Origin of the sequence: Polaribacter sp., from assembly GCF_036480315.1 — a bacterium.
Classification (GTDB): domain Bacteria; phylum Bacteroidota; class Bacteroidia; order Flavobacteriales; family Flavobacteriaceae; genus Polaribacter.
The window spans coordinates 57,672-98,709 of the sequence record NZ_JAZGGG010000040.1 but is presented as its reverse complement, the minus strand read 5'-3'; the positions used below and the strand labels follow the sequence as shown (position 1 = coordinate 98,709).

33 protein-coding genes and 1 riboswitch are annotated in these 41,038 nt (G+C 29.8%); of the genes, 18 read left to right on the top strand and 15 right to left on the bottom strand.

Annotated elements, in window-relative coordinates; translation table 11 throughout:
• From groL to miaB, 7 genes are all read right to left on the bottom strand, one after another.
• On the bottom strand, positions 1-1,133 hold a 1,133-nt coding region (gene groL, locus V3V28_RS08510; protein WP_331364600.1), incomplete at its 3' end, for a chaperonin GroEL.
• A gap of 19 nt (positions 1,134-1,152) precedes the next feature.
• Positions 1,153-1,428: a co-chaperone GroES gene (locus tag V3V28_RS08505; RefSeq protein ID WP_088355328.1), complete on the bottom strand. Its 276-nt coding sequence runs from the start codon at positions 1,426-1,428 to the stop codon at positions 1,153-1,155.
• A gap of 172 nt (positions 1,429-1,600) precedes the next feature.
• On the bottom strand, positions 1,601-1,930 hold the full coding sequence (secG, locus tag V3V28_RS08500; protein ID WP_331364599.1) for a preprotein translocase subunit SecG: 330 nt from the start codon (positions 1,928-1,930) through the stop codon (positions 1,601-1,603).
• The gene (locus V3V28_RS08495; protein WP_331364598.1) at positions 1,927-2,697 is read right to left on the bottom strand and encodes a tetratricopeptide repeat protein; all 771 of its coding nucleotides are present in this window, start codon (positions 2,695-2,697) and stop codon (positions 1,927-1,929) included. Before V3V28_RS08495 ends, secG begins: the two co-directional genes overlap by 4 nt.
• Positions 2,698-2,765: 68 nt before the next feature.
• Positions 2,766-3,272, bottom strand: coding sequence for an LptE family protein (locus V3V28_RS08490; RefSeq protein WP_331364597.1), 507 nt, complete (start codon positions 3,270-3,272; stop codon positions 2,766-2,768).
• A 4-nt stretch (positions 3,273-3,276) separates the two neighbouring features.
• Complete coding sequence (locus V3V28_RS08485) at positions 3,277-4,497, bottom strand: sigma-54 dependent transcriptional regulator (protein ID WP_331364596.1); 1,221 nt, start codon at positions 4,495-4,497, stop codon at positions 3,277-3,279.
• Positions 4,498-4,609: 112 nt separating this feature from the next.
• Positions 4,610-6,064 (bottom strand): tRNA (N6-isopentenyl adenosine(37)-C2)-methylthiotransferase MiaB, encoded by a 1,455-nt coding sequence (gene miaB / locus V3V28_RS08480; RefSeq protein ID WP_331364595.1) that lies wholly within the window; start codon positions 6,062-6,064, stop codon positions 4,610-4,612.
• Positions 6,065-6,241: 177 nt separating this feature from the next.
• Here miaB and glpK point away from each other — a divergent pair, with 177 nt between their 5' ends.
• From glpK to V3V28_RS08440, 8 genes are all read left to right on the top strand, one after another.
• Positions 6,242-7,732 (top strand): glycerol kinase GlpK, encoded by a 1,491-nt coding sequence (gene glpK, locus V3V28_RS08475; protein ID WP_331364594.1) that lies wholly within the window; start codon positions 6,242-6,244, stop codon positions 7,730-7,732.
• A 177-nt stretch (positions 7,733-7,909) separates the two neighbouring features.
• Positions 7,910-10,408, top strand: coding sequence for a type I DNA topoisomerase (topA, locus tag V3V28_RS08470; protein ID WP_331364593.1), 2,499 nt, complete (start codon positions 7,910-7,912; stop codon positions 10,406-10,408).
• A gap of 36 nt (positions 10,409-10,444) precedes the next feature.
• A complete protein-coding gene (locus tag V3V28_RS08465; RefSeq protein WP_331364592.1) occupies positions 10,445-11,605 on the top strand; it encodes a formimidoylglutamase in 1,161 nt (386 codons plus the stop codon).
• Positions 11,606-11,708: 103 nt separating this feature from the next.
• Positions 11,709-13,082, top strand: a complete 1,374-nt coding sequence (porK, locus tag V3V28_RS08460) for a type IX secretion system lipoprotein PorK/GldK (RefSeq protein ID WP_331364591.1) — start codon at positions 11,709-11,711, stop codon at positions 13,080-13,082.
• Between the two features lie 34 nt (positions 13,083-13,116).
• Complete coding sequence (gene porL / locus V3V28_RS08455; RefSeq protein ID WP_331364590.1) at positions 13,117-13,749, top strand: type IX secretion system motor protein PorL/GldL; 633 nt, start codon at positions 13,117-13,119, stop codon at positions 13,747-13,749.
• Positions 13,750-13,795: 46 nt separating this feature from the next.
• Positions 13,796-15,322 carry a type IX secretion system motor protein PorM/GldM gene (gene porM, locus V3V28_RS08450; RefSeq protein ID WP_331364589.1) on the top strand — a complete coding sequence of 509 codons (1,527 nt, stop codon included), beginning with the start codon at positions 13,796-13,798 and terminating at the stop codon, positions 15,320-15,322.
• A gap of 17 nt (positions 15,323-15,339) precedes the next feature.
• Positions 15,340-16,194, top strand: coding sequence for a type IX secretion system ring protein PorN/GldN (porN, locus tag V3V28_RS08445; RefSeq protein ID WP_331364588.1), 855 nt, complete (start codon positions 15,340-15,342; stop codon positions 16,192-16,194).
• Positions 16,195-16,490: 296 nt separating this feature from the next.
• Positions 16,491-17,555 carry an NAD(P)/FAD-dependent oxidoreductase gene (locus V3V28_RS08440; RefSeq protein WP_331364587.1) on the top strand — a complete coding sequence of 355 codons (1,065 nt, stop codon included), beginning with the start codon at positions 16,491-16,493 and terminating at the stop codon, positions 17,553-17,555.
• 152 nt (positions 17,556-17,707) lie between these two features.
• Here the strand turns inward: V3V28_RS08440 and V3V28_RS08435 are convergent, their stop codons facing one another.
• Positions 17,708-18,091 carry a DUF983 domain-containing protein gene (locus V3V28_RS08435; protein ID WP_331364586.1) on the bottom strand — a complete coding sequence of 128 codons (384 nt, stop codon included), beginning with the start codon at positions 18,089-18,091 and terminating at the stop codon, positions 17,708-17,710.
• A 53-nt stretch (positions 18,092-18,144) separates the two neighbouring features.
• Between V3V28_RS08435 and abc-f the strand changes: the two genes are divergently transcribed.
• From abc-f to V3V28_RS08420, 3 genes are all read left to right on the top strand, one after another.
• Complete coding sequence (gene abc-f / locus V3V28_RS08430) at positions 18,145-20,064, top strand: ribosomal protection-like ABC-F family protein (RefSeq protein WP_331364585.1); 1,920 nt, start codon at positions 18,145-18,147, stop codon at positions 20,062-20,064.
• 161 nt (positions 20,065-20,225) lie between these two features.
• The gene (locus V3V28_RS08425; protein WP_331364584.1) at positions 20,226-21,185 is read left to right on the top strand and encodes a 1-aminocyclopropane-1-carboxylate deaminase/D-cysteine desulfhydrase; all 960 of its coding nucleotides are present in this window, start codon (positions 20,226-20,228) and stop codon (positions 21,183-21,185) included.
• Positions 21,182-22,012, top strand: a complete 831-nt coding sequence (locus tag V3V28_RS08420) for a glucosaminidase domain-containing protein (protein WP_331364583.1) — start codon at positions 21,182-21,184, stop codon at positions 22,010-22,012. Before V3V28_RS08425 ends, V3V28_RS08420 begins: the two co-directional genes overlap by 4 nt.
• 52 nt (positions 22,013-22,064) lie before the next feature.
• Here the strand turns inward: V3V28_RS08420 and V3V28_RS08415 are convergent, their stop codons facing one another.
• Both V3V28_RS08415 and V3V28_RS08410 read right to left on the bottom strand, forming a co-directional pair.
• Positions 22,065-23,195 (bottom strand): vWA domain-containing protein, encoded by a 1,131-nt coding sequence (locus V3V28_RS08415; RefSeq protein WP_331364582.1) that lies wholly within the window; start codon positions 23,193-23,195, stop codon positions 22,065-22,067.
• 55 nt (positions 23,196-23,250) lie between these two features.
• The gene (locus V3V28_RS08410) at positions 23,251-23,952 is read right to left on the bottom strand and encodes an SIMPL domain-containing protein (RefSeq protein ID WP_331364581.1); all 702 of its coding nucleotides are present in this window, start codon (positions 23,950-23,952) and stop codon (positions 23,251-23,253) included.
• A gap of 208 nt (positions 23,953-24,160) precedes the next feature.
• Between V3V28_RS08410 and V3V28_RS08405 the strand changes: the two genes are divergently transcribed.
• The 3 genes from V3V28_RS08405 to V3V28_RS08395 are packed head-to-tail and all read left to right on the top strand — an operon-like array spanning position 24,161 to position 27,619.
• Entirely contained in the window at positions 24,161-26,365 is a 2,205-nt protein-coding gene (locus V3V28_RS08405; protein ID WP_331364580.1) for a tetratricopeptide repeat-containing sensor histidine kinase, read from the top strand.
• A gap of 1 nt (position 26,366) precedes the next feature.
• On the top strand, positions 26,367-27,098 hold the full coding sequence (locus tag V3V28_RS08400) for a LytR/AlgR family response regulator transcription factor (RefSeq protein ID WP_331364579.1): 732 nt from the start codon (positions 26,367-26,369) through the stop codon (positions 27,096-27,098).
• A 5-nt stretch (positions 27,099-27,103) separates the two neighbouring features.
• Entirely contained in the window at positions 27,104-27,619 is a 516-nt protein-coding gene (locus V3V28_RS08395; protein ID WP_331364578.1) for a gamma carbonic anhydrase family protein, read from the top strand.
• Positions 27,620-27,826: 207 nt separating this feature from the next.
• Here the strand turns inward: V3V28_RS08395 and V3V28_RS08390 are convergent, their stop codons facing one another.
• Positions 27,827-28,291, bottom strand: a complete 465-nt coding sequence (locus tag V3V28_RS08390; RefSeq protein ID WP_331364577.1) for a hypothetical protein — start codon at positions 28,289-28,291, stop codon at positions 27,827-27,829.
• A gap of 105 nt (positions 28,292-28,396) precedes the next feature.
• On the opposite strand from V3V28_RS08390, the gene V3V28_RS08385 reads away from it, so the two are divergent.
• Entirely contained in the window at positions 28,397-30,028 is a 1,632-nt protein-coding gene (locus V3V28_RS08385) for a mechanosensitive ion channel family protein (RefSeq protein ID WP_331364576.1), read from the top strand.
• Positions 30,025-31,002: an endonuclease/exonuclease/phosphatase family protein gene (locus V3V28_RS08380; protein WP_331364575.1), complete on the top strand. Its 978-nt coding sequence runs from the start codon at positions 30,025-30,027 to the stop codon at positions 31,000-31,002. Before V3V28_RS08385 ends, V3V28_RS08380 begins: the two co-directional genes overlap by 4 nt.
• 206 nt (positions 31,003-31,208) lie before the next feature.
• On the opposite strand, the gene V3V28_RS08375 is transcribed toward V3V28_RS08380, so the two are convergent.
• Both V3V28_RS08375 and V3V28_RS08370 read right to left on the bottom strand, forming a co-directional pair.
• On the bottom strand, positions 31,209-32,162 hold the full coding sequence (locus V3V28_RS08375; RefSeq protein ID WP_331364574.1) for a tRNA dihydrouridine synthase: 954 nt from the start codon (positions 32,160-32,162) through the stop codon (positions 31,209-31,211).
• Between the two features lie 132 nt (positions 32,163-32,294).
• Positions 32,295-33,491 carry an OmpA family protein gene (locus V3V28_RS08370; protein ID WP_331364573.1) on the bottom strand — a complete coding sequence of 399 codons (1,197 nt, stop codon included), beginning with the start codon at positions 33,489-33,491 and terminating at the stop codon, positions 32,295-32,297.
• Positions 33,492-33,693: 202 nt separating this feature from the next.
• Here V3V28_RS08370 and V3V28_RS08365 point away from each other — a divergent pair, with 202 nt between their 5' ends.
• Together V3V28_RS08365 and V3V28_RS08360 are read left to right on the top strand one after the other, a co-directional pair.
• Entirely contained in the window at positions 33,694-35,034 is a 1,341-nt protein-coding gene (locus tag V3V28_RS08365) for a M48 family metallopeptidase (protein WP_331364572.1), read from the top strand.
• Positions 35,035-35,036: 2 nt separating this feature from the next.
• Complete coding sequence (locus tag V3V28_RS08360; RefSeq protein ID WP_331364571.1) at positions 35,037-36,587, top strand: DUF6770 family protein; 1,551 nt, start codon at positions 35,037-35,039, stop codon at positions 36,585-36,587.
• A 56-nt stretch (positions 36,588-36,643) separates the two neighbouring features.
• Here V3V28_RS08360 and V3V28_RS08355 read toward each other — a convergent pair whose 3' ends face one another.
• Both V3V28_RS08355 and metK read right to left on the bottom strand, forming a co-directional pair.
• A complete protein-coding gene (locus tag V3V28_RS08355; RefSeq protein WP_331364570.1) occupies positions 36,644-39,130 on the bottom strand; it encodes a zinc-dependent metalloprotease in 2,487 nt (828 codons plus the stop codon).
• A gap of 157 nt (positions 39,131-39,287) precedes the next feature.
• Positions 39,288-40,544, bottom strand: coding sequence for a methionine adenosyltransferase (gene metK / locus V3V28_RS08350; protein ID WP_331364569.1), 1,257 nt, complete (start codon positions 40,542-40,544; stop codon positions 39,288-39,290).
• Between the two features lie 309 nt (positions 40,545-40,853).
• Positions 40,854-40,964: riboswitch (SAM riboswitch) on the top strand.
• The last annotated feature ends 74 nt before the right edge of the window (positions 40,965-41,038 follow it).

Genomic DNA, 41,038 nt, shown 5'->3' with positions numbered 1-41,038 from the left:
ACAGCAACACCACCAGCTAATTTAGCTAAACGTTCTTGTAGTTTTTCTTTATCGTAATCAGATGTTGTAGTTTCTATCTGTGCTTTAATCTGATTTACTCTTGATTTAATAGCATCTGCATTTCCAGAACCATTTACAATTGTAGTATTGTCTTTGTCAATTGTAATTGTTTCTGCAGTTCCTAATAAATCTAAAGTTGCATTTTCTAAAGAAAATCCTCTTTCTTCAGAAATTACAGTTCCACCAGTTAAGATAGCAATATCTTCTAACATTGCTTTTCTTCTGTCTCCAAAACCTGGAGCTTTTACTGCAGCGATTTTTAAACCACCTCTTAATTTATTTACAACTAAAGTAGCTAATGCTTGTCCATCTACGTCTTCAGCAATAATTAATAAAGGTCTTCCTGCTTGAGAAACTGGTTCTAAAATTGGAAGAATTTCTTGTAGGTTAGAAATCTTTTTATCGAATAATAAAATATACGGATTTTCTAAATCTGCAATCATTTTATCTGCATCTGTAACAAAATAAGGAGATAAATAACCTCTGTCAAACTGCATTCCTTCTACAACATCTACATAAGTTTCCATTCCTTTAGCTTCCTCAACAGTAATAACACCTTCTTTACCAACTTTGGTAAAAGCTTTGGCAATTAACTCACCAATTGTGTTATCATTATTTGCAGAAATTGCAGCAACTTGATTTATTTTTTCTGAAGAATTACCAACTTTTTTAGTTTGTTTTTCTAAATCTGCAACAATTGCAATAACAGCTTTATCAATACCACGTTTCAAATCCATAGGATTTGCACCAGCAGCAACATTTTTTAAACCTTCTTTTACAATTGCTTGTGCAAGAACTGTAGCAGTTGTAGTTCCGTCACCAGCTAAATCGTTGGTTTTAGAAGCAACTTCTTTTACCATTTGAGCTCCCATGTTTTCAAGCTCATTTTCTAACTCAACTTCTTTTGCCACAGAAACACCATCTTTTGTAACTGTTGGAGCTCCAAAAGATTTAGAAATAATTACATTTCTTCCTTTAGGTCCTAAAGTTACTTTTACTGCATTTGCTAAAGCGTCAACTCCACGTTTTAAGCCATCTCTAGCTTCTATATCAAATTTTATATCTTTTGCCATTTTCTTAATTTTTATTGAATTATATAATTGCTAAAATGTCGCTTTCACGCATCATTAAATAATCTTTTCCTTCTAATTTTAAATCAGTTCCGCCGTATTTACTATATAAAACAGTATCGCCAACCTTAACCGTTAAAGGCTCATCAACTTTACCATTACCAATTGCTACAACAGTACCTTGTTGTGGCTTTTCTTTTGCGTTGTCTGGTATAATTAATCCAGATGCTGTTTTTGTTTCTGCCGGAGCAGGTTCAACAAGAACTCTGTCTGCTAAAGGTTTAATGTTCAATCCCATTGTTATATTTTTAGATAATTAATTTATATGTTACTTTTAGTAATTAGTCAGAAATTATGCCACTGTATTAAAACTGACATTTTTTCAAAGATTAAATTATGAAGTTCAATCTTACAAAAAAAATGCCAACGTGTCATTTACGTTGGCATTTTAATTTATTTCTAACAGATAATTATTTTAAACTATCGTTAGTATTTGTTGTTGGTTCTGCAGGAGTTGTAGTTTCAATACCATCTAAAGTATTGTCTAACTGAAAGTTATTGTCTCCATCTCTAGGAATTGCAAAATTTGCTAATAAAATTAAAGCAAACATAGCAATTGCTAACGTCCAAGTTGTTCTGTCTAAAAAGTTGTTTGTGTTTTGTACACCACCTAAAGATTGTGCTCCACCACCTCCAAAAGAAGAAGATAATCCTCCACCTTTAGGATTTTGTACCATCACTATTAAGATTAATGCAATGGCTACAATCAAAATTAGAATTAAAAACGCTGTGTAACTCATGATTTATTTTTTTGTAAAATTTGTATTCTTTTAATTTGGTCTGCAAAGAAACCACTTTTTTCTGGATATTTCAAAATTAAAATTCGATAAGCTTGTATCGCATTTTCATACTTCTTTTGCTCTAGATAAACTTTAGCTAAAGTGGCTGTCATTAAAGCAGTATCTTGCTTATTTTGGCGAACAGGAACAGTAACTATTTTCCCTTTAACTAGTGGCTTTATTTTAGGGTTATTTTGAATGAACCTATCAATTAAATTGCTTTTTTCTTCAGTTTTTTCAACTGTTTTATTTTTGGTTCTAACAATTGTTTTTTTTGTTGATAATTGCAACCATTGCTGAAAAGAATGGTTATCATTTGATGAAAAAGATAAAGGTTTACCTATTTCTAACTTTTTTTCAACTTTAACAACACTTTCAACTTCATTTTTAATTTCTAAACTTGGAGTAGTAAGCATTAATTTTTCTTCTGGTTTTTCTAGAGAAATTTTTTCTGATATCTGTTGATGAATATTTTCTTTGTTTTTAACATCATTATTAAATGAAGTGATAAAATCGAATAAAACGGTTCTGTCAGTTGTGTAAGCTGCAGTTATTTTTAATTCATTATTGTATTTAAAACTATCTAGATTTTTAAGGCCTTTTAAATACAATGCTCTTGCATTTTGAAAATAAGGAAATTCTTCAACAACAGCTTTTAATTCAGTAGTTTCTAATTGCTGGATCTCATTTCTATTATCTAATAAATTTATAAAAGTATCTGTTTTCAAAATGTTATTTTTGCTTACTGCTTACTGCTTACTGCTTACTGCTTACTGCTTACAACTTACTGAAAAAATTACCATTTAGCAACAGAGGCATTAAATATATCTTGTGTTATCCTTTCTAATATTTCATCAAATGCTGCTTCTTGAACGCCACCTATAAGTTGCGCCGTTGCTGCAAAATCTGAATAGAAAGAGAATTGTTTTTCAAAATTATCTTTTTCTATTAATTTATTTTCGAAACGTACATTTACGGTAACTGTTAATCTGTTTTGTGCAGCAGTTTGATTTGCAGAAGCACTCATTGGTGTAATTCTGTAACCCGTAATTTCTCCACTAAAGTATAAATCTCCGCTCGATTTTGTTAACGTTAAATTTGTTTGTCGTGTAAATAAATCTTGTAAATCTAGTGTAAAACGTTGACTTAAACTTGGCTCTACTAAAGGTGCTTGATTTGGAAAAAAATCTATTTGCAATGTTTTTGCATCACCTGTGCTTCCTCCTGTAAAAGAGTATGCGCCACAAGCCACAAATAATAATGTGCAAATTGAAAAAAATGTGATGTAAAGTAGTTTTTTCATGTTTCTACAAATCGTATTGTTTAATTTTTCTGTATAAAGTTCTTTCAGAAATTCCTAGCTCTTTAGCTGCTAACTTACGTTTATTGCTGTTTTTCTCTAAAGATTTTTTAATCATTTCTACTTCTTTGTCTTGTAAAGATAAAGATTCGTCTTCTTCAATAGTCTCAATAAAATCATAATCTTTTTCTGTGGATGAATTTTGAGGTATGTTTAAAACTTCAATATCATGCTCTCTTTCTTTATCGTTATAAATTTTCTCTAATAATTGATGATTCTCTTCTTGAACTTCTTCAATATTTCCGTTCTTCATTAAGTCTAAAGTCAACTTTTTTAAATCGTTGATATCATTTCTCATGTCAAAAAGAATTTTATACATAATATCTCTTTCTGTAGAGAAATCATTCTCTTTTTTACCACCAATAACTGCTGGTAAATTTCCTTTGTTATTAGGTAAGTATTGAAGTAATTTAGAGGCTGAGATTGTTCTGCTTTCTTCAATTACAGAAATCTGTTCCGCTAAATTTTTTAATTGACGTATGTTACCTGGAAAACGATAGTCTAATAATACTGATACCGCATTTTCATCTAATCGTATAGATGGCATTCTGTATTTTTGTGCAAAATCTGCAGCAAATTTTCTGAATAATAAATGAATATCTTCATTTCTATCTCTTAAAGGTGGTAAATGAATTTCAACAGTACTTAATCTGTAATATAGATCTTCTCTAAAACGTTCTTTTTCAATAGCCGATTGCATATTTACATTGGTTGCAGCTACAATTCTAACATTAGTTTTTTGTGTTTTTGATGAACCAACTTTTATGAATTCACCATTTTCTAAAACACGTAGTAAACGTACTTGAGTTGTTAATGGTAATTCACCAACTTCGTCTAAAAAAATAGTTCCACCATCGGCAACTTCAAAATATCCTTTTCTATCTTGTGTTGCGCCTGTAAAAGAACCTTTTTCGTGCCCGAATAATTCACTATCAATAGTTCCTTCTGGAATTGCACCACAGTTTACTGCAATATATTTTGCGTGTTTTCGATGTGATAACGAGTGTACGATTTTTGGAATATTTTCTTTACCAACACCACTTTCACCAGTAACCAAAACAGAAATATCTGTAGGTGCAACTCTAACAGCTTTTTCTAAAGCTCTGTTAAGATGCATATCGTTACCGATAATTCCAAAACGTTGTTTTATTACTTGTAAGTTTTCCATATAGCCCCTTTTAATTTCCCCGAAGGGGAAAACACTCTTGGTTTATATTTTGAATGTTTTCGATACTTTTTTTTTGAATTTAGTTTCAGAATATCTAGAATCTTTTCTGATATTAATTATTATCAGAATATCCAACAGCGGTTCCTTTTAAAGTTGCTGATGTACAATCTTCTACTTTTACCATTACAAAATCGCCTAATTTATAGTCACCTTTTGCGAAAACGGCAACTGTATTTTGCGTATTTCTTCCTTTCCATTCATTCAGGTTCTTTTTAGAAGTACCTTCAATTAAAAATTCTTCTGTTTTACCTAAATGTTGTTGTGTTCTTAATAATGCGTGTTCTTGTTGTAAATCGATAATTTCTTGTAATCTTCGTTTTTTTGTCTCAAAAGGAACATCATCTTCCATTTTATTTCCAGCTAAAGTGCCTGGTCTTTCCGAATAGGTAAACATAAAACCAAAGTCGTATTTTACATATTTCATTAAGTCTAAAGTATCTTTATGATCCTCTTCAGTTTCTCCACAAAACCCAACGATCATATCTTGAGATAAAGACATTTCTGGTACAATTTTAAAGATATTATCTACCAAAGACATGTATTCTTCACGTGTATGTTGCCTGTTCATAGCTTTTAACATAGCGTTACTTCCGCTTTGTACAGGTAAGTGTAAATATTTACAAATATTTCTGTGTTTAGCCATTACATGAATAACATCTAAGTGCATGTCTTGCGGGTTAGATGTTGAAAAACGAAAACGTGTTTTTGGAAATTTGGTAGCACACATGTCTAATAATTCAGCAAAACCTACTGCAGTTGCTTGTGCCATTTCAGTCGCTTTTTTGAAATCTTTTTTCAAACCACCACCAAACCAAAGAAAACTATCTACATTTTGACCAAGTAGCGTAATTTCTTTAAAGTTTTGGTCAACCATAGATTGAATTTCTCCTAAAATACTCTTCGGGTCTCTACTTCTTTCACGTCCACGTGTAAATGGAACTACACAAAAAGTACACATATTATCGCAACCTCTAGTAATGGAAACAAATGCAGTAACACCGTTTGTATTTAAACGAACAGGAGAAATATCTCCGTATGTTTCGTCTTTAGATAAAATAACATTTACAGCATTTCTACCTTCATTAACTTCTTCTAATAAATTAGGTAAGTCTTTATAAGCATCTGGTCCTACAACTAGGTCTACAATTTTTTCTTCATCTAAAAATTTCTCTTTTAGACGTTCTGCCATACAACCTAAAACCCCAACTTTCATTTTTGGGTTTATGCGTTTTACCTTGTTGTATTTTTGTAAACGTTTACGAACTGTAGTTTCAGCTTTCTCTCTAATAGAGCAAGTATTTACTAATACTAAATCTGCTTCTTCTAGAATTTGAGTTGTATTATAACCTTCTTTATCTAAAATTGAAGCAACAATTTCACTATCATTCATATTCATTTGACAACCGTAGCTTTCTATGAATAGTTTTTTAGTGTTTTCTGCTTTATTTTCGGTTACAAGTGCTTTTCCTTGTATTTTTTCGTTTATAACTTTTTCGATTGGTTCCATATTCAAAAAATGAAATGCAAATATACAACCAAAATTGAAGATTAGTGACAAATTGGCAGAAAATCAAATATGATTCTTCTGTAAGCATTAGAGTCAAGTTTATAATATTTAAAAAGAGATTTTCTTTTTTCATTAATTTATATATAGATTTGATGAATTGAAAAAAGCTTCACCTTTATGGAAAAATATATTTTAGCATTAGATCAAGGAACTACTAGTTCAAGAGCGATTGTTTTTGATAAAAAAGGAACTGTTATTTCTGTTACTCAAAAAGAGTTTACTCAAATTTTTCCTAAACCAGGTTGGGTAGAGCATGATGCTTTAGAGATTTTGTCTACACAAACTGATGTTGCAGCAGAATGTATTGCAATGAAAAGTTTAGATGTAAAAAATATTGCAGCAATAGGAATTACAAATCAGCGTGAAACTGTTGTTGTCTGGGATAAAAATACAGGCGAACCAGTTTATAATGCAATTGTTTGGCAAGATAAAAGAACTGCTAATTATTGTGATGAATTAAAAAAGGATGGAAAATCTAAAATGATTCAAGAGAAAACGGGTCTAGTTATAGATTCTTATTTTTCTGGAACTAAAGTAAAATGGATTTTAGATAATGTTGAAGGCGTAAGAGAAAGAGCAGAAAAAGGAGATTTATTATTAGGTACCATTGATTCTTGGTTGGTTTGGAATTTTTCAAAAAAACAAAAACACATTACTGATGTATCAAATGCATCTAGAACTTTATTGTTCAATATAAATACCATGTCTTGGGATGATGAATTGTTAGCGTTATTTACAATTCCGAAGTCTATGTTGCCAGAAGTAAAACAGTCTAGTGAAATTTATGGACATACAGAATCAACTTTTTTAGAGAGTAATATTCCAATTTCGGGAATTGCTGGAGATCAGCAAGCGGCACTTTTCGGACAAATGTGTACTAAAAAAGGAATGGTAAAAAACACCTATGGTACAGGTTGTTTTATGTTAATGAATATTGGCGACAAACCTATTAAATCAAAAAATAACTTATTAACTACGGTTGCTTGGAGAATTAATAATAAAACTACATACGCTTTTGAAGGAAGTGTTTTTATTGCTGGCGCTGCCGTACAATGGTTAAGAGATGGGTTAAAAATAATTAGAAATTCTTCTGAAGTAGAAGCTTTGGCAAATTCCGTAAAAGATTCAGGTGGTGTTTATTTTGTGCCTGCTTTTGCTGGTTTGGGAGCTCCGTATTGGAATCAAAATGCACAAGGAACTATTTTTGGGTTAACAAGAGGTTCTACAGATGCGCATATAGCAAGAGCAACTTTAGATGCTATCGCTTATCAATCTATGGATATTTTAAAAGCAATGGAAGCAGATGCAGAAACATCAATAAAAGAATTAAGAGTAGATGGTGGTGCAACTATAAATAATACGTTGATGCAATTTCAGGCAGATGTTTTAAATACGAAAACAATCCGCCCAAAAATAGTTGAAACCACAGCAATGGGAGCAGCTTTTTTAGCAGGTTTAGCGGTAGGTTTTTGGGAAAGCGAAAAAGAAATTCAAGAAATTTGGCAAGTAGATAAAGAGTTTAAGCCTTTAGAGGTAAGAGATAAAATTGATAAAAACATAAAAGGTTGGTACAAAGCAATTAAAGCTTTAGAATTTTGGACGAAATAGTTTTATTTTAATTAAAAATAATAGCAAATTTTGGTTGAAAATAGTTTTTAGAAAAGTTTTTTTGAGATAAAATTGCAGTAAAAAAGCGTTTTAAAAAAAATTATAAAAAAAAACTACATACTTTTGCAAACCAAAATAGGCGTAGTTTTAATGCGCAATTGGAGTAAAAAAAGATACATGGCAAAGAATTTAGTAATTGTAGAGTCACCAGCAAAAGCAAAAACCATAGAAAAATTTCTTGGAAAAGATTTTCAAGTAGAATCTAGTTATGGGCATATTGCAGATTTACCATCCAAAGAATTGGGGATTGATGTTGACGGGGATTTTAGCCCTAAATATATTATTTCAGACGATAAAAAACCTGTAGTTAAAAAGTTAAAAGCTTTAGCAAAAAAAGCAGATACTGTTTGGTTAGCAAGTGATGAGGATAGAGAGGGAGAAGCAATTGCTTGGCATTTAAAAGAGCAATTAGGTTTAAAAGATGAAAATACAAGGCGTATTGTTTTTCATGAAATAACAAAAAATGCCATTTTAAAAGCAGTCGAAAACCCAAGAGATATCGACTATAACATGGTAAATGCACAACAAGCACGTAGAGTTTTAGACAGACTTGTTGGGTATGAATTGTCGCCAGTTTTATGGCGTAAAGTAAAAGGAGGTTTATCTGCAGGTAGAGTGCAGTCTGTTGCAGTGCGTTTAATTGTAGAGAAAGAACGTAGTATTATCAACTTTAAAGCAGAGACGCATTATAAAGTAGTAGCAGAGTTTTCTAATAATGAAGGAAAAACTTTTAAAGCAACGATTCCAAAGAATTTCGATTCTAAAAAAACAGCTGAAGATTTTTTAACTTCTTGTGCAGATGCAGGTTTTTCTATTGCTGATTTAACTAAAAAGCCAGCAAAAAAATCTCCAGCAGCACCATTTACAACATCAACATTACAGCAAGAAGCATCTCGTAAATTAGGTTTTCCGGTAGGTAAAACGATGCAAGTTGCACAGCGTCTATATGAAGCAGGTTTAATAACCTATATGAGAACAGATAGTGTAAACTTATCTGTAGACGCAAGAAATGCTGCCGAAGAAGAAATTAGTAATTATTACGGTAAAGAATATAGCAAACAACGTGTTTTTAAAACGAAAGCAAAAGGTGCTCAAGAAGCGCATGAGGCAATTCGTCCTACAAACATGAAAATGCACTCCATTGATACTGAATACGATCAAACTAGATTGTATGATTTAATTTGGAAAAGAACATTGGCATCTCAAATGAGTGACGCACTTTTAGAGAGAACCAATATGAAAATTGAGAATTCTAAAAATTCAAAAATCTTCACTGCAAATGGTGAAATGATAAAGTTTGATGGATTCTTAAAAGTATATTTAGAAGGAAAAGATGATGATGAAGAAGAACAAGCAGGAATGCTACCAACATTAAAAATTGGCGAAACTTTAGATTATACATTTATAAACGCAACACAACGTTTTACAAGTCCACCATATCGTTTTACAGAAGCTTCTTTGGTAAAACAATTAGAAGAATTAGGTATAGGTAGACCGTCTACTTATGCGCCAACAATTTCTACAGTACAAAGAAGAGGTTATGTAGAAAAAGGAGATGATGAAGGTTTAGAAAGAAATTATGAGCAGATGATTTTAACTGCAGGAGCAGTAAGAAGTCAATCTTTAACAGAGAAAACAGGTTCTAATAAAAATAAATTAATTCCTACGGATATTGGTAACATTGTAAATGATTTTTTAGTTGCAAACTTCTCTAATATTTTAGATTTTGGTTTTACAGCTAAAGTAGAATCTTCTTTTGATGATATTTCTGAAGGAAATGAAGATTGGATAGAAATGATAAAAGGTTTTTATACCAAGTTTCATGTTATTGTTGAAGATGTTAAGGAAAACGCTGAAAGAGAAAGCGGAGAACGTATTTTAGGTAAGCATCCAGAAACTGGGAAAACTGTTTTAGTTCGTTTAGGTAAATTCGGGCCAATTGCACAAATAGGTGCGCCAGAAGATGAAGAAAAAGTATTTGCAAGTTTAAATAAAGATCAGAATTTAGGAACCATAACAATGGAAGAGGCGTTAGAATTGTTCTTGCTTCCAAAAACGTTAGGTTCTTATGAAGGTGAAGAGGTAATTGTTTCTAATGGACGTTTTGGACCTTATATAAGATTCGGTACTATGTTTGTTTCTTTAGATAAAGGAGAAAACCCAATGGAGGTTGATTTGCCAAGAGCTCAAGAATTAATTGTTGCAAAGCAAAAAGCAGATGCACCAATTTACCATTATGAAGATTTACCTGTACAAAAAGGAGTTGGACGTTTTGGACCTTTCTTAAAATGGAATTCGATTTTTATCAACGTAAATAAAAAATACGATTTTGATAACCTTACTGATGATGATATTATTGAGTTAATTGAAGTTAAAAAACAGAAAGAAATAGATAAGGTTATTCATAATTGGGAAGACGTTGGTATTCGTGTAGAAAAAGCACGTTGGGGACGTTTTAATGTTTTAAAAGGAAAAATTAAAATAGAATTACCAAAGACTACAGAAATAGAAAAACTTTCTAAAGCAGAGGCAGTTAAAATGATTGAAGCAAAAACGCCAAAGAAAAAAGCAACTAAAAAGAAAACTGTAGCTAAAAAAACAACCAAAAAGAAGTAGGGATTTTTTATATTGCCTATCTATTAAAGAAAATTAATGAACCTAGACTTTTTAACCCCTGTAAAAGAATCGGTTGCGGCACATTTAGTGTTGCAGTCAGATTTATGTTTGGGTAAAAAAATTAGAATTCATACAACCGAAGAAGGCTTTCCTGAGTTAGGAAATGTTCAAATAGCTATTTTTGGGGTTCAAGAAGATAGAAATTCTCAAGACAATTTTGGTTGTGGAGAAGGTTTAGAATTTATCAGAAAAAAATTATATCAATTATTTCCTGGAGATTGGCATACAAATATTGCCGATTTAGGAAACGTTCAAAAGGGGAATTCAGTTTCAGATACCTATTTTGCAGTTAGAGAAATAATAACTCATTTATTGAGAGAGAATATCATTCCGGTTATTATTGGTGGAGGTCAAGATATTACTTATGTAAATTATAGAGCTTATGATACTTTAGAGCAATCTGTAAATATTGCAGCAGTAGATAGTAGATTCGATTTAGGTAATTTAGATAATGAATTAACATCGCAATCTTATTTGAGTAAAATAATTATGCAAGAACCAAACAACTTGTTTAACTATTGCAATGTTGGGTATCAAACTTATTTTAATTCACAAGAAGAAATTAGATTGTTAGATAGTTTGTTTTTTGATGCACATAGATTAGGTAAAGCAAAAGAGTTAGAAAATATAGAACCAGCATTTAGAAATGCAGATATTGTTTCTATAGATATTGGTGCAATAAGACAAAATGAAGCTCCGGCAAACAATAATGCTTCGCCAAATGGGTTTTATGGTGAAGAAATTTGTGCTATTTCTAGATATGCAGGTATTAGTGATAAAGTATCTTCGTTTGGGATTTACGAATATAATTCTAGGCATGATAACAATCATCAGACAGCACATTTAATTGCGCAAATGATTTGGTATTTTATTGAAGGAGTGAATTTTAGAGTAAAGGATTATCCGTTTTCTGGAAAAGAAAACTATCAGAAATTTACAGTTTTATTAGAAGATGATGACCCAATTACTTTCTATAAAAGTAACAAATCTGGAAGATGGTGGATAGAAATAAATATTTTATCAAATAATAAATACAAAAGACATGCGTTAATACCATGTACATATAAAGATTACACAGATGCAACTAAACAAATTATTCCAGAAAAATGGTATAAGGCAATGAGAAAGCTAGTGTAATAAAGGAAAAATTAAAAACAGAAAGTTAAAAAGCAATTTGTCATTGTTTTTTAGCAAAAAAAATAATAGGTTTACGAACTTTTTAGTAAAGATATTTTAGCATATGAAGAAAGCAGCAATTTTTGCACTTTTAATAACGGTTTTTTACAGTTGTGGCTCTAATGATAGGGGTGAATTAGTAGGTGTAAAAGCCAAGAAAAAGTGGTTTTCAGAGAAACCGTTTGGTATGTCTTTAATTCCTGGCGGTTCTTTTACCATGGGAAAACAAGACCAAGACATTATTGGTACAATGAACGCACCAACAAAAACAGTTACGGTAAGACCATATTATATGGATGAAACTGAAGTAACAAATAATGAATATAAAGAATTCGTTTTTTGGGTTAGAGATTCTGTTGTAAGAACAAGATTAGGATACCAACAAGAATTTGTTGCCATGGGCGCAACACCAGGCCCTACAGGTGCAGGTTTATCTGGCGGAATTCACGAATACGCTTTTGCGGTTGCAGATACTACAGATGCAAATGCCTACCAGAGGTATATGTACGAAAACTATTGGAGTTTAGGAGATGGAATCGATTCTATAAAACCTTTAAATTGGGAAGCTGATATTCTTTGGAAAAAAGAAGATTTTCCTGATATGGATTATGTAGAAGTAATGGATTCTTTATTTATTCCAAGAGAAGATGCTGTTGACGGTATTAGATCTTTTAATACGAAGTTTTTAAAATACAGATATTCCTGGTTCGATAGAGATAATGCGGCAAGAAAAGGTGGAGATAGAAAAGACTTTGTAGAAACAGAAGTTTTAAACATCTATCCAGATACTACTGTTTGGGTTAAAGATTTTAATTATTCTTATAATGACCCAATGCACCAAGATTATTTTTATCATCAATCTTATGGAGATTATCCTGTAGTTGGTGTTACTTGGGCACAAGCAAATGCTTTTTGTAATTGGAGAACAAAAAAGAAAAACGATTATTTAAGAGGAAGAAAAAATGCAACTTCAGTGCCAGACTTTAGACTGCCAACAGAAGCAGAATGGGAATATGCAGCAAGAGGAGGTTTAGAATTTGCAACGTATCCTTGGGGTACAGGAGGTACAACTAGCGATAGAGGTTGTTTTCTAGCAAACTTTAAACCAGTAAGAGGTAATTATGCAGTAGATGGTGCTTTATATACTATGGAAGCAAAATCGTTTAATGCAAACGATTACGGATTATATAATATGGCTGGTAACGTTTCTGAATGGACAAATACAGCTTACAACTTATCATCTTACTATATGGCATCTACTATGAATCCTAATGTAGAAGATAGAAAAAACAAAAGAAAAATTATACGTGGAGGTTCATGGAAAGATGTAGCTTACTTTTTAGAAGTAGGTTCTAGAGACTATGAATATGCAGATACAGCAAGAAGTTATATTGGCTTTAGAACTGTACAAAACTATATTGGTACTACAAACAAATAATTAATAATAAAAAAACTAATCAATAAAAAATATTATGGCACAGTCAAGATCTTACAAAAAAACAATGAACTTCGTATATGGAATGGGAGCGGCCGTTGTAATTATTGGAGCTTTATTTAAAATTCAGCATTTTTCTATAGGACCATTAACAGGTGGTATAATGTTAACAATTGGTTTAGTTACTGAAGCATTGGTATTTGCTATTTCTGCATTCGATACTCCAGAAGATGATTTAGATTGGTCTAAAGTATATCCAGAATTAGGAGCAGATGGTATTGAGTCTGAAAAAGAAGTTGGTGCTCAAGGGTTATTATCTCAAAAATTAGATAATTTATTACAAGAAGCTAATATAGATTCTTCACTAATGACAAGTTTAGGTACAAGTATGAAAAACTTTCAGGGAGCTGCGGAAGGATTATCTGCTGCATCAGAATCTATTTCATCAACAAATAAATATAATGAACAAGTATCTATGGCTGCTGTTCAAATGGAAACATTAAATAGTTTGTATAAAGTTCAAGTAGAAAACTCAACAAGACAATCAGAATTAAATGGTGCAGTTGTAGAAAATACTGAAAAATTAAAAGAACAAATGGAATCTTTAGCAAAAAACTTATCTTCTTTAAACGGTGTTTATGGAGGTATGCTTTCTGCAATGTCTAAATAATAATTAGTTCAATTAATATGAATACTAACTTAAAAAACTAATTAGAATGGCTGGAGGAAAAATGTCCGCAAGACAGAAGATGATAAACTTAATGTATCTTGTATTTATTGCTATGTTAGCAATGAACATGAGTAAAGAAGTATTATCAGCTTTTGGCTTCATGAACGAAAAGTTAACAGAAAATAATACATCAACAACTGCAAAGAATAATGAGGCGTATGCAAATTTAGCGACTAAAGCTTCTGAACAAGCTGCTAAATTTGGACCTTTAAAAATACAAGCAGATAAAATAAAAGGTTTTTCTTCTGATTTTTATAATTCTTTAGAAGAATTAAAAGGAAAAATGACTGCTGATATCGATGATAAAAACGACTATGAGGCAATGGATAAAACTGCTTTTTTAGACGAATACTTCTTTAAAGGTGATAAGTTTACTCCAGAAGGTCAAGCGTTTTTAGATCAAATTAATGGTTATAGAACTAATGTTACAAATGTTTTAGGAAGTGATAGCAAGTTTGTACCAATTTTAGCAAAAAGATTTTCTACAAACGATGATACAAATAGAGATGGTAAAACTATTAAATGGTTAGATTATCGTTATAAAGGTTTCCCATTAGTAGCTTCATTAACAAACATTACTCAAATGCAAGCTGATATCAAAAACACAGAAAGTGATATTGTATCAGATTTATTAGGTGGTAAATTAGAAGAAGCTCTATCATTAAACAATTATAAAGGTATTGTTGCGTTAGATAAGAACGCTTATTTTGCTGGCGAGAAAGTTACAGGTAAAATAGTTTTAGGTCGTTATGATGCTACAATGGTGCCAGATAATGTAACTTTAAATGGTAAAGATTATAAAAATATTCAATCTGGTCAAGTAATTATAGATATGCCTGCTGGTAGAGTTGGTAATCATGATATTAAAGGAAAAATTGCTTTTACTCAAAATGGAGAAGTAGTTGAGGTGCCGTTTGAAAGTTCTTATTCTGTAATACCAGAGCCAAGTAGTGCAGTTGTTTCTGCAGACAAAATGAATGTGGTTTATAGAGGTTTAGACAACCCTATTTCTGTTTCATTACCAGGAGTTAGCTCTAATAACTTAAAAGTTTCTGCTTCAGGTGGTAAATTAACAAGAAAAGGAAAAGGTTTTAGTATTAGACCCGCAGGCGGAAAAGTAGCAGTAATAAACGTAAGCGCAAAATTAAGTAGTGGTAAAACCGTTAATTCTAAAGCAACCTTTAGAATTAAAGATATACCTGCAGCTATGGGTTCTGTACGTGAACAATACGGTACAGTAAGAATGCCAAAAAGTGGTTTAGCAAATGCACCAATTGCAGCAGGTTTACCAGATTTTGAATTCGATTTAAATATTAAAGTTAAAAGCTTTAAAATTAAAGTACCAGGACAATTAACTATTATAGTTAATGGAAATAAATTAACTGCTGCTGCTAAACAAAAATTATCAAAAGCTAAAAGAGGAGATATCATTAATATTTATGGTATTAAGGCTACAGCTAATGGTTACAATCTTAAAAAAGTATTACCAGTTAATATAGAATTAACAAACTAGAAGTAAAAAAAAAGAATATGTTTAAAAATTGTTTCATACTATTTTTCGCTTTGACTATAAGTGGTTCAATAAATGCGCAAGCAAACTTACTAAATTCAAAAACTGTAGATCAAATAGGGCAGAAAAACGAACAGCAATTAGCTGCAGATAATGATGGCCCTATTCCTTACGGTTACGTAGATGATAGAGATGTACTTTGGTCTAAAGTTGTTTGGGAATTTGTAGATTTAAATCAGAAAATAAACTTACCATATTATTTTCCTATAGATACTACAAATATATCTACAGACAGAAGATCTTTGTTTGATACGCTGATAAAAGGAATTAAACAAGGTAAAATTAAAGAAGCATATTCAGATTCTTTTTTTACTTCAAAAATCACTCAAAATGAGATTGATTCTAGACTAATAAGTGTTAGAGAAGAAGGTGGTTATACAGATACAATTACGCTTCAGACAGAAGATGTAGAAGGTTACATGATTAAAGGAATGTGGTATTTCGATAAACGTCAAGGTGAACTTAAATACAGATTGTTAGCATTAGCACCTATGGGTAAAGATGTACAGACTTTAGGAGTTCAAGATATTGAAGACGAGCAATTGTATGAGTTGTTTTGGGTATTCTTTCCATCAGCAAGAGATGTTTTGCACGACGCAAAAGTATTCAATCCAAAAAATGCTTCTCAACCAATTTCGTTTGATCATTTGTTAAATGCAAGAAGGTTTAGTTCAGTTATTGTACGAGAAGAAAATATCTATGGTAACAGAGCTATAGCAGATTATGTACGTGGTAATTCTTTATTTCAACTGTTAGAAGCAAATAAGATTAAAGAAAATATTAGAGACAGAGAAATGGATATGTGGAATTATTAATTGAAAAACGTTACTCGAATTTTTTATTTCGAGATTCAATTAAAACAGTCATTCCTGTGAAAACAGGAATCCAACATAGAACTAATAAAAAAACGTTTGCGAAAGCAAGCGTTTTTTGTTTGTAGCTATTTCCTGCTTTTCGCACTCGCTTTTTTTTCGTCCCTCAAAAAGAGCTCAAACAAATGCTACAAATGCTAGCATTCAACGACTCAATTAAAATATTAAAGCGAAGTTAATCAGGGCTAAACTTGTTTGTTTTTTTTTGAAAAACTAAATATTAAAGTTATTTTAAAATTATGAAAGTAGATTATATTATTGTTGGTTTAGGATTAGCAGGTTTGGCATTTGCAGAAGAATTAGCAGCAAAAAATAATACTTTCATGGTTTTTGAAGACGATTCTCAAACTTCTTCTTTAGTTGCAGGCGGAGTTTATAATCCAGTAATTCTAAAAAGATTTACTCCAGTTTGGAACGCTAAAGAACAATTAGAAGTTGCGCTTCCGTTTTATAAAAAAATAGAAGAAAAACTAAACATAAAAATAGACCAAAAGTTTGTCATCAAAAAAGCGTTTAAATCTATAGAAGACCAAAACAATTGGTTCGAAGCTTTAGACAAACCCAAATTGGTAGATTATTTAGATGGTAATTTAGATACTAAAGAATACAACGGCGTTATTGCCGATTTTAGTTTTGGAAATGTAAAAGAAACCGGAAGAATAGATACAAAAAAATTAGTAGAAAGTTACAGGGACTATTTAAAAAACGAAGAAAAAATTAGATTCGAAAAATTTGAACATCAACAAATAGCATTTAAAGAAGGTGCGGTTCAATACAAAAATATAGAAGCAAGTAAAATTGTTTTTTGTGAAGGATTCGGAATTAAGGAAAATCCGTATTTTAGTTATTTACCATTAAATGAAGCTAAAGGAGAATTATTAACGATTCATGCACAGGAATTAAATATCGATTTTTTATTAAAATCTACACTCTTTGTACTTCCTTTAGGGGAAAACCTGTATAAAGTTGGCGCAACTTTTAATTGGACAGACAAAACATCTAATCCATCTGAAGAAGGAAAAGAAGAGCTGGTTGAGAAATTAAAAAAAGTAATTAACGTGCCATATACTATTGTTTCTCAATCTGCAGGAATAAGACCTACCGTTTCTGGTAGAAGACCTTTGGTTGGTATTCACCCAGAATACTCTCAATTAATAGTATTAAACGGTTTAGGAACACGTGGAGTTATGATTGCACCAACAGTTGCTAAAAACTTGTTTAATCATTTAGAAAAAGGAGAAGAGATAGAAGAAGGAGTGGATATCAATCGTTTTAAACATCTTATAGATAAGAATACTAAATAACTTTATTGTAATAAAAGCATAAAATTAAAGAACTGTCTTTTTTAGATTTGCAAAAAGCGTTAAGGATTGAACGGCTTGTTTGAGCTCTTTTTGTTTTTACAAAAAAGCGAGCAGTGAAAGCCTGTTAAAACGCCAAAAAAATAATATTATATTTATTTATTAGAGTTCGTTTTATCAAATTTAACAAACATATTTATCCAAAGAATTCTAGATAAACGCAAATTTATGGGTGCTAAAACTATTAAGGCGAGGAAAATTGTAGCAAAAGCCTGCAATAATGAAGCATTAAAAATAAGTTTAGTTATCAAAAAAGTAACAATAGAAATACCAACTGTAATTCCGTAATTTACATACATAGCACCGTAAAAGAAAGAAGGTTCTATCATATATTTTAAATTACAACTAGGGCAATTTTCATGAATAGCAGTGATTTTTGATGGCTTAAAAGTAAAACCATTTGAAAAGAAATCTCCTTCATGACATCTTGGGCATTTTCCGTTTAAAACACTAAACAACTTTGTTCCTTTTTTAACCATCGTTAACTGCATTTTTTTAGTTAGTTTTGCAAATTCAAAATTACACAATATTTATGTTAAATGTACACAACTTAACAGTTTCCTTTATGGGTACTGATTTGTTTTCTGGAATTACTTTCAAACTTAATAAAGGAGATAGAATAGGATTGATCGGGAAGAATGGAGCAGGGAAATCTACACTTTTAAAAGTGCTTTCTAAAGATATAGAAACGAGTGGTGGTACTATGGCTTTTGACAAAGACATTCGCATGGGTTTTTTACGACAAGATATAGATTTTGTAGAAGGAAGAACTATTTTAGAAGAAGCGTACCAAGCTTTTGAAGAGATTAAAGAAATTGAAGTTCAATTAGATGAAATTAATGAGCAGTTAGCTACAAGAACAGATTACGAAAGTGAAGCTTACAGCCAATTAATTATAGATTTAACTGAAAAAACAGAACGTTATGAACTGCTTGGAGGTTATAATTACCAAGGAGATACAGAAAAAATACTACAAGGTTTAGGTTTTCAAAGAGAAGATTTCGACAAGCTTACAGACACTTTTTCTGGAGGTTGGAGAATGCGTATAGAATTGGCAAAATTACTTTTACAGAACAATGATATTTTATTATTAGATGAGCCAACAAACCATTTAGATATTGAATCTATTATTTGGTTAGAGAATTTCTTAAAAGGATATTCTGGTGCAATTGTGTTGGTTTCTCATGATAAAATGTTTTTAGATAATGTAACTAACAGAACTATTGAAATTTCTTTAGGTCAGATTTACGATTATAAAAAACCGTATTCAGAATTCTTATTATTAAGAGGAGAAATCAAAGAAAAGCAATTACAAGCACAAAAAAATCAAGAGAAAGAAATAAAGCAAAAACAGCATTTAATAAACAAGTTTAAAGCAAAAGCGAGCAAAGCTTCTATGGCGCAATCTTTAATGAAACAACTAGATAAAGTTGAATTAATTGAAGTAGACCAGGATGATAACCAAGCCATGAATGTGCGTTTTAACGTATCTAAAGATCCAGGTAAAATTATTGTAGAAGCAGAAGGTCTTTCTAAAAGCTATGGTAATAAACACGTTTTAGAGGGTGTAGATTTATTGATTGAAAGAAATAGTAAGATTGCCTTTGTTGGTCAAAACGGGCAAGGGAAATCTACTTTGGCAAAAATGATGGTTGGCGAGATTCCTTTTGAAGGATATTTAAAACTAGGTCATAATGTGCAAGTTGGGTATTTTGCTCAAAATCAATCAGAGCATTTACCACCAGAAAAAACAGTATTAGAAATCATGGAAGATGCTGCTACTGATGGAAACAGAGCACGTGTTAGAGATATGTTAGGTTCTTTCTTATTTGGTGGAGATGCTGCAGATAAAAAAGCAAAAGTACTTTCTGGTGGAGAAAGAAATAGATTGGCATTGTGTAAATTATTATTATCACCTTTTAATGTGTTAATAATGGATGAGCCAACAAATCACTTGGATATTGCCTCAAAAACGGTTTTAAAAGAAGCTTTAAATAACTTTAACGGAACTCTAATTGTTGTTTCTCACGATAGAGATTTCTTACAAGGATTAACAACAACCGTTTATGGATTTAAAGACAAAGAAATAAAAGAATATTTAGGTGATATTGATTATTTCTTGGAGCAACACAAAATTGAAAATTTACGTGAAGCAGAAAAAAGAACGGTTGTAAAAGTGGAAAAAGATACTTCTAAACAAGCAGCGCATCAATTATCTAGAGACCAAGAAAAAGCGTTGAAAAAACTAAACAATAAACTGTCTAAAATTGAAACTGAAATTGCAGATTTAGAAAAAGAAATTTCAAAAATTGATTTAGAATTAGCAAATAATTACGATGAAGTTTCTGCAAGACCAAACTTCTTTGAAAAATACAAAGCGAAGAAAGCGACAGTAGATTCTTTGATGGAAAATTGGGAGAAAGTAGAAGCAGAAATTGCTACTTTTTCTTAAAATTATCTGATTATTTCAACTAAAACAGAAACCAATAATAAATAGTAGAATTGTAAATGACTATATTTATAGCGTCAATTTATTATTTATAAGGTGAAACACATATATAATAGACTAAATTAAAATTCCTTAATCACGGGAATAACAATAAAATAATAAGATTGAGCAATACAGATAATTCTTTTTTCGGCGGTAATTTCATCTCCAATAACCAACAAGTTTTTCTTCCAATTTTGGAAGAAAAGAAAATTGAACTTTTTATAAAAAGAGAAGACTTAATTCATCCTTTTGTTTCGGGTAATAAATTTAGAAAATTAAAATATAATCTTACAGAAGCAAAAAAACTAAAGAAGAAAGCAATACTTACTTTTGGTGGTGCATATTCTAATCATATTTTGGCAACAGCCGTTGCAGGAAAATTAGAAGGTTTAAAAACTTTTGGTATTATTAGAGGAGAGGAATTAGGTAAAAACCTTACCAAAACTTTAGAAGAAAATCCTACGTTAAGAGCAGCTCATGAGCAAGGAATGAAGTTTCATTTTGTAACTAGAGAAATATACAGACAAAAAGCTTCTTTTGGTTTTGTTGAAAAAATGAAGAATAAATGGGGCGATTTTTATTTAATTCCAGAAGGTGGAACAAATTTTTTAGCAGTAGATGGTTGTCAAGAAATTTTAACAAAAGAAGATAAGCAATTCAATTACGTTTGTGCTTCTGTTGGAACTGGTGGTACTATTGCAGGACTTATAAAATCTTTGAAGAGAAAACAACAAGCAATTGGTTTTCCTGCTTTAAAAGGGAGTTTTTTATCAGAAGAAATTAAAAAGTATACAATTAATAATAAAATTTGGAGTTTACAAAAGGACTATCATTTTGGCGGATATGCAAAATATGATGATCAACTAATTGATTTTATAAATTGGTTTTCTAAAGAAACTAAAATTCAATTAGATCCAATTTATACGGGTAAAATGTTATTCGGAATTTTAGATTTAATTAAAAAAGATACTTTTGAAGAAGGAACTAAAATTTTAGCAATTCATACAGGTGGAATTCAAGGAATTGAAGGTTTTAATCAAAATTTAGAAAAAAATAATCAACAACTAATTGAAGTTTTATGAAGTTAAGGGTTGTGTTTTATGGTCTTTGCTTACTAATATTAGCAAGCTGTGGTTCTAGTAAAAAAACAAATCAGAAAAATAAAAATTCTGGTGTAGTTTTAAATGAACCTAAACCCGTAAAATTACCTTCTGTTAATGAAAAAGAAATCACAAAAAAGTTAGTAAAGAAGAATCCAAGATTAAACAAACAAACTTTATCTTACATAAGAAAGTACGCGCCAATTGCGGTTTTGGAAATGCATGAACATAAGATTCCTGCAAGTATAACGTTAGCGCAAGGAATTTTAGAATCTGGAAGAGGTAGAAGCAAACTTGCGTTAAAATCTAATAATCATTTTGGAATAAAATGCCACACAGGTTGGCAAGGAGAACGTGTTTATCATGACGATGATGAAGCACAAGAATGTTTTAGAAAATATCAATATGTAGAAACTTCTTACAGTGATCATTCAGCGTTTTTAAGCAAAAGGAAACGTTATGCATTCTTGTTTAACTACAGGAAAAAAGATTATAAAAAGTGGGCAAAAGGATTGAAAAAAGCAGGTTATGCAACGGATAGAAAATACCCAAATAAGTTAATAAAAATTATTGAAGACTATAAATTATACGAATTCGATAAGGTGAATAAAAAGGATTTCAAAATAAAAAAATCTAACAAAAAAGAAAATAAACCTGCATATACTATTGGGAATTATTACGAAGTAAAAAAAGATGATACTTTATATTCTATAGCCAAAAAGTTTAAAACTACAGTAGCTATAATTAAAGAATTAAATGGTTTAAAAAGCAATACAATTGCTATCGGTCAGCACTTATTAACAAAATAAAAGCCCATAAAATTTAATTTATAGGCTTTTTAAAAAAATCAACTAACTAATCTTACCAAGAGTAATTTTTTAATTTGGCTTGTCTTTTAATGGCTTTAATCATAACATTATTAAGCTCATTATCTTTACTGCCTTTTTGTTGTTGTTTTGCAATATAGCTTCTCCTTTTTGTATCTAATTCTTTAATTTTTTTTTGAATTTCTGCACGTTTTTTCGCTTGCTTTTTTACATAAATTTTTATTTCTGATGCAGATTTATTTCGCAATTCTTTAGGAAGTTTTTCTTTTTCAATTATAGCATAATTTATTTTTTCCTTTTTGTCAGCATCTACTAAATCCCAAGTAGAATTGTTATATAATCTAGAACTTTTACTAACAGCTCTTTTTACTTCAACTTCTTTATTTAAAGACATTGCATTTGAATCTTGTCTACTTTGATTTGAATATTTTGTATATCCTTCAACTCCGTAATAAATATAGGTTCTGTTTAATTTTTTATTTAAAATAATGATGTCATTATCATATGGAGTAACAATGTGTATAATTTTTTTATTGTGATTTATAGTCATATAATCTCCACCACCAGAAACGGCACCATCTTGCCACATACCAGAAATTCCGTTGTTGTAGTTTCCGCAAAAAATAGTATTTATTACTACATCTTTCTCTTTTGCATTTGTAATTGCATCTTTATAATTAATTTTTCCTTGTGTAAAAGGTTCGTTACCTGCAATAAAAATTAGTCGTAAATCATTCTTGTTTTTACCCCAAGAAAGCTCATTTAATGACGTTTGAATTACTTGTCCGCAAAACTCACTTCCACCACTTGTAGTCAATGAAAATAGTTTTTCAGAAATTTCATCTAAATCATTACTAAATTGTAAAACTTGTTTAATGTAGCCTTCTTTTGAAGACAACCTAGAGTTACCATACTCATACAAAGCAATTTCTAAATTAGGCTTTTTAATTCCGTATTTAGCGTACGAAAGTTCGTTTACAATTTCCCAAAGTTGCGCTTTTGCTTGGTTTATTAAACCATCCATACTACTACTTGTATCTAATAAAAGCGCCACTTTTATGGTTTGGTCTTTACGATCTTCCGATGTTGATTTGTCTTTAGCAAAACTATTGGTTGTAATAATTAACAAAAGAATTGCCAGAACTTTTAATGCTGTATTTTTCATGATAAACTGTTTTTAGATTTTATTGATTATTAAAAGTTTGGGTTGATGTTATTCTTTATTTGATTTTAAATTTCACGTAAATAGAAGAAGAAATTTTTATTTTTTCGAATTGAACTATTTCATTTGAATACCCTCTTGATTTACTTACCCCAAAAGAGGAAGACGATGAACTAATGTAATTGGCATTCGCATAGATTTGCTGGTTATTTGTATTAACTTCGTTTATAATTATTGGCTTTCCGGTTTTTTGGCCAATAGCTGATAATAAATAATCTGCTTTATCTTTAGCTACTTTTATTGCCTTAATTCTATTTTTCTTTCTTAGTTCTATAATTTTAGAATGTGTTACCTTTGAGATGTTAATATCAGAAATTTTAAGTTTTTTTAATTTTTCAAATAGTTTCTTCAACTTATCTGCTCCTTTTATTTTAAGTGTATAGTTTGCAATCGATAATAGTTCTTCTTTCCACCAACCTGTTTTAGATAGCACTGCGTTAACATCAGAAATTGAAAGATTTTTTTCTGGAATACCAATTTCTCTTAATTTTGATTTTAATTCATTTTCCAAAAAAGTTATTTTTAGCTTTTTTCCATTTTCCATTCTCTCTTTTATTGAGATATTTAAATAAATTTCATCTGGTACAATTTCTGTTTCTGCTTTTCCAGTTACTTCAATAAATGGAATATTATTAGTATCGGTTTGACTTAATAAATTTGTTGTGAATAAAAGTATAGCAAGTAGTTTTAAAGTTTTCATTTTATAGATTTATGTATTTTTAATACTTCAATATTAATACCAACTTTTATTTTAAAAAAATCAGAATGAGTAAACACACCTTTTTAATGAGTGAAAGAGAACAACAATTGAGTAAACGCAGTTTTTAAGTTGTTTAAATCTGTATAATGATAAATCATCATTTTTTTGGATGCTTTTTTGTGTGTATGTTTACATCAAGAAAGAAATAATGAATATTAAAAAATACATAACAGTCCTTTTTTTACTTTTAAGTATTGGTGCTTTTTCGCAACAGTATACTACAGAATATGCTGTAAAAGAGTTTTTTGTGAAGGTTGTTGTAGAAGACAATGCAACAGGAAAACATATAAAAAATGCAGAAGTTTATATAAATGAAAAGCAATTTAGATATTCTGAAATTACCAGTAATTATAAAATAGAGGCAAAAATAAACGATGAATTAAGAATTACGCATCCAGATTTTGATACTGTTTATTATATTATAAAATCTGATGAAGATGTAAAGATTTTGGTAGAAGAGTATCCAACAAGAAGCAGTTCTAGAGTTCGTAAATATTCTATTTCTAAAGAAGTTTTTGATGATGCAAGTTTATATCATCAAAATTTAGATTCAGCAAAATTTTATAAAAAAGAAGATATCGATAAAAGTTTAAACTTTATTGAAAAAGCTTTAAAAAGTAAACAATCTAGAGAACGAAATTCAGCTTCATACAAAACATTAGCAGACATTTATTTGTATTGGAAACAGTATGATTTAGCCCTAAATAACTATAAACTTTCTATTCAAATTAAAGAAAACGTAATTGCAGAATTAGGTTTAGCAAAAGCGCAATTTTTATTGAAAAAATATGAAGCTAGTAAGAAGTCTTATGAAGAAATCAACCAAGAAAAATTAAGTAATTACCAACGAATTCTTGTTGCAGAAGGATTGGGTGATATTGGTTTTGTTCAAAAAAAATACAATAAAGCAAAAATAAATTATGACATAGGTTTACAGATTGCAAAAGACAATTTTGTGACTCCAAAAATTACAGATTTAAATTCAAAATTAGCAGACGTTTTTGCGGCTGAAGGAAATCTATCTCAAGCAAATATTCAATTTAATAATTCTTTAAATCTTGCCGAAAAAGAAAATGTAAATAGAGCTTTAAAAGAAGAAGAAAAAGTTGCCGATTTTTATAATAAATCAAATCGTTTTGATGATGAAATTAAACTTCGAAAAGAAAGTTTAAAGAAAACAGAAATTGAAAACACATCAAAAAGAAAAAAAAGCATACAATCAGATTCTATTACTTCACAAAAAATAAATTATAAAATAGGAAACGCTTACATACAAAAAGAAGATTATAAAGGCGCAATTCCGTTTCTTATAAAGAGTATAAAAGATGCTGATAAAAATGAAGATATTGTTATAGAAAAAGATGCTACTAGAAAATTATCGGAGGTATATGCAAATGTTGGTGAATATAATAAAGCACTAAAAAGTTATCAGGAATATGTAGAATTGGTAGATGAATCTTATATTAGAAAAGAACAAGAAATTCAACAAGTACAACGTTTTTCAAAGAAAATATCAGACAATCAAAATAGAATTTCTAGCTTAGAGAAAGACAAGGAATTGGCAGAAAGTAAAATCAGTTTGGCATATATAGATAGTAAATTGTCTGAAGAAAGTAATAGCCGACAAAGACAGATTATTTACTCTTTAATTGGCGGATTTCTATTGCTGTTATTGTTGGTTTATTTTATGTACAGAAATAACAAACAGCAAAAATTAGCAAATAATTTATTGGCGTTAAAATCTATGCGTTCACAAATGAATCCACATTTTATTTTTAATGCATTAAATTCTGTAAATAGTTTTATTGCTGTAAATGATGAGCGAAATGCAAATCGTTATTTGTCTGAATTTTCTGTTTTAATGCGTTCTGTTTTAGAAAATTCTGATGAAGATTTTATTTCCTTAACCAAAGAAATTGAGTTGTTAGAATTGTATGTAAAACTAGAGCATAATCGTTTTAAAGATAAATTCGAATATCAAATACAAGTTGATGAAAACATTAATTTAGAACAGTTTTCTATACCACCAATGTTGTTGCAGCCGTATATAGAAAACGCAATTTGGCATGGTTTACGATACCGAAAAGAGAAAGGTAATTTAGAAATTTCTATCAAACAAAAGAATGCAGAAACAGTATCAATTTTAATTATAGATAATGGAATTGGTAGAAAACAATCTCAAGCTTTAAAAACACAACATCAATTAAAACAGAAATCTAAAGGAATGAGTACTATAAAAAATAGAATTGCTATTTTAAATGATATGTACAAAGATCGAATTTCTGTACAAGTTTCTAATGTTTTAGAGAACGGAGAAGGAACAAAAGTTGAATTGTTATTGAAAAGAAAATAGGATGAAACTAAAAGCAATAATAGTAGAAGACGAACAAGTAAGCAGAGATATTCTCCGTAATTATATTGGTAAGTATTGCCCAAATGTTGATTTAGTTGGTGAAGCAGAAAATATTGAAAACGCTTATAATTTAATTCAAAAAAACGAATTAGATCTAGTTTTTTTAGATGTAGAAATGCCTTATGGTAATGCATTCGATTTGTTAGAAAAAGTAGTAGACAGAACTTTTGAAATCGTTTTTGTAACTGCTTATGATCATTATGCAATAGAAGCTTTAAACAACCATGCAAGTTATTATTTACTAAAACCAATTTCTATAGATGAGTTGATAAAAGCAGTAAATATTGTTTCAGAAATCAAAGAAAAAGAGAACCAATTACAAAATCAAATATTAGTACCAAAAGCAAATTCGGCAACAGGAAAAATAACAATTCCACAACAAGACGGTTTCGAAGTTTTAGATATTAATGATATTGTTTTCTGCAAAGCAGATGATAATTATACAGAAATTCATCTAGCAAATTCAAAAAAATTAGTGAGTAAAACTTTAAAGTATTTTGAAGACGCTTTAAAAGAACACACGTTTGCTAGAATTCATAAATCGTATTTGGTAAATGTAAATGCAATTACCAAATATAAAAAAGGAAAAGGAGGAAGTGTAATTGTTTCAAACGGAAAAGAAATTTTGGTTTCTGCGTCTCAAAAGAGTAATTTGCTATCTTATTTTAAATAAAAAAAATGCCAATTATAAAAACAGTAAACGGAAAACACCCACAAATACCAGAAGATTGTTTTGTAGCAGAAAATGCTACTATTTTAGGAGAAGTTTCTTTAGGTAAAGAATGTTCAATTTGGTACAATGCAGTAATTCGTGGAGATGTACATTATATAAAAATTGGCAACAAAGTCAACATTCAAGATGGCGCGGTAATCCATGCAACGTATCAAAAATCTCCAACAACCATTGGTAATAATGTTTCAATTGGGCACAATGCAATTGTACACGGTTGCACAATTCACGACAATGTTTTAATTGGTATGGGCTCTATAATTATGGACGATTGTATAATAGAATCTAACTCCATAATTGCAGCAGGCGCAGTAGTTACCAAGAATACTAAAGTAGAAAGTGGAAGCATTTATGCAGGCGTGCCAGCCAAAAAAGTGAAAGATATTTCACAAGAATTAATTTCAGGAGAAATAGATAGAATTGCCAATAATTATGTAAAATATTCTAGTTGGTTTAAAGAATAAACTGCTTCGAGTGATTTTGATTTTTTTTCAAAATTGTATCTAGAAGTGGGCGTTTTAACAGGCTTTCACTACTCGCTTTTTTTATGAAAAATAAAAAAGAGCTCAAAAAAGCCGTTCAATCCTTAACGCAAAATTCTGCACAAAAGAAAAACCCGAATTCAATTAAGAATTCGGGTTTTATCAGTCAACCAAACTAATCAACCAAAACTAGTTATCCATATTTTCTTTTTTTTCTTTTCTGCTTTTTCTTTCCTTTTTACCTTTCATCATTTTTTTACCTTTCTTTTTCATCTTCATTTTTCTTCCTTTAGACCTTTTTTCAAATTTCTCAAACTGCTCTTTGTTTAAGATATCTTTCATCCTATTTTTCATTGCAATTTGTTTGTCTAACCTTTTACTTTGAATAGCGAACATTTCATCAGAAGTAGGCCCTTTTTTATTCTTTCTAGCCTCTTTCCTGTTTTCCATAAAAGCTTTTCTCTCTGCCATTTTTGCTGCAATAAGAGGTTTTATCTGGTTTTGTTGTCTTTCAGATAAATCTAACTTTAAAGTCATTTTTTTTACGGCTAATTCTACTTGTTGATCAACAGTAAATTGATCTCTTTTCTTTTGTGCTTGTGTAGTAAAAGTAAATGCGAATACTAAAACTAAAATACATGTTAATTTTTTCATATTTATAAGTGTTTATATTTTTATTATATACTTCTTTGACCATACAAATTATAAAAGGTTTAAATTTGCTTCTCTATTTAACAATGATTTAACAAAATTAAATTGATGAAAAAGTTTCTTTTCCTTGTTTTTTTACTGCCAATTTTGGCAAATGCTCAAGATAGTATTCGTGTAGATATTAGCAATCCGCATGCTACAATTTATACACATTTATATTTTTTACAAACAGATTCTTACGAGCCAGAAAAAGCAGCAAAAACTATTTTAGGCCTTACAGAAGAAAAAGCAATTCAAAAAGCGATTAAAATTAAACAAGTTTTAGACGGTAAAGGTTTGTATGTAGATGTAAACAGAATACCTATTAACCCAAATTATAAAGACACCATTGGGTATTCTTCTTACTCTAGATATGTTTTGTTTCCGCAAAGAATGCCGCAAATTTATGTAGAAAAAATTGATGGAAATTGGTATTATTCATCAGAAACTGTAACTAAAATAGAGAGTTTATACAAAGAAGTTTTTCCTTGGTATGTACAGAAGTTACAAAAAATGATTCCTGTTTCGGGTCATAAAAAAATTGTAGGATTAGAATTATGGCAGTTTATTGCCTTACTTTTTATGTTGGTTTTTGGCTACATTATTTTCTTAATTGTAAAAAGAATTGCCTTTTTTATATTGCATAAAATTCAACAGAGAATTACCCGTAATACAAATTATGAAGTAAAAAAAGTACTAAAAAAACTAGCACATCCTATAAGTTTATTAGTTACTGTAGGTTTTATAGATAAGATTTTTCCGTCATTGCAATTTGGTTTAACTACCAATACTTGGGTGTTTTTAACTTTAAATATTGCAAAAACTGTTTTTTGGATTTATGTTTTCTTAAAATTGGTACAAGTTATAATGCGAATTTATTCAGAATTTACAGAAAGAACGCATAGTAGATTAGATGATCAATTAGTGCCAATTTTACACAATTTTTTAACTGGAATTGTAATTATTTTAGGCGCTTTTAGATTGCTAACTTTGTTTGGTGTAGATACTACAACGTTAATTGCTGGAGCAACAATTGGTGGTTTGGCTTTTGCATTAGCATCTCAAGACACCGTAAAAAACCTGATAGGTACAATCATGATTTTTCTTGATAAACCTTTTCATATAGAAGATTGGATTGAAGCTGGAGAAGTTGTTGGTACAGTAGAAAAAGTAGGATTTCGTTCTACAAGTGTTCGTGCAGCAGATACTTCTGTGTATCAAATTCCGAATAGTAGGTTGTCGGAAATTGTAATTAATAATAAAGGTTTACGTTTATATAGAAGATATAATACTACTTTAGGTTTGCGTTATGATACGCCACCAGAGTTAATTGAAGCATTTGTAAAAGGAGTTAGAGAGTTAATTATTGCGCATCCAGAAACACGTTCAGATTCTTACAATGTAGAGTTTACAGGTTTTGGAGACTCTGCATTATTAATTATGGTAAATGTGTATTTTAAAAGTTTAGCTTGGGGAATAGAACAATCCTCTAAACACAGATTGCACATTGCTATTGTTAAATTAGCAAAAGAATTAGGAGTCGATTTTGCATTTCCTTCAACAACGGTTACGATTGAAAATTTTCCAGACAAAAAAGGTTTAAACCCTAAATATGATATTTCTCAAGAAAGAATAAATGCAGTTATTAGTAAAACTGTTACCAATTTTACGAATGAATATCCAATAGAAGAAACACCATGAAAAAATTTGTAAAGTATTTCCTTCGTTTTTTAGTATTATTAATTGTAGCCGCAGTTGTATTTTTCTTTTGGGCTTCATCTCCAACATTAGACGAAAATAAATATGAAGTTTTAATCTCAAATGAAGATATTAAAGTTCAAGAAAACGATTCTATTTTTAGTATTGTAACCTATAATATTGGGTATTTAAGTGGCATGACTAACAATCGTGCTGTGCCAAAACCAAAAGAGTTATTTAAAACTAATTTGCAGAAAGTTTTAGTAGAAACAAAGAAGGTAAATGCAGATATTATTGCGTTTCAAGAAATTGATTACGATGCTTCTAGAAGTTATAACATAAATCAACAAAACGAAATTGCAAAACTAGGATTTAACTATATTGCTGGTGCTGTAAATTGGGATGAAACCTATGTTCCTTTTCCTTATTGGCCACCAAGTATGCATTTTGGAAAAGTAGTTTCTGGACAATCTATTATTAGTAAATATCCTTTAAAAGAGCATAAAAGAATTGTTTTAGAAAGAGTTGCAGGTGCTCCTTTTTATAGAGATGCATTGTATTTAGAACGTTTAGCACAAGTTGTAAAAGTTACTTTAAACGGGCAAGATGTTATTTTGATAAACGTTCATTTAGAAGCTTTTGACAAACAAACAAGAGTCAATCAATTTAATGAAGTTCTAGCACTTTTTAATACATATAAAACTGAATATCCAACAATATTATTGGGTGATTTTAATTCTAGAGCAAGAAATGAAGAAGCAATTATTCAAAAAATGTTTGCTATGTCAGCTATTGGTAATGCGGCTTTCAATATTGAAAACCCTGCCAATACTTTTGATACAAAAAAACCTTTTGAACGTATAGATTACATTTTTTATACTAAAAATTCTATTGAATATATTTCTGGCAAAGTCTTAACTGAATTCGGACAAGCATCTGATCATTTACCCGTAGAAATGAGTTTTAAGTTGAAATAATTGATTTGTCATTTCTTAAATTGATGAACCTTTTTGGAGTTTAAAACTTCTTGTCCAAAAAAGTTCCGACATATTATAATTTTAGTAAGAATTCAATAAAATTAGAACAAGTCTAGATTTTTGTTTCTTTTCATCAATGGAAAAGAAAAAGGAATAAAATACTATAATTGTGCAGAACTTGTTTAATAATAAAGCAATCTAAAAACCTACCCATTTTTAGCTTCATTAAAAATATCTTTTACAGCAATTGCATAATTTTTAGCATTACTTGCTTTTTTAATTTTCTTATAGGTTTTCTGCGAATTTGAAAAACTTTGAGAAAAGTATTCCCAAAAACCAAGCATTTTCATTTTTATAGGCGTTGGTCCAGAAAGCGCTGCATCATATTCTTGATAAATTCGATCGTGGAATTCTTTAAAAATATCATATCTATTTTTTGGGTATTCAGTAGTATCGTTTTTTATCATACTTGGTAAAAAAGGATCTGCAATTAAACCTCTACCTATCATCCAATGATCTATTGATGTAAATCGTTTTTGTAACTTTTTAAAGGCAGGGACAGAAGTAATATCACCATTATAGTACATTTTATGTTTGCTGTTATCTAAACATTTTTGAAACGCTTCTAGGTTCGTTCCACCTTTGTACAACTGTTTTCCTATTCTAGCATGAATTGCAATATTTTTAAGTGGATAATTATCTAAAATTGGTAAAACGTCTAAAATTTCTTCAGGATTTTCATAACCCATTCTCATTTTCATAGAAACCAAAACATCAGATTCATTATGTACTTTATGAAGAATATTATTTATTTTTTCAGGATCAGCAATTAATCCAGAACCCATTCCGCGTTTTGTAACCATCGGATATGGGCAACCTAAATTCCAGTTTAATTCTTTGTAACCTAATTCTCTTACGTATTTAGAAACGAATAAAAATTCATCTACATCATTGGTAATAATCTGCGGAATTACTTCTAACTCGGTGTTGTTTTCAAGAAGAAGATCTCGTTGATATGAGTTTTTAATCACCATTTTTCCATTCAAACGAATGTATGGCGAATAAAAAGTATCTATTCCACCAAAGAAGTGATTAAAAGCATTTCTAAATTTAAAATCTGTAAAACCTTGTAAGGGTGAAGATAAAAGAGTGTGAGTCATTTGAAAATATGAAACAACAAAGATAAGTTACTTTTTAAAGGTTTTAATGAAATACAAAATAAAAACCTCATCAATTAAGGTAAGGTTTTTATAATTTTTTAATCCCAAAAAATGGACAAGATATATGAATAATTAATTAATGGCATTTATTTCAACGCGATTATTATTTGCTCTTCCATTACGAGTTTTGTTTGAATCTATAGGTTTAGATTTACCATAGCCTTTAAAAGAAATTCTAGAGGGATGAATACCATGAGATATTAAGTAATCAGAAACACTCTCTGCTCTAGATTCAGATATTCTTAGATTTGTAGTCTCTGTTCCTTTACTATCTGTGTGTCCTTGAATCTCAAATTTTTTGTTTGGATACTCATTTAAAAAAGAAATAATACTACGTAATATAGGATCAGACCTAGTTTTTATAGAACTTCTACCAAAATCAAATTCTATCGTTTTTGCATATTCATTCAATGTTATTTGTGCTTTTCCTGTAAATTTTGGACATCCTTTATTAGAAATTTCACCTGGTATATTTGGGCATTTATCTTCAGAGTCTTTTACGCCATCACCATCTATATCAGAAACAACAACAACAACATCAGTAGTCTCAATAGTTTCTTCATCAACAGTTTCATCATCGTAATATTTACGTTTTAAATATATTTCACAGGATATTAATGTTAGAGAGTCCTTATACATTTCCATCTTAAGACGAATATCACCATTCATTAATAAAAAAGTTTTTCCTTTGAAAAAAGCACCATTACTATCTGGAATTTCTTTGTTTTCAATATTATATTCAAATTTATTATTTCTAGGATTAGATTTAGCATTGAACCCATAACTTTCATTACCTTCTTCTTCTAAACTGCTCATGTAAAAAGAATCATCTCTCATCGGGCTCAAATTAAAAATATCTCCTTTTGAACCGCTATATGAACCGCCAAAAACATCTGTAATTTTAGTAACTACATAATCAGATTCATAATCAAAAGCAGTAGAAAAAGTATATTCATTGTCCCATAAAGATTTGTTTTTCTTATCTAAAACCTGTAAAACTCCTTCATCTGTTAGTTTTAGTGTTGTAGCTGTTGTTACACCAGTTAAATGCCAAATAGTATTACCAGAACTATTTTTAATAATAAATTTACCATCTTTAATTAGTGCTTTACCATTAGGCCCATATCCATTAGACATAGTACACCATTTGAATTCTGTTTTATTCTTATAAACACATAAATTGGTGTCATTTTGCATTGTAAGTGAATAAGTCTTATTAGGACTGTAAATCGTTTCCCCTGCGTTTACAACAGTTATTTGACTGTACATGTTTACAGTTATGAATAAAAATAAAATTGAGAAAAATGATATTTTGATACTTTTAATGTCCATTAAATTTAATATTTAGTTTTTTTTTACAATATAGGATATACGTTTTTAAAATAAATTTTAAGTTATATTTTATACTGTTAAAAATTAAAGAGTAAAATTATATTTTGAGATGATTATATTTGGCACTTCTAAAAATAAAATGAAAAAAATATTATTGCTAATTTTATTGTTTCCTGCTGCTTTTCTATCCCAAGAAAACAACTACAAAGCTATTTACAATGCTACTTATAAAGAGATTTTTAAGGACGTTGTAAAAGAAAGATACTATAAACTTTTAAAGAATTTAGATGCTAAACATAGGTCTAAACTTAAAAAACAATTTAGAAAAAGAAACGAAACTATTTTAGAACTGATAAAAGATAGTGTTTTCGTTTTTCATAAAGAATATGATACTTTTTTATCAAACATTTTAGAGGAGATTAATAGTGAAAATCCTACTTTAAAATCTAAAGATTACAAATTCTTTTTTAACAGATTGGCTACACCTAATGCTGCTTGTTTTGGTAACGAGGTTTTTATGATAAATACAGGCTTGTTTCACTTTTTAGAAAATGAAGATGAGTTTGCTTTTATTGTATGCCATGAAATTGCGCATCAAGTTTTAAATCATGTAGATAACAATATAAAAAAGTATGTAAATACGGTAAATTCTAAAGAAGTAAAAAGAAAAATTAGAGATGTTCAGCTTACTATTTACGGCAGAAATAAAGAAGGAATGAAGTTGGTTAAAAACCTTACTTTTAATTTTTTAGCGTATTCTAGAAAGTTAGAGTTAGAAGCAGATTCTATAGGTTTAGAATTGTACAAGAAAACAAAATACAATGCTAACGCTGCAATAACTGCTTTGGAGAAGTTAAAAGGTTCTGATGAAGCGCTGTTTGATACCAAAATTAAGCTAGATAGTTTGTTGCATTTTAATAAATATCCGTTTAAAGAATATTGGTTAGACAAAGAAGAGTCAATGTTTAAAATTGATGAAAAACAAGATGATTATGCTTGGAATAAAGATTCTTTAAAAACGCACCCAGATATAGAAGAACGAATAGCTGTTTTTAAAAGTAAAATTTTAGGCGCTGTTTCAAAAGAAAACACAAGTTTTAAAGAAATAAAAGAGTTTGCAAAATACCAGCAAATAAATTCTTTATTAGATTTTAATCAAGTAGACATTGCTGTTTATTTTTTATTGAAAGAAATTCAATCTAAAAAAGCAAAACCACAAACTTTTGTGCAATTATCATCTGCAATTAGAAAATTGTATGAATTAAAGTTGAAGCATCAATTTGGTAAGTATGTGCCTCAAAATAATCCTTTTACCAAAGAAGAAAATATAAATAACATTCGCCAGTTTTTACATAATTTAGAACTAAAAGAAATTAGAAAAATAGGCTATTTTTATTGTGAAAAATATGCCGAATTATTGAATGATAATCAAGAATTTATAAATAATAAAACCTTTTTTAAAACCCTTAATAACAAATAAATATGAGAAAAATAGTTGTTATCTTTTTATTGCTTTTACAATTTAGTTTTTTAAATGCTCAAAGCAAAGTAATTAACAATATTGTTAAGTTTAAAATGAAAAACACGGGCGCATTTTTAGATGTAAATAAAGATGTTGATGGATATTATTTTTTCTACGAAGTAGATAAACTTAAAAAAAGACAACGAGAATTCGCAATTAATATTCTTGATAAGAATTTAAATGATGTTGCAACAAAAAAAATGGTTGCTTCAAAATACACTGTTTTAGCAGGAAATGCCTTTAACAATCAAAATACCTTATTTGCTTTTTTCGATTATAAAGAAAAAACAATAACCTTAAAAGGTTTCGATAAAAAAGCAAATCCTATTGAAGACAGAGTAATTGTTTTAGATAAAAAAGTATCAAAAAATTTAAGATTTCAATCGAACTCGAATATGTTAAGAAACCTTTTAACACCTGTAAAAAATAAAGGTTTTTTATTAACTTTACCTAATTTTAGTGGAAAAGGACAAGGTTATTCAATTTCTTTTATACCTACTGATGAGGTCAGTAAAGACTGGGTTTTTAATGAAATACCAACAAAAAGATTTATCCACACAATTACACCTGTTACTGTAAATGAAAAATTTATTGTACTAATAGATGTTTTCGGTAAACAAATGTCTAAAAAGAAACAGTTTAATACCATTGTTTTAAATACACAATCTGGGGAATTACTTTTTGAAAAACCATATGATGAAAATGATCCTAAATTAATTAGTAATGCTTTCTTGTCAAAAGAAGGAAATGTAGCTGTTTTAGGGCAGTATTATGAGCCAAAAGCAAAAATTATAAAAGCAGAAAGTTTAGGTTTGTATGTAGATATTTATGATAAAACTGGCAAAAAAGTTTTTGAAAATAAAATTTCTTGGGCAGAAGATGTTAGTAAAGTTTTACCAGTTAAAAGTGAGAGTAAGCTAAAAGACATTGGTTATATTTTTTTCCATGATATTATTAAAACTCAAAACGGAGAATATTATGCAATTGGTGAACAATATAGAAAAACAGTAAGTGCTGCAGGAGTTGCAACTGCTGTAATTAGTGGTCTTTTTGGAGGTATACAAACCTCTGGATTTACACAATTAACCATTAAAGATGTTTATATTTTTAAGTTTGACAAAGATTTTACTTTAACCAAAGTTGAGATTTTTGATAAAGGAACTTCAAGAATTCAAAATTTATTAGACTTTGGAAGCCCACAATTTAGTGCCTTCGTAATTAAAGCTAGAGGAGGTTTTGATTATGTATATTCTCAAATTGACAAAAAGAGAGATCGTTTTTATGCAAACTTTATCGATTATGAAAGAGGAGAAAAAGGAAAGAAAAGTCAGTTAGTTTTTAAAACAATTATTCATGATGATGGAGAATTATCTGAAGATAAGGTAGTCCTTAAAAATAGATCTTCTTATTTTAGAGTTTTACCTGGTAAATTAGGTAGTGTATTAATTTTAGAATACAATAGGAAAAGAAAACAAGCTACTATGCATCTAGAAAAACTTAACATTAAATAATAAAAAAAAGCCTCATCTTAATTGATGAGGCTTTTTTAATAAACAGTATTTAATGTTTATTTAGGATCTAGAATAGTATCAACTCTATCTACAATATCTTGTAAATGGTAACGAGTTAATGTATTTCCTCTATTAGAAGCAGCTTTTACATCTCTCTGTAAACGCTTTAATTCTCCTCTTACAACAGATTTTATATCAGATTGGTTTATAGTAATTCCACTTTGTTTAAAGTAACCAAAGTTTGCATTTCTTTGATTTTTGGCTTTATTTAACAAATAATCTAATCTATCTAAATGTACTCTTTGTAAATTTCTTCTATAAGTATCTATAGAACGTCCAGAATAAATTTCACTCCAAACACCTTTACGTAAATCACTCATCATAGAAACTAAACTATATGCGCTAGAACCGTTCATTGTTTCATTTTCAATCATCCTAGCCATTCTTCCAGGATTTAAGATGTTATTGATAGATCTAGCTTGTAAACCTCTTACTCTTTCTAAAGAACCAGAAAATTCAGTTTTACTAAAAATGTTTTTATCTAACATCCAAGTAGGTGTTTTAAACAACTCGTTAATAACGAATGTTAACGCTTCTTTTTGTTTTGTTTTAGCTACATGTGTATAAACAGCTCCTTCTTGGTCTGTTGTTTTATAGTTTTCATAAACGCCACCAATATTTGCAGTAACATGCCCCATGTATCTATTAAACTGACTTAGAGCCTGTCCGTACATTGTAGACAAATCATCATAATTCTGCCCTTTTTCTGAAGTCCATTCTTCTAATTTTGGTAAAATTCTTTTTAAGTTTTTAATACCATACGTAGAAGCTTTCATTGCATCATCTCCTAAATCTTCTGTTTGAGAACTTGGGTCAACTGTACTTCCTGCTTGTTGATGCCCAAAACGGTACATTGGGTCACCAGCATGTTTTGTAATCCAAGAATCTAACGTTGCTTTTTCATCTTTTGCCGAAGTATTTAAAATAGGTCTATAACCCCAAGAAATTGCATATTTGTCATACACACCAATATTTGGCATTAAAGCAACACCTTTATCTTCTGGTTGTGCAATATAATTAAAACGAGCATAATCCATAATAGAAGGCGCTGTTCCATATTTTGCAGTAAAAGATGCAGAGCGTAAAGAATCTACAGGATACGCAGTAGAACTCCCCATATTATGAGGTAAACCTAAAGTGTGTCCTAATTCATGAGAAGAAACAAACTTAATTAATTCTCCCATTGTTTCTGTCTTAAAGTTGTTGCTTCTCGCATCTGGGTTGATTGCAGCCGTCTGAATAAAAAACCAGTTATGTAATAAAGACATTACATTATGATACCAGTTAATATCAGATTCTAAAATCTCACCCGATCTTGGGTCACTAACGTGAGGCCCGTTTGCATTTGGAATTGGAGAAGCTAAATATCTAATTACAGAATAACGAACATCTTCTGGACTATAATCTGGGTCTTCTTCTGCCGTTGGTGCTCTTTTAGCGATAATAGCATTTTTAAAACCAGCAGCTTCAAAAGCAACTTGCCAATCATTAACACCTTGTATTATATATGGAACCCATTCTTCTGGTGTAGCTCTATCTACATAATAAACAATTTGTTTTTTTGGTTCTACCAATTCACCACGATTAAATTTTGCAATGTCTTCGTCTTTTACTTCCAAACGATATCTATCTAAATAAGTTACCTTTTTGCTTTTTTGAGCATCTAAACCATAATCAGTTTGTCCACGAGCAAACCAACCAACACGTTCATCAAAATAACGTCTTTTCATTGGTACTTTAGGTAACAAAATCATTGAGTTACTCATTTCTAAAGTAATAGAACCTAAAGCACTATTTGAGGGTGCTTTATTTGCAAAGTATGTTTTTACATGTCTTACTTCTATATTCTGCGGATAACTACTAACTCTTTCTATGTAAGAACGACTTTTATCCATTCTTGTAGCTTGGTATCTTTTTCTACTTCTAGCAGGAAAACCTAAAGGTTTAACATCTGTAGAAAATAATGTAGTTGCATCTATAACAGTTGCTGTAGAATCTTTACTAAATGCTTTTATAGGAAAAGAAAATAGGATAGGTTCTAAATTAGAATTTACAACAGCTTCATGTACTGGTAAAATGGTGTCTGCAACAACATTATGAGAAACAATACGTAAAAGAATTTGTTTGTTTTTCTTTTCCCAACGTAAAACTTGCGTATTGGTTTTTCCACCACCAAAACCAATTCCATTGGCAGTTTTAGCAATTCTAGTTACCATTAAAAGTTCTCTGTTTAAAAGAGAATCTGGTATTTCAAAAAGATAAGAATCATCTTTTGTATGAACTTTAAATAAGCCTTCATCGGTTTTGTGATCTTTTGTAACCACTTTTCCGTAAGGTTTAATTGCTCCTTTTTTAGGTTTAGGTTTTGGAGTTACTTTTTTAGTTTCTTTTTTCTTTTTCTTCCAAAATTGAGCAGAAGATTCTGAAGAAAAACCGAATACAAAAGCAACTAGTAGTAGTCTAGTTAGTATTTTTTTTGTCATCATAAATATGTTATTAAGTTTGAGTTCGAAGTTACGCAAACATTAAAAGACGATTTCTTAAAGATATGTTAAAGAGAGGAAGCATATTGTGTTAAATTTTGTGCATAAAAAAAACCTTTAGAAATTTCTAAAGGCTTTTTTTATAAGGTAATATGTTTTATAATTGAAATGCTTTTTTAACTGCATCTACATAATCTAATTTTTCCCAAGTAAAAGTTTCTACTTCTTCAGAAACAGTTTGTCCCATTGGGTTTGTAAATGTTACTGTTTTTATTTCTGATGTTCTTCCCATGTGACCATATGCAGCTGTTTCAGAATAAATTGGTGTTCTTAATTTTAAACGTTGTTCTATAAAATAGGGGCGCATATCAAAAAGTTCTTCCACTTTTTTACTGATTTCTCCATCTGTTAAATGAACAGTTGAAGTTCCGTAAGTTTCAACATTAATACTTGTTGGTTTTGCTACACCAATTGCATAAGAGACTTGTACTAAAACTTCTTTACAAAGCCCAGCAGCAACTAGGTTTTTTGCAATGTGTCTTGTTGCATAAGCGCCAGATCTATCTACTTTAGAAGGATCTTTTCCAGAAAAAGCTCCACCACCGTGAGCGCCTTTTCCACCATATGTATCAACAATAATTTTACGTCCTGTTAAACCAGTATCTCCATGAGGACCACCAATAACAAAAACACCAGTTGGGTTTATATGGTATGTAATTTTATCTGTAAATAATTTCTGAATATGAGCAGGTAATTTTGCAATTACTCTAGGAATTAGAGTTTCTACAATGTCCTTTTTAATTTTTGCTAACATTACATCTTCTGAAGCATCAAAATTATCATGCTGTGTAGAGATTACAATCGCATCAATTCTTTGTGGAACATTATCATCTGAATACTCGATAGTTACTTGAGATTTTGCATCAGGTCTTAAGTAATCAATTTCTTTTTTTTCTCTACGTAATTCGGCTAATTCTATTAACAATCTATGAGACAATTCTAATGCTAATGGCATGTAGTTCTCTGTTTCATCGGTTGCGTAACCAAACATCATCCCTTGATCTCCAGCACCTTGTTCTTCTGGGCTAGACCTATCAACTCCTTGGTTAATATCAGGTGATTGTTCATGTATTGCAGATAGAACTCCACAAGAATTACCATCAAACATATACTCGCTTTTTGTGTAACCAATTCTATTGATTACATCACGGGCAATTTGTTGAACGTCTAAATAGGTTTTAGAATTTACTTCTCCAGCCAATATTACTTGTCCGGTTGTAACTAACGTTTCACAAGCAACTTTACTGTTTTTATCAAACGCTAAAAAATTATCGATTAAAGCATCTGAAATTTGGTCTGCAACCTTATCTGGGTGACCTTCAGATACACTTTCTGATGTAAATAAATATGACATAAATCTTCTTTTATAAGTTATTGAAAAATGAAAAGAGATTGCTTGGTAGCTAAAAGTAGTAGAATATTACTGCTTTAGCATTTTTTTAATGAGGTTGCAATCAGTTCAAATTATTCCTCCGTTTATTATTGCAAATTTACATCAATATTCTAAATATAACTTGATATTTTATTTAAATTTATTAATATCGAATTTTATAAAGCTTAAAATTGATGAATCTTCATTTTTTTTAAATAAATCACTTTTTATTTGGATACTAAACTTTTCTGTTGCAATATTTGCACTTACAAAGTTCAATAACTTATTGAAATGTTATCAAGAAAGGTGGAGGGATTAGACCCGTTGAAACCTTAGCAACCCTTTAGAAATAAAGAAGGTGCTAAATTCTACTCAATTACTTTATAATTGGATAGATAACAAAAGAGAATTTTTCTATCCTGAAAAGTCCTATTTTCTTAATAACATTTTTCTAGTAGGTACATCAACAAAAATTG

Bases quoted from the DNA above. Each gene is read 5' to 3' on its own strand.
- V3V28_RS08505 (WP_088355328.1), bottom strand. From the start codon at position 1,428: ATGGGATTGAACATTAAACCTTTAGCAGACAGAGTTCTTGTTGAACCT.
- secG (WP_331364599.1), bottom strand. From the start codon at position 1,930: ATGAGTTACACAGCGTTTTTAATTCTAATTTTGATTGTAGCCATTGCA.
- V3V28_RS08490 (WP_331364597.1), bottom strand. From the start codon at position 3,272: ATGAAAAAACTACTTTACATCACATTTTTTTCAATTTGCACATTATTA.
- V3V28_RS08485 (WP_331364596.1), bottom strand. From the start codon at position 4,497: ATGGAAAACTTACAAGTAATAAAACAACGTTTTGGAATTATCGGTAAC.
- miaB (WP_331364595.1), bottom strand. From the start codon at position 6,064: ATGGAACCAATCGAAAAAGTTATAAACGAAAAAATACAAGGAAAAGCA.
- glpK (WP_331364594.1), top strand. From the start codon at position 6,242: ATGGAAAAATATATTTTAGCATTAGATCAAGGAACTACTAGTTCAAGA.
- topA (WP_331364593.1), top strand. From the start codon at position 7,910: ATGGCAAAGAATTTAGTAATTGTAGAGTCACCAGCAAAAGCAAAAACC.
- V3V28_RS08465 (WP_331364592.1), top strand. From the start codon at position 10,445: ATGAACCTAGACTTTTTAACCCCTGTAAAAGAATCGGTTGCGGCACAT.
- porK (WP_331364591.1), top strand. From the start codon at position 11,709: ATGAAGAAAGCAGCAATTTTTGCACTTTTAATAACGGTTTTTTACAGT.
- porL (WP_331364590.1), top strand. From the start codon at position 13,117: ATGGCACAGTCAAGATCTTACAAAAAAACAATGAACTTCGTATATGGA.
- porM (WP_331364589.1), top strand. From the start codon at position 13,796: ATGGCTGGAGGAAAAATGTCCGCAAGACAGAAGATGATAAACTTAATG.
- porN (WP_331364588.1), top strand. From the start codon at position 15,340: ATGTTTAAAAATTGTTTCATACTATTTTTCGCTTTGACTATAAGTGGT.
- V3V28_RS08440 (WP_331364587.1), top strand. From the start codon at position 16,491: ATGAAAGTAGATTATATTATTGTTGGTTTAGGATTAGCAGGTTTGGCA.
- V3V28_RS08435 (WP_331364586.1), bottom strand. From the start codon at position 18,091: ATGGTTAAAAAAGGAACAAAGTTGTTTAGTGTTTTAAACGGAAAATGC.
- abc-f (WP_331364585.1), top strand. From the start codon at position 18,145: ATGTTAAATGTACACAACTTAACAGTTTCCTTTATGGGTACTGATTTG.
- V3V28_RS08420 (WP_331364583.1), top strand. From the start codon at position 21,182: ATGAAGTTAAGGGTTGTGTTTTATGGTCTTTGCTTACTAATATTAGCA.
- V3V28_RS08415 (WP_331364582.1), bottom strand. From the start codon at position 23,195: ATGAAAAATACAGCATTAAAAGTTCTGGCAATTCTTTTGTTAATTATT.
- V3V28_RS08410 (WP_331364581.1), bottom strand. From the start codon at position 23,952: ATGAAAACTTTAAAACTACTTGCTATACTTTTATTCACAACAAATTTA.
- V3V28_RS08405 (WP_331364580.1), top strand. From the start codon at position 24,161: ATGAATATTAAAAAATACATAACAGTCCTTTTTTTACTTTTAAGTATT.
- V3V28_RS08400 (WP_331364579.1), top strand. From the start codon at position 26,367: ATGAAACTAAAAGCAATAATAGTAGAAGACGAACAAGTAAGCAGAGAT.
- V3V28_RS08395 (WP_331364578.1), top strand. From the start codon at position 27,104: ATGCCAATTATAAAAACAGTAAACGGAAAACACCCACAAATACCAGAA.
- V3V28_RS08390 (WP_331364577.1), bottom strand. From the start codon at position 28,291: ATGAAAAAATTAACATGTATTTTAGTTTTAGTATTCGCATTTACTTTT.
- V3V28_RS08385 (WP_331364576.1), top strand. From the start codon at position 28,397: ATGAAAAAGTTTCTTTTCCTTGTTTTTTTACTGCCAATTTTGGCAAAT.
- V3V28_RS08380 (WP_331364575.1), top strand. From the start codon at position 30,025: ATGAAAAAATTTGTAAAGTATTTCCTTCGTTTTTTAGTATTATTAATT.
- V3V28_RS08375 (WP_331364574.1), bottom strand. From the start codon at position 32,162: ATGACTCACACTCTTTTATCTTCACCCTTACAAGGTTTTACAGATTTT.
- V3V28_RS08370 (WP_331364573.1), bottom strand. From the start codon at position 33,491: ATGTACAGTCAAATAACTGTTGTAAACGCAGGGGAAACGATTTACAGT.
- V3V28_RS08365 (WP_331364572.1), top strand. From the start codon at position 33,694: ATGAAAAAAATATTATTGCTAATTTTATTGTTTCCTGCTGCTTTTCTA.
- V3V28_RS08360 (WP_331364571.1), top strand. From the start codon at position 35,037: ATGAGAAAAATAGTTGTTATCTTTTTATTGCTTTTACAATTTAGTTTT.
- V3V28_RS08355 (WP_331364570.1), bottom strand. From the start codon at position 39,130: ATGACAAAAAAAATACTAACTAGACTACTACTAGTTGCTTTTGTATTC.
- metK (WP_331364569.1), bottom strand. From the start codon at position 40,544: ATGTCATATTTATTTACATCAGAAAGTGTATCTGAAGGTCACCCAGAT.